57 protein-coding genes and 2 pseudogenes (1 of these 59 running past the window's edge) are annotated in these 53843 nt (G+C 71.0%); 31 read left to right on the plus strand and 28 right to left on the minus strand.

The genetic code is table 11. The features are described 5' to 3' along the window. Positions 1 to 75 precede the first annotated feature (75 nt). Positions 76 to 360: a DUF6332 family protein gene (locus tag ACFWXC_RS35850; RefSeq protein ID WP_384485361.1), complete on the plus strand. Its 285-nt coding sequence runs from the start codon at positions 76 to 78 to the stop codon at positions 358 to 360. Here the strand turns inward: ACFWXC_RS35850 and ACFWXC_RS35855 are convergent. Together ACFWXC_RS35855 and ACFWXC_RS35860 are read right to left on the minus strand one after the other, a co-directional pair. Continuing rightward, a complete protein-coding gene (locus ACFWXC_RS35855) occupies positions 321 to 986 on the minus strand; it encodes a response regulator (protein ID WP_384485363.1) in 666 nt (221 codons plus the stop codon). The genes ACFWXC_RS35850 and ACFWXC_RS35855 overlap by 40 nt on opposite strands. Next, on the minus strand, positions 983 to 2362 hold the full coding sequence (locus ACFWXC_RS35860; protein ID WP_384485365.1) for a sensor histidine kinase: 1380 nt from the start codon (positions 2360 to 2362) through the stop codon (positions 983 to 985). The genes ACFWXC_RS35855 and ACFWXC_RS35860 overlap by 4 nt, the downstream gene beginning before the upstream one ends. A 325-nt stretch (positions 2363 to 2687) precedes the next feature. On the opposite strand from ACFWXC_RS35860, the gene ACFWXC_RS35865 reads away from it, so the two are divergent. From ACFWXC_RS35865 to ACFWXC_RS35885, 5 genes and pseudogenes are all read left to right on the plus strand, one after another. Then, a complete protein-coding gene (locus ACFWXC_RS35865) occupies positions 2688 to 3719 on the plus strand; it encodes a hypothetical protein (RefSeq protein WP_384485367.1) in 1032 nt (343 codons plus the stop codon). Positions 3720 to 3955: 236 nt separating this feature from the next. Next, positions 3956 to 4111, plus strand: coding sequence for a hypothetical protein (locus ACFWXC_RS35870; protein ID WP_384485369.1), 156 nt, complete (start codon positions 3956 to 3958; stop codon positions 4109 to 4111). 84 nt (positions 4112 to 4195) lie between these two features. Then, a complete protein-coding gene (locus ACFWXC_RS35875; RefSeq protein ID WP_384485371.1) occupies positions 4196 to 4801 on the plus strand; it encodes an SDR family NAD(P)-dependent oxidoreductase in 606 nt (201 codons plus the stop codon). Positions 4802 to 4812: 11 nt separating this feature from the next. Beyond that, positions 4813 to 5016 carry a hypothetical protein gene (locus ACFWXC_RS35880; RefSeq protein ID WP_384485373.1) on the plus strand — a complete coding sequence of 68 codons (204 nt, stop codon included), beginning with the start codon at positions 4813 to 4815 and terminating at the stop codon, positions 5014 to 5016. A gap of 137 nt (positions 5017 to 5153) precedes the next feature. After that, positions 5154 to 5810, plus strand: a pseudogene (locus ACFWXC_RS35885) (transposase); the annotation flags it as partial. Between the two features lie 26 nt (positions 5811 to 5836). On the opposite strand, the gene ACFWXC_RS35890 reads toward ACFWXC_RS35885, so the two are convergent. Then, positions 5837 to 6859 (minus strand): GNAT family N-acetyltransferase, encoded by a 1023-nt coding sequence (locus ACFWXC_RS35890; protein WP_384485567.1) that lies wholly within the window; start codon positions 6857 to 6859, stop codon positions 5837 to 5839. A 161-nt stretch (positions 6860 to 7020) separates the two neighbouring features. Between ACFWXC_RS35890 and ACFWXC_RS35895 the strand changes: the two are divergent. The 4 genes and pseudogenes from ACFWXC_RS35895 to ACFWXC_RS35910 form a co-directional block, all read left to right on the plus strand. Further along, a pseudogene (locus ACFWXC_RS35895) lies at positions 7021 to 7600 on the plus strand (DDE-type integrase/transposase/recombinase); the annotation flags it as partial. A 37-nt stretch (positions 7601 to 7637) separates the two neighbouring features. Continuing rightward, a protein-coding gene (locus tag ACFWXC_RS35900) for an IS5 family transposase (protein WP_384485569.1) occupies positions 7638 to 8484 on the plus strand; the annotation gives its coding sequence in 2 pieces (ribosomal slippage) (positions 7638 to 8378 and positions 8380 to 8484; 846 coding nt in all). Between the two features lie 76 nt (positions 8485 to 8560). Then, positions 8561 to 9613 (plus strand): hypothetical protein, encoded by a 1053-nt coding sequence (locus ACFWXC_RS35905; protein ID WP_384485375.1) that lies wholly within the window; start codon positions 8561 to 8563, stop codon positions 9611 to 9613. Positions 9614 to 9741: 128 nt separating this feature from the next. Continuing rightward, a complete protein-coding gene (locus tag ACFWXC_RS35910; protein WP_384485377.1) occupies positions 9742 to 9876 on the plus strand; it encodes a hypothetical protein in 135 nt (44 codons plus the stop codon). A gap of 134 nt (positions 9877 to 10010) precedes the next feature. On the opposite strand, the gene ACFWXC_RS35915 is transcribed toward ACFWXC_RS35910, so the two are convergent. Further along, positions 10011 to 10661: a TetR/AcrR family transcriptional regulator gene (locus ACFWXC_RS35915; RefSeq protein ID WP_384485379.1), complete on the minus strand. Its 651-nt coding sequence runs from the start codon at positions 10659 to 10661 to the stop codon at positions 10011 to 10013. Positions 10662 to 10975: 314 nt separating this feature from the next. Here ACFWXC_RS35915 and ACFWXC_RS35920 point away from each other — a divergent pair, with 314 nt between their 5' ends. Continuing rightward, on the plus strand, positions 10976 to 12079 hold the full coding sequence (locus tag ACFWXC_RS35920) for a medium chain dehydrogenase/reductase family protein (RefSeq protein ID WP_384485571.1): 1104 nt from the start codon (positions 10976 to 10978) through the stop codon (positions 12077 to 12079). A 140-nt stretch (positions 12080 to 12219) separates the two neighbouring features. Here ACFWXC_RS35920 and ACFWXC_RS35925 read toward each other — a convergent pair whose 3' ends face one another. After that, a complete protein-coding gene (locus ACFWXC_RS35925; protein ID WP_384485381.1) occupies positions 12220 to 12918 on the minus strand; it encodes a TetR/AcrR family transcriptional regulator in 699 nt (232 codons plus the stop codon). A gap of 204 nt (positions 12919 to 13122) precedes the next feature. Here ACFWXC_RS35925 and ACFWXC_RS35930 point away from each other — a divergent pair, with 204 nt between their 5' ends. Next, on the plus strand, positions 13123 to 13572 hold the full coding sequence (locus ACFWXC_RS35930) for a nitroreductase family deazaflavin-dependent oxidoreductase (RefSeq protein ID WP_384485383.1): 450 nt from the start codon (positions 13123 to 13125) through the stop codon (positions 13570 to 13572). Here the strand turns inward: ACFWXC_RS35930 and ACFWXC_RS35935 are convergent. Continuing rightward, entirely contained in the window at positions 13562 to 14848 is a 1287-nt protein-coding gene (locus tag ACFWXC_RS35935; RefSeq protein WP_384485385.1) for a geranylgeranyl reductase family protein, read from the minus strand. The two genes, ACFWXC_RS35930 and ACFWXC_RS35935, sit on opposite strands and share 11 nt — an antisense overlap. A gap of 217 nt (positions 14849 to 15065) precedes the next feature. Between ACFWXC_RS35935 and ACFWXC_RS35940 the strand changes: the two genes are divergently transcribed. The 3 genes from ACFWXC_RS35940 to ACFWXC_RS35950 all read left to right on the plus strand — a co-directional run bounded on the left by ACFWXC_RS35940 (position 15066) and on the right by ACFWXC_RS35950 (position 18271). Further along, positions 15066 to 16421 (plus strand): dipeptidase, encoded by a 1356-nt coding sequence (locus ACFWXC_RS35940; RefSeq protein WP_384485387.1) that lies wholly within the window; start codon positions 15066 to 15068, stop codon positions 16419 to 16421. Positions 16422 to 16482: 61 nt separating this feature from the next. Then, complete coding sequence (locus ACFWXC_RS35945) at positions 16483 to 17205, plus strand: MBL fold metallo-hydrolase (protein WP_384485389.1); 723 nt, start codon at positions 16483 to 16485, stop codon at positions 17203 to 17205. A 10-nt stretch (positions 17206 to 17215) separates the two neighbouring features. Then, positions 17216 to 18271 (plus strand): protein kinase family protein, encoded by a 1056-nt coding sequence (locus ACFWXC_RS35950; protein WP_384485391.1) that lies wholly within the window; start codon positions 17216 to 17218, stop codon positions 18269 to 18271. On the opposite strand, the gene ACFWXC_RS35955 is transcribed toward ACFWXC_RS35950, so the two are convergent. From ACFWXC_RS35955 to ACFWXC_RS35985, 7 genes are all read right to left on the minus strand, one after another. Beyond that, positions 18244 to 19296: an ABC transporter ATP-binding protein gene (locus ACFWXC_RS35955; RefSeq protein ID WP_384485393.1), complete on the minus strand. Its 1053-nt coding sequence runs from the start codon at positions 19294 to 19296 to the stop codon at positions 18244 to 18246. The two genes, ACFWXC_RS35950 and ACFWXC_RS35955, sit on opposite strands and share 28 nt — an antisense overlap. Continuing rightward, positions 19293 to 20408 (minus strand): ABC transporter ATP-binding protein, encoded by a 1116-nt coding sequence (locus ACFWXC_RS35960; RefSeq protein WP_384485395.1) that lies wholly within the window; start codon positions 20406 to 20408, stop codon positions 19293 to 19295. The genes ACFWXC_RS35955 and ACFWXC_RS35960 overlap by 4 nt, the downstream gene beginning before the upstream one ends. A gap of 29 nt (positions 20409 to 20437) precedes the next feature. Next, positions 20438 to 21358 (minus strand): ABC transporter permease, encoded by a 921-nt coding sequence (locus tag ACFWXC_RS35965; RefSeq protein ID WP_384485397.1) that lies wholly within the window; start codon positions 21356 to 21358, stop codon positions 20438 to 20440. Further along, the gene (locus tag ACFWXC_RS35970) at positions 21351 to 22337 is read right to left on the minus strand and encodes an ABC transporter permease (RefSeq protein ID WP_384485399.1); all 987 of its coding nucleotides are present in this window, start codon (positions 22335 to 22337) and stop codon (positions 21351 to 21353) included. The genes ACFWXC_RS35965 and ACFWXC_RS35970 overlap by 8 nt, the downstream gene beginning before the upstream one ends. Before the next feature lie 73 nt (positions 22338 to 22410). Continuing rightward, positions 22411 to 24222 carry an ABC transporter family substrate-binding protein gene (locus ACFWXC_RS35975; protein ID WP_384485401.1) on the minus strand — a complete coding sequence of 604 codons (1812 nt, stop codon included), beginning with the start codon at positions 24220 to 24222 and terminating at the stop codon, positions 22411 to 22413. 257 nt (positions 24223 to 24479) lie between these two features. Next, entirely contained in the window at positions 24480 to 25520 is a 1041-nt protein-coding gene (locus ACFWXC_RS35980; RefSeq protein WP_384485403.1) for an NUDIX domain-containing protein, read from the minus strand. 146 nt (positions 25521 to 25666) lie between these two features. Further along, the gene (locus tag ACFWXC_RS35985) at positions 25667 to 25858 is read right to left on the minus strand and encodes a hypothetical protein (protein ID WP_384485405.1); all 192 of its coding nucleotides are present in this window, start codon (positions 25856 to 25858) and stop codon (positions 25667 to 25669) included. Between the two features lie 153 nt (positions 25859 to 26011). Here ACFWXC_RS35985 and ACFWXC_RS35990 point away from each other — a divergent pair, with 153 nt between their 5' ends. Then, entirely contained in the window at positions 26012 to 26365 is a 354-nt protein-coding gene (locus tag ACFWXC_RS35990) for a hypothetical protein (RefSeq protein ID WP_384485407.1), read from the plus strand. 284 nt (positions 26366 to 26649) lie between these two features. Further along, on the plus strand, positions 26650 to 28665 hold the full coding sequence (locus tag ACFWXC_RS35995; protein ID WP_384485409.1) for an NPCBM/NEW2 domain-containing protein: 2016 nt from the start codon (positions 26650 to 26652) through the stop codon (positions 28663 to 28665). Between the two features lie 105 nt (positions 28666 to 28770). On the opposite strand, the gene ACFWXC_RS36000 is transcribed toward ACFWXC_RS35995, so the two are convergent. Beyond that, complete coding sequence (locus ACFWXC_RS36000) at positions 28771 to 29727, minus strand: ROK family protein (RefSeq protein ID WP_384485411.1); 957 nt, start codon at positions 29725 to 29727, stop codon at positions 28771 to 28773. Between the two features lie 195 nt (positions 29728 to 29922). Between ACFWXC_RS36000 and ACFWXC_RS36005 the strand changes: the two genes are divergently transcribed. Beyond that, a complete protein-coding gene (locus ACFWXC_RS36005) occupies positions 29923 to 30999 on the plus strand; it encodes a LacI family DNA-binding transcriptional regulator (protein ID WP_384485413.1) in 1077 nt (358 codons plus the stop codon). Positions 31000 to 31006: 7 nt separating this feature from the next. After that, the gene (locus ACFWXC_RS36010; protein ID WP_384485415.1) at positions 31007 to 31798 is read left to right on the plus strand and encodes a hypothetical protein; all 792 of its coding nucleotides are present in this window, start codon (positions 31007 to 31009) and stop codon (positions 31796 to 31798) included. Positions 31799 to 31898: 100 nt separating this feature from the next. Here ACFWXC_RS36010 and ACFWXC_RS36015 read toward each other — a convergent pair whose 3' ends face one another. After that, positions 31899 to 33203 carry a DUF6986 family protein gene (locus ACFWXC_RS36015; RefSeq protein WP_384485417.1) on the minus strand — a complete coding sequence of 435 codons (1305 nt, stop codon included), beginning with the start codon at positions 33201 to 33203 and terminating at the stop codon, positions 31899 to 31901. A gap of 210 nt (positions 33204 to 33413) precedes the next feature. Here ACFWXC_RS36015 and ACFWXC_RS36020 point away from each other — a divergent pair, with 210 nt between their 5' ends. Continuing rightward, entirely contained in the window at positions 33414 to 34364 is a 951-nt protein-coding gene (locus tag ACFWXC_RS36020; protein ID WP_384485419.1) for an endonuclease/exonuclease/phosphatase family protein, read from the plus strand. A 59-nt stretch (positions 34365 to 34423) separates the two neighbouring features. Here the strand turns inward: ACFWXC_RS36020 and ACFWXC_RS36025 are convergent, their stop codons facing one another. The 4 genes from ACFWXC_RS36025 to ACFWXC_RS36040 all read right to left on the minus strand — a co-directional run bounded on the left by ACFWXC_RS36025 (position 34424) and on the right by ACFWXC_RS36040 (position 37577). After that, positions 34424 to 35386 (minus strand): electron transfer flavoprotein subunit alpha/FixB family protein, encoded by a 963-nt coding sequence (locus tag ACFWXC_RS36025; RefSeq protein WP_384485421.1) that lies wholly within the window; start codon positions 35384 to 35386, stop codon positions 34424 to 34426. Positions 35387 to 35438: 52 nt separating this feature from the next. Beyond that, a complete protein-coding gene (locus ACFWXC_RS36030) occupies positions 35439 to 36227 on the minus strand; it encodes an electron transfer flavoprotein subunit beta/FixA family protein (RefSeq protein WP_351712967.1) in 789 nt (262 codons plus the stop codon). Between the two features lie 218 nt (positions 36228 to 36445). Next, positions 36446 to 36955, minus strand: coding sequence for a flavin reductase family protein (locus ACFWXC_RS36035; protein ID WP_382545549.1), 510 nt, complete (start codon positions 36953 to 36955; stop codon positions 36446 to 36448). A 208-nt stretch (positions 36956 to 37163) separates the two neighbouring features. After that, on the minus strand, positions 37164 to 37577 hold the full coding sequence (locus tag ACFWXC_RS36040; RefSeq protein ID WP_384485424.1) for a TlpA family protein disulfide reductase: 414 nt from the start codon (positions 37575 to 37577) through the stop codon (positions 37164 to 37166). A gap of 106 nt (positions 37578 to 37683) precedes the next feature. Here ACFWXC_RS36040 and ACFWXC_RS36045 point away from each other — a divergent pair, with 106 nt between their 5' ends. Further along, positions 37684 to 38100, plus strand: coding sequence for a DUF4395 domain-containing protein (locus ACFWXC_RS36045; RefSeq protein ID WP_384485426.1), 417 nt, complete (start codon positions 37684 to 37686; stop codon positions 38098 to 38100). A gap of 187 nt (positions 38101 to 38287) precedes the next feature. After that, positions 38288 to 39016: a lysophospholipid acyltransferase family protein gene (locus tag ACFWXC_RS36050; RefSeq protein WP_384485428.1), complete on the plus strand. Its 729-nt coding sequence runs from the start codon at positions 38288 to 38290 to the stop codon at positions 39014 to 39016. Positions 39017 to 39019: 3 nt separating this feature from the next. Here ACFWXC_RS36050 and ACFWXC_RS36055 read toward each other — a convergent pair whose 3' ends face one another. From ACFWXC_RS36055 to ACFWXC_RS36075, 5 genes are all read right to left on the minus strand, one after another. Beyond that, positions 39020 to 39721 carry a B3/4 domain-containing protein gene (locus ACFWXC_RS36055; protein WP_384485430.1) on the minus strand — a complete coding sequence of 234 codons (702 nt, stop codon included), beginning with the start codon at positions 39719 to 39721 and terminating at the stop codon, positions 39020 to 39022. A 10-nt stretch (positions 39722 to 39731) separates the two neighbouring features. Next, on the minus strand, positions 39732 to 40325 hold the full coding sequence (locus ACFWXC_RS36060) for a transglutaminase family protein (RefSeq protein ID WP_384485432.1): 594 nt from the start codon (positions 40323 to 40325) through the stop codon (positions 39732 to 39734). Positions 40326 to 40411: 86 nt separating this feature from the next. Then, complete coding sequence (locus tag ACFWXC_RS36065) at positions 40412 to 41482, minus strand: threonine aldolase family protein (protein ID WP_384485434.1); 1071 nt, start codon at positions 41480 to 41482, stop codon at positions 40412 to 40414. Further along, complete coding sequence (locus ACFWXC_RS36070) at positions 41479 to 42228, minus strand: SDR family NAD(P)-dependent oxidoreductase (protein ID WP_384485436.1); 750 nt, start codon at positions 42226 to 42228, stop codon at positions 41479 to 41481. The genes ACFWXC_RS36065 and ACFWXC_RS36070 overlap by 4 nt, the downstream gene beginning before the upstream one ends. Before the next feature lie 38 nt (positions 42229 to 42266). Next, positions 42267 to 43664, minus strand: coding sequence for a DUF6421 family protein (locus ACFWXC_RS36075; protein ID WP_384485438.1), 1398 nt, complete (start codon positions 43662 to 43664; stop codon positions 42267 to 42269). A gap of 412 nt (positions 43665 to 44076) precedes the next feature. On the opposite strand from ACFWXC_RS36075, the gene ACFWXC_RS36080 reads away from it, so the two are divergent. Next, the gene (locus tag ACFWXC_RS36080) at positions 44077 to 44760 is read left to right on the plus strand and encodes a glycerophosphodiester phosphodiesterase family protein (protein WP_351712945.1); all 684 of its coding nucleotides are present in this window, start codon (positions 44077 to 44079) and stop codon (positions 44758 to 44760) included. A gap of 4 nt (positions 44761 to 44764) precedes the next feature. On the opposite strand, the gene ACFWXC_RS36085 is transcribed toward ACFWXC_RS36080, so the two are convergent. Then, positions 44765 to 45304 (minus strand): GNAT family N-acetyltransferase, encoded by a 540-nt coding sequence (locus ACFWXC_RS36085; RefSeq protein ID WP_384485441.1) that lies wholly within the window; start codon positions 45302 to 45304, stop codon positions 44765 to 44767. A 182-nt stretch (positions 45305 to 45486) separates the two neighbouring features. Between ACFWXC_RS36085 and ACFWXC_RS36090 the strand changes: the two genes are divergently transcribed. Next, positions 45487 to 45879 (plus strand): VOC family protein, encoded by a 393-nt coding sequence (locus tag ACFWXC_RS36090; RefSeq protein WP_384485443.1) that lies wholly within the window; start codon positions 45487 to 45489, stop codon positions 45877 to 45879. A gap of 129 nt (positions 45880 to 46008) precedes the next feature. Here the strand turns inward: ACFWXC_RS36090 and ACFWXC_RS36095 are convergent, their stop codons facing one another. Beyond that, on the minus strand, positions 46009 to 46569 hold the full coding sequence (locus ACFWXC_RS36095) for a MarR family winged helix-turn-helix transcriptional regulator (protein WP_384485445.1): 561 nt from the start codon (positions 46567 to 46569) through the stop codon (positions 46009 to 46011). Continuing rightward, positions 46566 to 48221: an FUSC family protein gene (locus ACFWXC_RS36100; protein ID WP_384485447.1), complete on the minus strand. Its 1656-nt coding sequence runs from the start codon at positions 48219 to 48221 to the stop codon at positions 46566 to 46568. Before ACFWXC_RS36100 ends, ACFWXC_RS36095 begins: the two co-directional genes overlap by 4 nt. Positions 48222 to 48420: 199 nt before the next feature. Here ACFWXC_RS36100 and ACFWXC_RS36105 point away from each other — a divergent pair, with 199 nt between their 5' ends. From ACFWXC_RS36105 to ACFWXC_RS36130, 6 genes are all read left to right on the plus strand, one after another. Continuing rightward, a complete protein-coding gene (locus tag ACFWXC_RS36105) occupies positions 48421 to 48966 on the plus strand; it encodes a DUF5134 domain-containing protein (RefSeq protein ID WP_384485449.1) in 546 nt (181 codons plus the stop codon). Positions 48967 to 49061: 95 nt separating this feature from the next. Further along, on the plus strand, positions 49062 to 49997 hold the full coding sequence (locus ACFWXC_RS36110) for a M56 family metallopeptidase (RefSeq protein WP_384485451.1): 936 nt from the start codon (positions 49062 to 49064) through the stop codon (positions 49995 to 49997). A 55-nt stretch (positions 49998 to 50052) separates the two neighbouring features. Next, a complete protein-coding gene (locus tag ACFWXC_RS36115) occupies positions 50053 to 50721 on the plus strand; it encodes a phosphatase PAP2 family protein (protein WP_384485453.1) in 669 nt (222 codons plus the stop codon). A 107-nt stretch (positions 50722 to 50828) separates the two neighbouring features. Then, entirely contained in the window at positions 50829 to 51170 is a 342-nt protein-coding gene (locus tag ACFWXC_RS36120) for a twin-arginine translocation signal domain-containing protein (protein WP_384485455.1), read from the plus strand. 52 nt (positions 51171 to 51222) lie between these two features. Beyond that, on the plus strand, positions 51223 to 51945 hold the full coding sequence (locus tag ACFWXC_RS36125; RefSeq protein WP_384485457.1) for an HAD family hydrolase: 723 nt from the start codon (positions 51223 to 51225) through the stop codon (positions 51943 to 51945). A gap of 137 nt (positions 51946 to 52082) precedes the next feature. Further along, positions 52083 to 52745, plus strand: a complete 663-nt coding sequence (locus tag ACFWXC_RS36130; protein WP_384485459.1) for a TetR/AcrR family transcriptional regulator — start codon at positions 52083 to 52085, stop codon at positions 52743 to 52745. Between the two features lie 9 nt (positions 52746 to 52754). Here the strand turns inward: ACFWXC_RS36130 and ACFWXC_RS36135 are convergent, their stop codons facing one another. After that, on the minus strand, positions 52755 to 53285 hold the full coding sequence (locus ACFWXC_RS36135) for a DUF6214 family protein (RefSeq protein WP_384485461.1): 531 nt from the start codon (positions 53283 to 53285) through the stop codon (positions 52755 to 52757). A gap of 185 nt (positions 53286 to 53470) precedes the next feature. Here ACFWXC_RS36135 and ACFWXC_RS36140 point away from each other — a divergent pair, with 185 nt between their 5' ends. Next, on the plus strand, positions 53471 to 53843 hold the beginning of the coding sequence (locus tag ACFWXC_RS36140) for an FAD-dependent oxidoreductase (RefSeq protein ID WP_384485463.1). The gene runs 974 nt beyond the window's last position; 373 of the gene's 1347 nt are visible here — the first part of the coding sequence; the start codon lies at positions 53471 to 53473; the stop codon falls past the right edge of the window.

Here is a 53843-nt window from a genome sequence, read left to right on the forward strand (position 1 = left end):
GGCGTCCCGGGTCCTCCGCGGGGCGGCGGCGTCTCGGTGGTCCCCCCGCCCCCCCACGGCTGTGACACTGCCGGAATGACGAGTCACGGGGGACGGCGCGGTCAGGCCGAGCGGGACGCGATCACCGTCGAGATCGGATACGCGCTGTGCAGCGCGGTGTTCGCGGCGGCGGTGGTCTTCGGAGCGGTGGCGGGACCGGCGCTGTTCTTCGATCTGCCCGGCCGTCTCGAACGGGCGCTGCCGCTGGTGGGTGTGGCGCTCGCCACCGTGGTGTTCCTCGCCCGGGTCGTCAGCGTGCTGGTCCGCTTCCAGCGGTCGTCTCAGCCCAGCCAGCCCGGCCGGACCAGCCCCGACTCATAGGCCAGGACGACCAGTTGGGCCCGGTCGCGGGCGCCCAGCTTCACCATCGTGCGGCTCACATGGGTCTTTGCGGTGAGGGGACTGACCACCAGGCGGCGGGCGATCTCCTCGTTGGACAGTCCGATGCCGACCAGGGCCATCACCTCCCTTTCCCGTTCCGTGAGCTGGGCGAGGGCGTCGGCGGCGGCAGGCTCCTTGGAACGGGCCGCGAACTCCGCGATCAGCCGCCGCGTCACACCCGGCGACAGCAGTGCGTCCCCGCCCACCACCGCCCGGACCGCGCGCACGAGTTCCTCCGGCTCGGTGTCCTTGACCAGAAACCCGGAGGCGCCGGAGCGGATCGCCTCGAAGACGTACTCGTCCAGTTCGAACGTCGTCAGCATCACCACCTTGACGTCCGTCAACTCCTTCTCCCCGGTGATACGGCGGGTCGCGGCCAGGCCGTCGAGATGCGGCATGCGGATGTCCATCAGGACGACGTCGGGGCGCAGTTCGCGCACCTTGCGCAGCGCCTCCTCGCCGTCAGCCGCCTCCCCGGCCACCTCGATGTCCGGCTGCGCGTCGAGCAGCGCCCGGAAACCGGCCCGCACCAGCGACTGGTCATCGGCGAGCAGTACCCGGATCATCGGTCCTCCCGGTCGGTCTTGGGCAGTACGGAGTCGGTCGCGGGCGGCACGACGTCCGTCGCGGGCGGCACGGCATCGGCCGGGGACGGCGCGACGCCGGTCGAGGACGGCACGGCATCGGTCGAGGACGGCACCGCATCTGCCGAAGGCAGCACGGCCTCGGTCAGAGGCAGCACGGCCAGCACCCGGAAGCCGCCGTCGGCGCGCGGTCCCGCCTCGATCGTGCCACCCAGCGCGGCCGCCCGTTCCCGCATCCCGGCCAGCCCGTTCCCGCTGCCTCCCGCGTCCGCGCCGGTCGCGGGACCGTCGTCATCGATCCGCAGCCGCAGCTCCCCGCCCCCGTGGTCGAGCCGTACGCGCGCGTGCCGTGAACCCGAGTGCCGTACGACATTGGTGAGCGCCTCCTGCACGATCCGGAAGGCGGCCAGGTCGGCGCCGGGCGGCAGCCGCGGCGGCTCTCCCTCCACGGCCACGGTGAGTCCGGCGCTCGCCGCCTGTTCGGCCAGTTCCGGCAGCCGCCCGAGGCCGGGTGCGGGCGCGCGCGGCGCGGCTCCCGGGGCGCGCAGGGTGTCGAGCACCTGACGGACCTCACCGAGCGCCTCCTTGCTGGCGGCCTTGATGGTGGTGAGCGCGGACCGGGCCTGCTCGGGGTCGGAGTCCAGCAGCGCGAGGCCCATGGCCGCCTGGACGTTGATGACCGAGATGCTGTGCGCCAGCACATCGTGCAGCTCACGGGCGATCCGCAGCCGTTCCGCGTCCGCCCGCCGCCGGGCCGCCTGGGCGCGGTCGGCCCGTTCCCGCGCCCACTGCTCGCGCCGCAGCCGGACCAGCTCGGCCACCGAGACGATGATCAGCACCCAGGTGGCGATGATCACCTCCTGGCCGGGATTCGCCCCCGTGCCACCCGGCGGCGGCAGCCAGCGGTAGAGCCAGAGCGAGATCAGCAGGTGGCCGCCCCACAGCATCCCGACGGCCGCCCAGGCGGCCCGGCGGCGCCCGGCGACCACAGCGCTGAAGCAGGCCACGGCGACGGCCGCGAAGACCGGCCCGTACGGGTATCCGGCCGCGAGGTAGATGAGGGCGAGCCCCGCCGTGCCGAACACGACGGGCACCGGGTGCCGGTGCCGCCACAGCAGCAGTGCGCAGGTGGCGAGGAGCAGCAGGCGGGCGTACACGTCGAGGGGTTCGCGGTGCGGCTGCTGGTGGGCGGCGAAGTTCGAGCCCACCAGCACGAGCGCGGTGAGCGGGACGGTGGTGCGCCACGGCAGCCGGCCGCGCGACGGCTTGTCCGCTCCGTCGTCGGCGTGCTGCCACCACGGGGGCCCGTAGCGCCACCAGTGCGCGGGGCCGCGCTCCCGTACCCGCTGCTCGTCCATGTCCGCCACGCTAGACGGCGTCGGCCCGCGCGAGCGTCAGCCCGGCGAGGTGATCACGCGTACTCCCCGGGAAGTAGGCCGCCGGGCGCGGTGCGACACGATGCGGTGCGGTGGGATGCGGTGCAGTGAGCGTCCGCCAACTTGAAGTCGCTGGTCAAAGGGCTGGTGTGCTGGTCTGTCGAGGTGCTCACGCTGGTCGTGGGCGGCAGTCCACGGAGAAGATCGTCTGGCGGGGCGGCCGGTTCGCTGGTCCCTGCTCGCTGCGGCCGGACGGCCTTCCACGATCCTGCGCGTGCTGGGATGTCAGGCGTCTAAGGTCGCGTCCATGACGAGGACCACGCCCTCGCGCCCTCTCGATGTCGAGGCGCTCTTCCCGGAACTGGCGGCCTTTCGGGGGACGACAACTCGGCTCCATCCGCGGCCGGGCAGACCAGACCATTCGGCCAGCTCCGTGGGCGGTCCTATGCTGTGGCCGGCGGACGAGCCGTGGCCGGTGTGCAGCGAGGCCCACGGCCGTGGGCGTGGTCGACGCCCGGCCGACATCCGCCGCTATCGGCAGGTTCTGGCTTCCGCGTGGGCCCGCGAACAGGCTCCCGGCCCGACGGACGAGGAACGGGAACTCCTGGGCGAGCTGCACCGAGAGCACCGGATCCCCGGGGCATCCGAGACCGACCCGTTGCCGATGATCGGCCTCACGCAGCTGTACCGGCGGGATGTGCCCGACCTGCCGGCCGGGCCGGGCGACTGCGACCTGCTTCAAGTGTTCTGGTGTCCCTTCAACGCGCACGGCCCGGGCCGGTACGACCTGGAGCTGCACCTGCGCTGGCGGCGGTCGTGGGAGGTCAGCGAGGTGCTGACCGCGCCGCCGCAGCCGCTGGTCGTCGGGTCCGACGGTTTCGTGCCCGAGCCCTGTGTGCTGCACCCGGAGCGGGTGGTCACCTACCCGTTTGCCGGCCTTCTGCCCGAGGAACTGTGCGCCCGGATCGATGCCTGGGAGGAAGCCCTTGAAGAGGAAGCCGAGGAGTCGGCGGACGAAAGCACGACAGAGCCGCTCGGCTACCAGTACGACCTGTCCATCCCGCCCGGCTGGCGTGTGGGCGGCTTCGCCTCCTGGCACGCGACAGACCCGTATCCCATGGACTGCCTGACCTGCACGACGCCGATGCACCTGCTGCTGACCATCGACAGCTCGGAATGGGACGGCGGCAGCGGCAGCTGGAAACCGGTGGAGGACCAGAACCGGCCCACTCACCGTTGCGCCACTCCCACGGAGGTCACTGTGGGCCGCTGGGGTGAACTCAACGTATTCGCCTGTCCCAACGAGCCCGAGCATCCGCACCGCTGGAGCATCCAGTAGCTTGTCGCGCCCCTGGGGAAGCGCAGCGCGCGCGTAACCGCGGTGTCCCCCAGCGGCCGTGGGAATTGTGTGACGAAGACCAAATTCCGTGCCAAGGACACCTGCTCGCTTGTCCACCAGTGCTGGCGCCGTGGCCCGCCGACTGGCCCGGCGCCACCTCGCCGGCCAACCAGGACTGACCTCGCGTACACCTCGCAGTCCTCGCCCGGCCGACCGGCCGGGACCACGCCACCCCCGTGGAGTTCTCGCATGCCGCCAGCGTGGCCATCAACCTCATGATCGCCGCTGAGGCACCCGAAGGCGTCCCCCGCCGCGCGCCCGACGAGATCGCCCTCGACTACTGGAACCTGCACGCCGGCCGTGACCAGGCCGAGCATTTCATCGGCGGCTGACCCCAGCACCCCGACCACGGGCACCTCACGGCCACGCTGTCGCCGCCACGGCGCCCGCCCTTTCCCGCTCTCCCCTGGAGCATCATGAAGACCATCCTCATCGCCGGCGGCAACAGCGGCATCGGCCTCCAGGCCGCCCGCGACCACCTCAGCCACGGCCACCGGCTCATCTTGCTGGGCCGTGACCCGCGCAAGGGCGAGGCCGCCCTCGCCTCCTTCGGCGCCGGCGCCGACCGGGCGTCCTTCGTCGCCGCCGACTTGTCCACCCACGACGGCGTCCGTGACGCCGCGAGCCGTGTCCTCGCCCAGCACGACCGCATGGACGCCCTCGTCCACACCACCGGCGTGTTCACCTTCGAGGAGAGCCGCACGGCCGACGGTCTCCACCCGTTCTTCGCGGTCAACTACCTCAGCCGCTACCACCTCACACAGCTTCTGCTGCCCGCCCTGCGCCAGGCCGAGCGGCCGGTCGTGCTCATGATGACGGCCGCGATCCCGCCGACCGACGAGATGGACTTCGCCCGGTTCCCCGAGTTCACTCCCTTCTCCCTCAGCCGTGACCGCAAGCCGATCCAGCTCGCCAACCACCACTACGCCGCCCACCTCACCCACGCTGAACCCGGCCTCACCGCCGGCGTCGTCAACGCGGGCTCCGCCAAGACCGACATCATGCGCATCGCCCCCTGGTAATGCGGGCCGCCATGACCGTCCTCGGACCGCTCGTCCTCGACTCCGTCGAGACCTCCGCGCGCAACGTCGTCGAAGCCGTCCGCCACGACGACTGGCACAGCACCCCTGTCTACTGGGGCAAGCCGGGCCGCTTCGATCAGCGCACCTCGATCGCCCTGGACGCCACGCCCACGCAGCACCTCATGAACGCCTCCCGCAAACTCACCGGCGCCTGACGCCGCGCCCTCAAGCCCGAACCCGCGCGCTCACGGTTCTCAACAGGCCGATCTGCGCGCGGGTTTTGCTGTTTCGCCGTTGGAATTCTCACGAGCCCGCGTGTCTTCCCACGCAGAACCGGAAAGCCTCATGCCTCAAGGAGTCGCCCGACCCCGAACGCGACGCCAAGCTCGACCGGATCGAGCAGGTGCTGGAACGCTTCCCGGACCGGACCTTTGCCTTCGACGAATTCGGGCCGCTCGGGATCCGGCCCACCGCCGGCTCCTGCTGGGCGAAGCAGGGCAAGCCCAACCGCCTGCCGGTCACCTACCACCGCACCCACGGCGTGACCTACTTCCGCGACTGCTACTCCGTCGGCGACGACCGTCTGTGGGGCGTCAACCGGCGCCGCAAGGGCACCGCCAACAGCCCTGCCGTGCTGAAGTCGATCCGCGCCGCCCGACCCGACGGCGCCCCGATCTACATCGTCATGGACAACCTCTCCGCACACACCGGCTCCGACATCCGCTGCTGGGTGAAGAAGCACAAGGCCGAACTCTGCTTCACCCCGACCTCCGCCTCCTGGGCCAACCCGATCGAGGCGCACTTCGGCCCGCTGCGACAGTTCACCCTCGCCAACTCCCACCACCCCAACCACACCCTCCAGACCAAGGCCCTGCACCGCTACCTCCGCTGGCGCAACACCCATGCCCGCCACCCCGACGTGCTCGCCGCCCAACGCCGCGAACGCGCCCGCATCCGCAGCGAGAAAGGCATCCGCTGGGGCGGACGTCCCTTTGCCGAAGCAGCCTGACCACACGGTTAGTCCTGCTCAGCGCATCAGAAGGGCAGGCCCCGCAGGTCCGCACCGATGGTTGGATGAGGCAGGCCGGCCAGATCGTAGACCATGGTGATCAGTGGCGAGATCCGCGCGCCGTCGGGCTGCTGGACGGTGACGGGCACCGAGAGCCGGCTCCATCCCAGCTGCGTGTAGAGCGGAACCAGGTCAGGACGGCAGAGCAGAATCATCGTCTCGGCCCCGGCCGCTCGTGCGTGTTCGACCGCCACGCTGATCACCGTCCGGGCGATGCCCCGGCCTCGATAAGCGGGGTGCACCAGCACACCACCCAAACCCGCGACACGGCGCGGCAATCCATCGAAGGCCATGTCCCGCAGCAGCCATCCCCCGGATGCCACCGGCCGGCCTTCGGAGACGGCGGTGAGGGTGTGCTGCTTGTCAGCCCACACCAGACCGAGCCCATTCGTCCCGAAGGGATCGGACAGGCCATCGCGGAGTGCAGCTCTGTCATCACAAGAACCGGAGCCCGGCGCATGGACCAGCTGGAGGTCCGTACCACCGTCGTCCACCACATGCTCCGCGGCGGCCATGGCAGCGGGGACAAACCGGTAGCGCAGACAATGCAGGCCACTGGACTGGACAGTCCCGTCCGCCTGCGCGCCCAGACGGCGCAGTACCGAGATCGAGGCCGTGTTGCCGGGCAGGACGAACGCGAAAACAACAGGGAGCGAGAGACGGCGAAATGCCAGGTCCAGGCACGCGCGGCCCGCCTCGCCGGCGATCCCACGCCCCTGCGCCCGTGGGTGCAGGGCGAAACCGAGGTCGACTCCGTGCCGGGCCCGATTACGCAGTCCCACCCGGCCGAGAAACGCCTGCGTTGCGGCATCCCTGACCGCGAAGTCACCGTAGCCGTGTCTGGTCCAGTGGACGACGTGGTCGTCGCACATGGCCTCGGCCGCGGATCGGCTGTCCGCCCGGCCAGTCGCCAGCCACCGCATGACACTGTCCTGACTGACCACAGCCGCAAAGAGATCGTCGCTGTCCTCACGGCGGATCGGCTCCATCACAAGCCTCTGGGTACGCAGAACGGGTCCACCTAACCGGGCCACTCAGCAACTCCTCTCGACCAAGGACCGAAGGAGCCTACCCGGCGACTCTTTGGAACGATCACCAGGCAGCCGGTGAAGCTTTCCAGTCACGGCACTAGCTGCTTGGGATCAATCCCGCTACCATGCAGCGCGTCCTCACGGGCTATCGGCCCGCCCGTCTCACCCACCTCGACCGCACGACGGGCCGCCCCATCGGACGCTACGAGCACCATGCCCCGGGCAAGTTGGTGCACGTCGACATCAAGAAGCTCGGAAACCTCCCCGACGGGGGTGGACACCAGGCCCTGGGCCGCCAGGCCGGCCGCAAGAACCGCGTTCGTGGCGACTACAGCTACCTCCACAACGCCGTTGACGACCACCCCAGGCTGACCTAGCAGCGAGATCCTGGCCGACGAGAGACAGCAGACCGCCGCCGCGTTCTGGATCCGGGCCCAGGATCACTTCACGCAGGCCGGGATCACCGTCCGCCGAGTCCTCACCGACAACGGCTCCTGCTGTCGCTCGCGCATCTGGCGCGAAACGCTGCTTGCCTCAGGAATCACTCACAAGCGCACCCGGCCCTGTCGCACCGAGCAGGAACGCCGCGACGCCTTCGGCATATGCCTACACCACTACAACCACCATCGCGGCCACACCGCGTTGAAGGGCCGGCCACCAGCCAGCCGCGTTCCCAACCTCACGGGGAGATACACCTAGGCAGTTTCGTTTGGATCAGTGGGAAGTTGATCTGGGCATGTCGTTGACTGACGCCCGGTGGGCTCGGATCGAGCCGTTACTTCCGGACCGGAAGCCGAGGAGGGGTGGCCGTTGGCGGGATCACCGTGAGGTGATCGACGCGATCGCCTTCAAGTTCCGGACGGGAACGCAGTGGGTCCATCTGCCGGAGAAGTACGGGAACTGGCGAGGCGTCTACAACCGACTGCGGATGTGGGCCGTCGATGGCACTTGGGAGCGGGTGTTCACGGCGCTGATGGCCCAGGCCGACGCCGACAAGGAGCTTGACTGGGTCGTCTCGGTGGACTCGACAATCGTGCGCGCTCATCAATACGCCGCCGGGGCCCGCAAAAAGGGGCCCCGGCGGCCGAGCCGCACGACCACGCCATCGGACGGACGCGCGGGGGGACTTACCACGAAGATCCATCTTGCTGCCGACGGCCGCTGTCGTCCCCTCTCGTTTGTCCTGACCGGCGGTCAAGCGGGCGACGCACCGACCTTCATGGACGTCATGGCCGGCCTCCGTGTACCGCGTCGCCGCGGACGGCCTCGAACCAGGCCTGACGTAGTCATGGCCGACAAGGCGTATTCCTCCCGCGCGATCCGCGACCACCTGAGCAAGCGCGGCATCCGCGCGGTGATCCCCGTGCCAGCAGATCAACGTGGCCATCGGCTGCGGAGAGGCAGCCGGGGCGGGAGACCGTCGGCGTTCGACCGCGAGACCTACAAACAGCGCAACACCGTCGAACGGTGCATCAACCCGCCTGAAGCAGTGGCGCGGCATCGCCACGCGCTACGAGAAGACCGCGACCATCTACCTGGCCGGACTCCACATCGCTGGCATCTTCCTCTGGTCCGCCTGCTGACATAGGGAAGCTGTGTGGTGTCAGCTGACGTGGATCGGTACGCCCATTGTCAGACGTTGCTGGCAGCATCCCTGCCATGAACGCCATCTTTACCACCCCACCGCGGCCGTTCGACATCACCGCGCTCTTCCCTCAACTGGCCCCGCTGGCACGCACGGCGACCCGGCTGCACCCGCGCCCCGGGTCCCCGACCGTGCACGACAGCTCCGTCGGCGGCCCGCTCCTCTGGCCAGCCGACGAGCCGTGGCCCCACTGCAAAGAGCCGCACGACAGTGAAGCGGCAGACGAGATGCACTCTGCGGACGAAATCCGGCTCCTGCGTCGCATCCGTGCAGCAGCGGCCGAGCGCCGGCTCCGCGACCCCCAGGCACCCGCGGTCACGCCCGAGGAACGGGAGATCGAGCAGCGGCTCCGCGGGGGCCACCCGTGGTTCGACGGCCCGATTCCCATGATTCCCGTGGCCCAGCTCTACACCCGCGACGTCCCTCTCCCGGTCAGCCCTCCCGGAGCCGACCTTCTCCAGGCCCTGTGGTGTCCCTCCGACCACTCGGAGTTTGCACACCCCCGAACCGCCCTCTTCTGGCGTTCCTCCGGCTCCGTCACCGACGTCCTCGATGCCCCGCCCGAGCCGCCCGTGATCCAGTTCGACTGGTACCTCCCGGAACCCTGCCTGCTCGCACCGGAACAGGTCACCGACTACCCCAGCCCCATGGAGCTGAGCAAGGAACTGCAACAGCAGCTGGGTGACGTGAACCGGTGGGAGACAGCCGGATTCGCATGGGACAGCACCGGCGCGCTGGACCCGCAGGAGTTCTACTTCCGCAACCTGTGCCACGCCCCCGGGTGGAAGACCGGCGGCTGGACCCGCTGGGGCCTCACCGACCCCATGCCCCGCCCTTGCCCCGAATGCGGCACCGAGACGACCCCGCTCCTCACCATCGCGTCCTCGGAATGGAACTCCGGCAGCAAGAGCTGGATGCCCGACGAGGAACGGACGAACCCGACTCCGCTCCTCATCGGCACCCCACCCTCGAACTTCACTCTCCTCGACATCGCCGGCGCCTACAGCCTGCAACTCCACGCCTGCCCAGCGTCCCCGGACCATCCGCACATCGAACTGGTCCAGTGAGCCCTCGCGGAAGTCCTCCGTGCCGACGTGTACGCCACAATCGGCACTGCGATCGACTCTTCAGTCAGCAGCCTTGGCCAACTACCAGGTGATCCAAACGACGAGCCCTAGCCGTCGGACGCGCACCGGTGGAACACGGCTTTGCCCACCTGCAGAACTGGCGGACCCTCACCAAGCGCCGCGCCGATCCCGCCCGCGCGACCCGCCTCCTACGCGCCCTGCTCGTCCTACTCGTCCTGACGAACCTCGAAGTCAACCGCTGACGGACGGTCTTCTCCGCAGACTGTCGGCCACAACCAGCCTGAGCACCCCGACAAGCCGGCACACCAGCTCTCTGACCAACGACTTCAAGTTGGCGGAGGCTCAGTGGGATCCGGTGCAGTGGGGTGCGGTGGGGTCAGCGGCCGGATGTCAGTTCCGCCACCTCGGCGTCGAACAGCCGCTCCGGGTCGAAGCCCATGCCCTCGAACTGCCCGGCCAGTTCGAGGGAGAGCACACCGTGCATCCGGGTCCAGAACGCCAGCGCCCGGCGCAGCACCCCCGGCGACGCGGGATGACCGTCGGCCCACTGGCGGTGCTGGGCGAGATGGGCGGTGAAGCCGGCGGAGGCGGGCGCCTCGGGCTCGGCCGCCGCGCAGACGTCGAGCAGCGCGGCCATGATCTCCCGGGCAATGGCGGTGATGTCGTCGGGCGCGTGGTACCCGGGCACCGGCGTGCCGTAGACGAGGAAGTACCGCTGAGGGTCGTCGAGCGCCCAGCGGCGCAGGGCACGCGCGAGGCCTTCGATGCCGGCCCGGGAGTCGGCAGCGGCCCGGAAGGTGTCGGCCAGGCTGCGGTAGGCGTCCCGGATCAGTTCGGTGATCAGCTCGTCCCGGCTGCCGAAGTAGCGGTACAGGGCGGGACCGCTCATGCCCAGTTCCTTGGCGATCGCGTTCAGGGACAGGCCCGTCGCGCCGGACTTGGCGATCTGCTCCCAGGCGCGCGCCTTGATGTCGGCCCGCACCTGGCTCCGGTACCGCTCTCGGGGGCTCACCGCATCTGCCGCCATGACCTGCACGCTCCTCTCACTGCTGACGTCCGAGTCTCCCGGCGCCCGGGCGCGCGGACGTTCCCGAGCGCTTCAGGCTTCCGGGCTTCCGAGCCGCTGACCTTGCCTCTGATCTTCAGGGTTGTTTCGACTGTTTCAACCTATCACTTTCAAGATGGGTTCTAACGGAAGTTAGCACCCCCCGATACGAGAGAGCTTGACACTGACGCGAGCACCAGTCATGTTAGTTATAGCTTCTAACGCAAGCGAGTACCTCTCTCGATTGCGACTGCGTCCACAGGGAGATCGTCATGGAGGTCGTCATGGAGGTCGTCATGGAAACCGCAGGAACCGCCGCGCCCAAGGGCACCGCAGCCGACACCCAGCTCGTCGAGATCGTCCTGCCGGGCATCACGGAGCCCGAAGGTCTGCAGATCCGGCGCGGCGAGATCCCGGTCCCGGGCGCCGGCCAGATCGTCGTCCGCATGGAGGCCACCGGCGTCTCCTTCGCGGAGCAGCAGATGCGTCGCGGCCGCTACTACGACCAGCCGCCGTTCCCCTTCGTCCCGGGTTACGACCTGGTCGGTACGGTACTCACGGCCGGCGAGGGGGTCACGCCCGGGCTCGTCGGCCGGCGGGTGGCGTCCCTGGTCAAGGTGGGCGGCTGGGCCAGTCACGTCGTGCTCGACGCGGCCGACGCCGTGGAGGTGCCGGCCGGTGTCGGCGCGGCGGAGGCCGAGACGCTGGTCGTCAACGGCATCACCGCCTGGCAGATGCTGCACCGCAAGGCCAGGGTGCGGCAGGGCGGGACGATCCTGGTGCACGGCGCCAACGGCGGGGTCGGCACGGTCCTCGTCCAGCTCGCGCGTGCGGCGGGCCTGCACGTCATCGGGACGGCCTCCGCCCGGCACCACGACGCGCTGCGGGCCCTGGGCGTCACCCCGGTCGAATACCGCACCGAGGACGTCCCGGCCCGGGTCCGCGAACTGGCCCCCGGCGGTGTCGACGCCGTCTTCGACCACCTCGGCGGCCGCAGCGTCATCGACTCCTGGCGGCTCCTCGCCCCGGGCGGCACCCTGGTCGCCTACGGCAGTGCCACCACCCGGGACGACTCGGGCTCCAAGCAGTTGCCCGTGCTCAAGATCCTCGGCCGGGTGTGGCTGTGGAACACGCTGCCCAACGGCCGGCACGCGTACTTCTTCAACGTCTGGGCGGGCCGCGCCCTCGGCAAGGACCGCTTCCGGGCCCGGCTGAGCGCCGACCTCACCCAAGTGTTCGAGTCCCTCCGGCGCGGCGAGGTCACCGCCCGCATCGCCGCCCGGCTGCCCCTCACCCAGGCCGCCGAGGCCTTGCGGCTCGCCGAGTCCGGGACGGTGGCCGGCAAGGTCGTACTCGTCCCGGAAGACGGCGCCGGCACGTCGGCCGCCCAGACACAGTGACAACCGTCGGCCCCCTGACAACCGTCGGCTCGGCGACGGCCGTCGGCGCAGCGACCGCCCTTCGTGAACGCCCGGTCGTCCGCGAAGTCGGGCTCAGGTCGAGGCAACGGCGCATCCGTCACGCCGCCCGGTGGAGCCCACTACGGGAAGACCAGGCCCACCCCGTGGGCGAGCTGGGCGGCCGCATGCCGGAAGAACCGGTCACGCTCCTCCACGACCCCCTTGAACTGGCCGAACAGTTCGAACCCGACCAGCCCGAACAACTGCGCCCACGCCGCGGCCATGGCGACGGCCACCTCCGGCGGGAGGCCCGGCATGAGCTCGTCGGCCATCCGGCGGGCCTCGGGCGCGAGGTCGGCCGGCACGGGGGTACGAGCCAGACCCCGCTGCTCGAACGCATCGAGCAGGATGCCGATCAGGACGAGGGCGACCCGGGCGGCCGGCTGGATGGTCGTGTCCGGGGCCGAGTAGCCGGGCACCGGCGAGCCGTAGATCAGCGCGTACTCGTGGGGGTGCGTCAGCGCCCAGCCGCGCACCGCCTCGCACACGGTGACCCAGCGCCGCGCCGGGACGGCACCGGCGGCAAGGGCAGTGGCGTGCGCGGCCTCGGCGGCCTCGCCGAGGGAGTCGTAGGCGTCGATGATCAGCGCGGTGAGCAGCTCGTCGCGGCTGGGGAAGTAGCGGTAGAGCGCCGAGGAGACCATGCCGAGTTCGCGTGCGACCGCCCGCAGCGACAGCTTGGCCGCGCCCTCGGCCGCGAGCTGTCTGCGTGCCTCGTCCTTGATGGCCGCGGTGACTTCCATCCTGGCTCGCGCGCGGGCGCCCTGTGCGGTGGTCATGGGAAGCAGTCTGCCATGCATGCAGAGCGGTGCGCACAGTTCGGAGCAGTGCACTCGAAATAGAGCACCGAACTCCTTTCGGTGCGCCGACCTCAAACAAGTGCGCCGCACAAAAAAGAGAGCACTGCTCTTGCTTTGGATCGCCGATCTCCCCCACACTGGAGTCAAGCGAGAGCACCGCTCTCCCAAACTGTGGGGGTCCCCGTGTCGACACACGTCCAGAAGCCCGGCTGGTTCACCGTCAACATCCTCAACCGGGCCGTGTCCTGGCTCACCGGACGCGGTATCAGCATCTGGGGCTCCCGCGTCCTCGCCGTCCGAGGACGCAAGAGCGGCGAGTGGCGCACCACCCCCGTGAACCTGCTGACGGTGGACGGTCAGCAGTACCTGCTCGCGCCGCGCGGTCACGTCCAGTGGACCCACAACATGCGCGCCGTCGGCGGCGGCGAACTGCGGCTCGGCAAGGACGTGGACGTCTTCACCGCCACCGAGGTCGCCGACGACGACAAGGTCGAACTGCTGCGGGCCTACCTGAAGCGCTGGAAGGCCGAGGTCGGCGTCTTCTTCGACGGGGTCGGCCCCGAATCGCCCGACGCCGACCTGCGCCGCATCGCCCCCGACCACCCGGTCTTCCGGATCGCCGTCACGAAGTGACCGAGTCCTCCGTGTCCGCCTCGTCCGCGCCGTCCGCGTCCGCCTCGGCGGCCTTCCCCGAGGCCGCCGGCTCCGGAGCCAGTGTGGTGAGGGCGCGCTGGGCGAGCGGGTGGGAGCGGACGAGTTCGCCGAGCGAGGTCCGGCCCTGGGTGATCTCCTTGAACGCGCGCCACGCGGGGCGAATGCCGGTCAGGGCCGCGTGGAACAGGCCGGGCCGGCGCTCGAACACCGCCAGCATCCGCTTGCCGACGCTCATCTCGACGCCGAGACCCGCCTTGACGGCGAAGGCGTAGTTCAGCGCCTGACGGCGGGTGTCCACGGCGTCGTGGGCCTCGGCGATCCGCACCGCCCACTCCCCCGCGAGCCGCCCCGAGCGCAGTGCGAAGGAGATGCCCTCGCGGGTCCACGGCTCAAGGAGGCCGGCCGCGTCCCCGCACACGAGCACCCGGCCCCGGGACAGCGGAGAGTCGTCGGCGCGGCAGCGGGTCAGGTGGCCGGAGGAGATGCTCGGCTCGAAGCCGGCGAGGCCGAGCCGGGCGATGAAGTCCTCCAAGTACCGCTTGGTGGCAGCGCCTTCGCCACGCGCCGAGATCACGCCGACGGTCAGGGTGTCGCCCTTGGGGAAGACCCAGCCGTAACTTCCCGGCATCGGACCCCAGTCGATGAGGACCCGTCCCTTCCAGTCCTCGGCGACCGTCTCCGGCACCGGGATCTCCGCCTCCAGGCCGAGGTCCACCTGGTCGACCTTCACGCCGACGTGGGCGCCTATCCGGCTGGCGCTGCCGTCGGCGCCGACCACCGCACGGGCCAGCAGGATCTCGCCGCCCTGGAGGACGACGGCGACCGTGCGCCGGTCCGGGACGGCCGAGCCGTGCTGTTCGACGCGCTGCACGGCGGCGCCCGTGCGCAGTTCGGCGCCCGCCTTCTGGGCGTGCTCGACCAGCTGCTGGTCGAACTCGGGCCGGTTGATCAGCCCGAACATCATCTGCTTGGAGCGGCGGGTGCGCGTGAACCGTCCGTTGTTGGAGAAGGTGACCGCGTGCACCCGGTCCTTGAGGGGCAGCTCGAAGCCGGGCGGTAGCGCGTCGCGCGAGGGTCCGATGATGCCGCCGCCGCAGGTCTTGTAGCGGGGCAGCTCGGCTTTCTCCAGCAACAGCACGCGACGTCCCGCGACCGCCGCCGCATAGGCCGCCGAGGCCCCCGCGGGTCCCGCGCCCACCACGACGACGTCCCACACCCGCTGCACGTCGTCCGCCGAAGAATTCTCACCGCTCACGATGGTCCGCTGCTCCGATCAAGCCGTAGAAGCCGTAAGTGCCGTATGCCCTGTCAAGCCGTAGGTGCCGTACCAACCCGTGGGTCGGGCCTTGTCCGTCCGTAGCCGGGCACCTACCACCTGTCTCCCCGCATCCTACGGCGGAGATCGCCGCAGGCCGCTGTGGGAGGATCGGTGTACTCACCAGTTCAACGTCGCACCCACGAGGAGCGTGCCCATGTCGCCCAATCCGGTCGCCGAGACCGTCGCCGCCCTGCTGCCCAGGGCGAGGGCGGAGCTCGCCGAGCTGGTGGCCTTCAAGTCGGTGGCGGACTTCGCCCAGTTCCCGCGGAGCGAGAGCGAGGGCGCCGCGAACTGGATCGCCGACGCGCTGCGTGCCGAGGACTTCGTGGACGTCGCCGTGCTGGACACCCCGGACGGCACGCAGTCGGTGTACGGCTATCTGCCTGGGCCGGAAGGCGCCAAAACGATCCTGCTGTACGCGCACTACGATGTGCAGCCGCCGCTGGACGAGGCTGCCTGGACCTCCCCGCCGTTCGAGCTGACCGAGCGGGACGGCCGCTGGTACGGGCGCGGTGCTGCCGACTGCAAGGGCGGCGTGATCATGCACCTGCTGGCGCTGCGTGCGCTGAAGGCGAACGGCGGCGTCCCGGTCAACGTCAAGGTGATCGCCGAGGGCTCGGAGGAGATGGGCACCGGCGGCCTGGAGCGGTACGCCGAGCAGCACCCCGGGCTGCTGGCGGCGGACACGATCGTCATCGGCGACGCGGGCAACTTCCGTGTCGGCCTGCCGACGGTGACCACGACCCTGCGCGGCATGACCATGCTCCGGGTCCATATCGACACGCTTCAGGGCAATCTGCACTCCGGGCAGTTCGGCGGTGCCGCACCGGACGCGCTGGCCGCGCTGATCCGGGTGCTGGACTCGCTGCGCGCCGAGGACGGTTCGACGACGGTCGACGGGCTCGAGCCGGAGTCGGACTGGGCAGGGCTGGAGTACGAGGAGGAGCAGTTCCGCAAGGACGCCAAGGTGCTGGACGGCGTCGGTCTGATCGGTGACGGCTCGGTCGCGGACCGCATCTGGGCGCGTCCGGCGGTCACGGTGCTCGGCATCGACTGCCCGCCCGTGGTCGGCGCCACCCCGTCGGTGCAGGCGAGCGCCCGTGCCCTGGTCAGCCTGCGGGTGCCGCCGGGCGTGGACGCGGCCGAGGCGGGCAAGCTGCTCCAGGCCCATCTGGAGACGCACACGCCGTGGGGTGCCCGGGTGCGGACGGAGACGGTCGGCCAGGGTCAGCCGTTCCGCACCGACACCACCAGCCCGGCGTACCAGGCGATGACCGACGCGATGGAGGTCGCCTACCCGGGCGAGACGATGCAGTACGCAGGCCAGGGCGGCTCCATCCCGCTGTGCAACACCTTGGCGAGCCTCTACCCGGACGCCGAGATCCTGCTGATCGGTCTGAGCGAGCCGGAGGCGCAGATCCACGCGGCCAACGAGAGCGTGTCTCCCGAGGAGCTGGAGCGCCTGTCGGTGGCCGAGGCGCTGTTCCTGCGGAACTACGCGGCGGGCTGAACCGCTCTGCCCACGGCAGAGGGCCCTCGTCCGCGGACGGAGGCCCTCCTACGGTCGTGACATGGACGTCATCGAACTGCTCCCCCGGCTGCACCTGCTGCGCTTCCCGGTCGGCCAGGCATACCTCTGGCACGACCCGGACGCCGGCGCCTCGACGCTGATCGACGCCGGCCCGCTCGGCTCGGGCCGGCCGGTCGCCGAGGCGCTCACCGCGCTGGGCCGGTCCCCTTCGTCGGTACGCCGGATCGTCCTCACCCATTTCCACGAGGATCACGTCGGCGGGGCGGCGGAGTTCGCCGCCCTGAGCGGAGCGGAAGTGCTGGCCCACCGCCTGGACGCACCGGTGATCCGGGGTGACGTCCCGGGCCCGCCGCCGGTGTTCGAGGAGTGGGAGCGGCCGATCCGGGCCGAGGTCGCGAAACTGCTGCCGGCCGGTGATCCGGTCAGCCCGGACGAGGTGACGGAGTTGTCCGACGGTGACGTCCTGGACTTCGGCGGCGGCGCCCGGGTCGTCCACGTGCCGGGTCACACCGACGGCAGCATCGCGCTCCATCTCCCTGCGCACGGGGTGCTGTTCACCGGGGATGCGGTGGCGGTGTCCCCGGTCACCGGTGCGGTGATCCTCGGGGTGTTCAATCTCGACCGCGCCCGGGCCGTCGCGTCCTTCGGGCGGCTGGCCGATCTGGATACGGAGGTGGCCTGTTTCGGCCATGGTGATCCGGTGACCGCGAAGGCGTCCCGGGTGCTGCGGCAATCCGCGGACACCTACGGGCCGCCGCACTGACCATGGGGACATGACCGACACCGCGCACCGTATCGCCGCCCACACCGACGTCGCGACCTCGCTGGCCCTGCTGAGCGATGTCGAGCTGACCGGGCTGGTCGCGGCGGGTGAGCCGCTCGGCACCGGGATCGGCGGCAGAGCGGTGCGGATCACGATGGACGGCAGGCCGGTGTTCGTGAAGCGGATCCCCCTGACCGACCGGGAGCGGGACCCGCGGCACGCCCGCTCCACCGCGAACGTCTTCGGCCTGCCGCCGTACTGCCACTACGGCATCGGCGCCATCGGCGGACCGGGGTTCGGCGCGTGGCGGGAGCTGGCCGCACACGTGGCTACGACGAACTGGGTGCTGGCGGGCCGGTTCCCCGGGTTCCCGCTGCTCCACCACGGGCGGGTGCTGCCCGAGACGCCCGCCCCGCTGCCCGTCGAACTCGCCGACGTCGAGAGGGCGGTGGCCTACTGGGGCGGCTCCGCGGGCGTACGTGACCGCATCGAGGGCCTGCGGGACGCCTCCGCGAGCCTGACCCTGTTCCTGGAGCACTTCCCGTACACCCTGCACGACTGGCTGGACGCCGAACTGCGCACGGACCGCGCGGACTCGGCGTGCAACTCCACTGCCAAGGGTCTGGAGGAGCTGACCGCCTTCCTCGCGAGCGGCCGGCTCCTCCACCTGGACGCGCACTTCCGCAACATCCTCACCGACGGCCGGCGGCTGTACCTCACCGACTTCGGGCTCTCGCTCAGCCCCCGCTTCCGACTGACCCCACAGGAGCAGGACTTCCTCGACCGGCATCGGCACTACGACCGCGCCTACACCACCTACTACCTGGTGATCTGGCTGGTCACCGCGCTGTACGGGTACCGAGGCGAGGAACGCGCGGAGTTCGTGCGCGCCTGCGCCGGCGGGCGGTGGCCCGAGGGCATCCCCCGGGCCGCCGCCGAACTGCTGGTCCGGCACGCTCCCGTCGCCGTGACCATGGAGGTCTTCTGCCGGCGGCTGGAGCGGGAGAGCCGGCTGACACCGTTTCCGTACGAGGACGGCTACAGCAGTTGCACGCTCTCCGCGTAGTGGCAGGCGACCGGGTTGCCGCCGCCCCGGTCGACCAGGTCCGGCACCTGTTCGACGCAGAGGGTGCGTTCGCTGTCGGTGAGCTCGTTCGCGAACTTGGGGCAGCGGGTGCGGAACCGGCAGCCGCTGGGCGGGCGTACCGGGCTGGGGACGTCGCCCTGGACGGTGATCCGTCTGCGGGCGCGTTCCTTGCGCGGGTCGGGCAGCGGGATCGCGGAGACAAGGGCCTGGGTGTAGGGGTGTGCGGGGCGGGCGAAGAGCTGCCGGGCGGGGGCGATCTCCACCAGGCGGCCCAGGTACATCACCGCGACCCGGCGGGCGACGTGGCGCATCACGGAGAGGTCGTGCGCCACGAAGAGGAAGGACAGGCCCAGTTCGTTCTGGAGGTCCATCAGCAGGTTGAGGACGCCGGCCTGGATGGACACGTCCAGTGCGGAGACGGGCTCGTCCAGGACGATCACCTTGGGGCGGAGTGCCAGCGCCCGTGCGATGCCGATGCGTTGACGCTGGCCGCCGGAGAACTCGTGGGCGAAGCGGTTGCCGTGCTCGGGGTTGAGGCCGACCAGGCGCAGCAGTTCACGCACCTCGCCCGCGGCGCCGGAGTCGTAGCGTCCGTGGATGCGCAGGGGTTCGGCGACGATCTCGTGGACGGAGATCCGGGGGTCCAGGGAGGCGTACGGGTCCTGGAAGACGATCTGCAACTCGCGCCGTACCGGCCGCATCTGACGTCTGCTCAGATCGGTCAGCAGGCGGCCTCGGTAGTGCACGGTGCCCGAGGTCGCGTTCTCCAGGTTGAGCAGGGTGCGGGAGATCGTCGTCTTGCCGGAGCCTGACTCGCCGACGAGACCGAGCGTCTCGTTCTCGTACAGGTCGAAGGAGACCCCGCAGACGGCGTGGACGTCGCCGACCCGGCGGCGGACGACGCCCCGGGACATCACCGGGAAGTGTTTGACGAGGTCGCGGACCTGGAGGACGGGTTCGCCCGAGCCGCCGTGGCCGGGCAGCGGGGGCAGGGGGCCGGTCATCGGGCATCGTCCTCCAGGTCCGCGAACCGGGCGAGGGCCTCGGTGTCGGCGCCGACGGCGTCGAAGACCTCGTCGGCCGCCGTGTCGACGAGTTCGCCGGCGAAGTGGCAGGCGCTGCGGTGGGCGTCGGATCCGACCGGGCGCAGGGCGGGTTCCGTGCTGTCGCAGGGCTCCCGGCGCATCGGGCAGCGCGGGGCGAAGGGGCAGCCCGGGGGCAGGTTGAGCAGTGAGGGCGGGGAGCCGGTGATGGGGGTCAGGCGGTCCTCCTCGCGGTCCAGGCGGGGCAGGGAGCCGAGCAGGCCGAGGGTGTAGGGCATGCGCGGGGTGTAGAAGATGTCCTCGACCGAGCCGGTCTCCACGATCCGCCCGGCATACATGACGGCGACCCGGTCGGTGTGGCCCGCGACCACCCCGAGGTCGTGGGTGATGAGGACGAGCGCGGCGCCGGTCTCGGCGCGGGCGGTCTCCAGGGCCTCCAGGATCTGGGCCTGGACGGTGACGTCGAGGGCGGTGGTGGGCTCGTCGGCGATGATCACGTCCGGGTCGTTGGCGATCGCGATGGCGATGACGACCCGCTGGCGCATGCCGCCGGAGAGTTCGTGCGGGTAGCTGTCGACGCGCCGTTCGGGGCTGGGGATACCGACCGTGCCGAGGAGTTCCACGGCGCGCTCGCGGGCCGGGCGTCTGCCGAGCCGGGGGTTGTGCCGGAGCAGGGTCTCGGCGATCTGGTAGCCGACCGTGTAGACGGGGTTGAGGGAGGTCATGGGGTCCTGGAAGACCATGGCGATGCCGCTGCCGCGTACGTCCGAGAGGCGGGCGTCGGACATCCCGAGCAGCTCCGTGCCCTCGAACCGCACCGAGCCACGTACCCGGGCCGAGCCGGGCAGCAGCCCCATCACGGCCAGCGCGGTGACGGACTTGCCGGAGCCGGACTCGCCGACGATACCGAGCGCCTCGCCCCGCTCCAGCCGGTAGCCGACGCCGCGTACCGCCCGTACGACACCGTCCTCGGTCGGGAACTCCACGCTCAGTTCCTCGACTTCGAGCACGGCCCCGTCCCCCTCCCCCTTGGCGACGACTCCGCCGACACCCCGGCCGAGCCCATCGCTCATGCCGCTGCCGTTTCCCTTGTCGGTGGCCGTCACTGTCGCACCCTTTGCTGCCGGGGATCGAAGGCGTCACGGAGGCCGTCGCCGATGAAGTTGATGGTGAGGGCGATGGCGATGATGAAGGCGCCGGGGATGTAGAAGAGCCAGGGCCGGGTGTCCACCGCCGTCTGCGCCTGGGCGACCAGCAACCCGAGGGAGGTGTCGGGCGGTTGGACGCCGAAGCCGAGGAAGGACAGGGCGGTCTCGGTGAGGATGCCGGTGGCGACCAGGATCGTGGCGTTGACGATGATCGGGCCGAGCGCGTTGGGCAGCAGATGCCGGAAGATGATCCGGGTGTCGGAGGCGCCGAGCGCCCGGGCGGCCTCCACGAACTCCTTCTCGCGCAGCGAGAGCACGGACGAACGCACCACGCGTGACACATACGCCCAGGTGAGTCCGGCGACGACCACGGCGATCCAGTACCAGGAGCCGCCGCTGCGGGAGGAGATGACCAGCGCGATCGCGAACAGCGGGAGCGTCAGCACCAGATCTGCGATGCGCATCATCAGCGCGTCGACGAACCCCCGGTAGAAGCCGGCCACGGCACCCCATACGGCACCGACGAGAGTGGAGCCCAGAGCGATCAGGATGGCGATCTTCAGCGAGGTCTGGGTGCCGCGCATCACCTGGGCGTAGGCGTCGTACCCGGAGGAGTCGGTGCCGAACGGGTGCTTCCAGGAGGGGGGCTGGGAGTTGTCGGGGGTGTACTTGGTGTACGAGTAGTGCCAGAGGTGCGGGCCGGCGAAGGCCCACAGCACGATCAGCACGAACACGACCAGGCTGATCATCGCGGCCCGGTGGCGCAGGAAGCGGCGCACCACCAGCCGGGTCTGGCTGCGCTGCACGACGGTGAACTCGTGGTCGGCGCCCGGTGCCTGTGTGCCGGTCGGCCCGAGTGCCCCGATGTCAGTCATAGCGGATCCTCGGGTCGAGTACGGCGTAGAGCAGGTCGGCGAAGAGGTTGAAGACGATGACGACGACGGCGGAGAGCAGCAGCCAGGCCATGGTCCGGTAGACGTCGAGGGTGGTGGCGGCCTGCACGAGCATCTCGCCCATGCCGTGCCACTGGAAGATCGTCTCCGTGATGACCGCGCCGCCGAAGATGATCGCGATGTCGAGGGCGGTGACGGTGGCGAGCGGGATCAGCGCGGTACGCAGGGCGTGCCGGGTGAGGACCTTGCCGCGGCGCAGCCCCTTGGCCCGGGCGAGGCGGACGTAGTCGCTGTCCAGGACCTCCAGCATGGAGGCGCGGGTGTAGCGGGTCCAGGAGGCGAAGGAGACCAGGGCCAGGGTGATGGTGGGCAGGACCAGGTGGCCGATGCGGTCGGTGAACTCGTTCCAGGTGGTGTCCACTTCGAGGTACGGCGACTTCTCGCCGATGGTGCCGAGGAACTGGCTGCCGGTCTCCTGGTTGAACCAGATGCCGGCCTGTTTGAGCAGCACCGCGAACCAGAACACGGGCATGGCGAGGAAGAGGAAGCCGAAGAAGGTGATGGTGTAGTCGGCGGCGCTGTACTGGCGGATCGCGCTGAACACGCCGAAGACGACGGACATCACCAGGGCGAGCAGCATGGCGGCGGCGACCAGGGTGACGGTGACCCGGAAGCGGGTGAACAGGTCGTGTCCGATGTCCAGGTTGGCCTGTACGGACGGGCCCCAGTCACCGTGCAGGACGCCGGTGATCCAGTTCCAGTACCGCTCCACGGCGGGCTGGTCGGCGTGGATGTGCCGGGCGAACGCGGTCACGGCGGCCTTGCTGGGCGGCGGTTGCCGGGAGGTGGCGAAGTTGGCCACCGGGTCGCCGGAGTTGACGACGACAAGGAAGACGATGAACGTCGAGACGATCAGGACGGGCACGGAGACGAGGATGCGGCGCACGGTGTAGGCGAGCATGCGGGTCTTCTCTCGCGGAGGCCCGGCCCCGGGGTCGCCGGGGCCGGGAATCGGATCCGACTGGTCGCCGGGGCTACTTCTTGAGGCCCCACTCGCCGACGTTGTACGGCGGTCCGACAATGGTGGAGTTGTTGCGCATGTTGACGAACCGGGTCTGCACCGCGAGGAAGGTCGGCTTCTGGTACAGCGGCAGCACGTAGGCGTCCTTCACCATGATCTGGTCGGCCTGGTTGAGCAGCGTCGTGGCCTTGGTCTGGTCCGTCTCGCCGATGGCCGTACTGATCAGGGAGTCGACCTTCTTGTTGCTGTAGCCGCCGTAGTTGCCGCCGCTTCCGGTCGTCCACAGCTGCTGGGATCCACTGATCGGGAACGGTGAGGTGACCCAGGCGAAGACGATGATGTCGTACTGGTGGCCGGCCAGGACCGTGCCGAGGTCGGCGGCGCCGATCGGCTTGATCGTGACCTTGATCCCGAGGCCGGCGAGGTCGCTCTGCAGGATCTGGCACTCGCTCTGCCGGATCTGGTTGCCCGTGGTGTAGCGGCAGTTGAAGGGTCCGACGGCCTTGCCGTCCGGGGTCTTCAGGGCGGTCCCGACTCCGGTGAACTTGGCGTCGGTGAGGTACTTCTTGGCCTTGGTGAGGTCACCCGAGCCCTGGCCGCTCGCGCTGACCACGTCCTGGTAGCCGGCCTCCCCCGGCACGAAGTTGTGGCTGTAGAGCTGCTTCACGCCGGGATCGAACTGGGCGACGGTCTTGGCCATGATGTCCTTGACGTTGACGGCCGTGAACATCGCCTGCCTCAGGGCGAGGTACTTGCCGATCACCGGGTTGTGCAGGTTGAGGTCGAAGTGCTCCCAGGTCAGCCCGTTGCCGATGGTGTAGGTGACGTCGGGGATGGCCTTCACCTGGTTGACGAGGTCGACCTCGGGCTGCGGGTAGATGCCCTGGACCTCGTTGTTGCGCAGCGCGATCGGCTCCTGCGTGGCGTCCGAGATCACCTTGTAGATCAGCCGTTGCAGGGTCGCCTTCCTGCCCCACCACTTCGGGTCGGGTTCATAGGTGGCGTGGTCGTTGTCGACCCACTCGGTCATCTTGTACGGGCCCGCCGTCGCGTACTTGCTGGGCGGGTTCTTCTGGAAGTACTGCCATCCCTGCGTCATCTGAGCGGCCGTCATATGTGCCGCGTCGCCCGCCTTGGCGCCGGAGAGCTTCTCGGCGACGTGCGCCGGATAGAGCGGATAGCCCGCGCCGAACAGGGACTTCCAGTCCGCGTACGGCTTGGACATCACCATGGTGACGGTCTTGCCGTTGTCGGAACCGGTGATCGACTTGACGCGGTCGTAGCCGGCGGTGCTCTCCGGCAGACAGCCCTTGGTCTGGGTGGAGTCGTCGGCGGGCGGCGGCGGACAGTCCTTGCCGTCGTTGGTGCGCCAGTAGTAGACGAAGTCGTCGGCGGTGATCGGGGTCCCGTCGTTCCACGACGCCTTGGGGTTGATCTTGTAAACGATCGTCTGCGGGCTGGTACCGGTCTGCGCGGCCGAGGTCACCAGGTCGGTGTTGAGCCTGACGCTGAAGTCCGGCTGCGGGACGAAGACGGAGGGCAGCACGACACCGACGGTCTCGCCGTTCTCGAAGGTGTTGCCGTTGGTGTCCAGCACGTTCCACTGCTGGATGTTCTTCTCGATGACATAGGTGAACGTGCCGCCGGCCTTGGTGGCACCGGAGTTGCAGGTGTCGGCCTTGCCCTGGGCGGAGCAGGAGGCGAGACCCGCCGAGGTGCCCTTGCCGCCGCTGCCACCACCGCCGCTGCTGCAGGCGGCGAGCGCCAGGATGAGCCCGGCGGCGAGTGCGAGTCCCCTTGTGGGGGCCGAAGAGTGCGCGCGCATGTCCCTCCTTCGACCGGTGGATGTCCGGCCTGTGCACGGCGGCCAGCGGCCGCGAGGAAGTTGAGCTGCGCACCGACGTTAGAACGCTTGTGTACCTCCTTCATGCTCCCGTTCATACCGGGACGGCCTCAATTCACCCTCCATTACCCCTCGGAACCTTCCGCCCCGGGCAAAGTCCCCTACACAAGCCCGGGAAATGCCAAAGTCACCGTCAACCTCACCAAGAATGCGGAGACTTGACAGGCAGTCAGAGACTGTCAACCGACCGGGACACCGGCCTCCAGATAGAGCGCGGCGCCGCGCTCGCGGGCCCGCAGCGCCCAGCGCAGCCGTTCGTAGCGCACCGGGGGCAGCATCTCGGCGGCCTCCTGTTCGGTGACGAAGCGCCAGCCGCGCAGCTCGGGTCCCGGCAGTACCAGCCGCCCGGCCTCGGCGGAGTCCAGCCGGCCGCCGTCGAAGAGCAGCCGCAGGCCGCCGTAGCGGGGCGGTACGGGCTGCTCCCAGTCGATGACCAGCAGCCTCGGCACCTTCTCCAGCCGGATCCCGGTCTCCTCCTCGACCTCACGCACGCCCGCCTGCGCGGGGGCCTCCCCGGGCTCGACGACCCCGCCGGGGAACTCCCAGCCGGCCTTGTAGGTGGGGTCGACCAGCAGGACGCGGTCCTCCTCGTCGAAGAGGAGCACCCCGGCCGCGAGGGTCTCGGCGGTGGGCTCCGGGGTCTGCACGATGGCGCAGACGGGCGCGGTACCGGTGCCGACGGCGTCGGCGATGTACACGGCCGTCTCGTACGGGGTGAGGGCGCTGGTGTCGACGAGATGGGCGTCGGCGCCGATCCAGGAGGCGAGGGCGGCGCGGTAGGGCTCGATCTGGTCGTACGACCACTGCCGGACGCGTATCTCGCCGTCGGGCAGGTCGGGCGGGATCTCACGCCCGGCTATTCGCTCGCGCAGGATCGTTTCGGCCGGGGTGAGGCACAGATGCCGGACGGCGATCCGGCGAGCGGCGAGGCCCCCGAAGATCTCGTCGCGGTACTCCTGGCGCAGCAACGTCATGGGAACCACCAGGGTCCCGCCCAGCTCGGCCAGCATCGCGGCCGCCGTGTCGATCACCAGTCGTCGCCAGATCGGCAGATCCTGGAAGTCGCCGGCCTCGGCGAGGTGCTTGGCCGGCAGCAGATGTGTCAGTGCCCCGCCGATGATCTCGGGGTCGAAGAGCGTGCTGTTCGGGATCAGTTCGATCAGTTCACGTGCGGTGGTGCTCTTGCCCGCACCGAACGCGCCGTTGACCCAGACGATCACGGACTTCCCCCTCTTCTGTTGGCCCCCTGAGGCTTGCCCGCTCCACACTGCCACGGAAACCAGTTCCCGTTGAGGGCGCGCAGAACGGAGTGCCGGTGCTCCCTCCGCGGAACACCGGCACCCTCGTTCCCTGCCGCCCCGCCGGGCTACTCCTGGCCCAGGAAATCCCGATCGGTCTGGAAGCTGTCCTCGCCCACGAGGTGACCGACATGCTCCAGGGTGTCCGAGATGTACAGTTCGTCGAGCGGGCCGTCGTCGGCGGCGTGCGACGGGGTGATGGCGGCCACGACGAATCCGGTGGCCAGGCTGGCGATGGCGAGCATGCTGCGCTTCTTCATGCCCGTCTCAACTGTGCGCGGGGCCCGGGGTCACGGGCGAACCCACGAGGGGAGCAACGCGGCACGTCGGCACGGAAACCGGGTGGCCCGGACGATCACGGTGCGGCTAGCGTCGGGAGCCCGAACCGCCGCCCGCACAGGAAGCCGTACGCCATGACAAGCCCACGCCCGACCACGACCCTCTGGCGGCCCACCGGCCCCGTGGAGCTCGATCTGGTCCGGGAGCTCGCGTGGCGCGCCTGGCCGCCCCGGCTGCCCGCGCAGCCGATCTTCTACCCGGTGCTCAACGAGGACTACGCGATCAGGATCGCCCGGGACTGGAACGTCCGGCACGACGGCGCCGGTTTCGTCACCCGCTTCGAGGTCGACACGGACTTCGTCCGCCGCTATCCCGTCCAGCAGGCGGGCGGCAGCACGATCCTGGAGCTGTGGGTGCCGGCCGAGGAGCTGGACGAGTTCAACGCGCACATCGTCGGCACGATCGACGTGGTGCACGAGTTCCGGTGAGGCCCCGCGCCATCGCCGCGACAGGACATCGGATGTCCGGGTCAGGTCGCCCCACAGGCCGGACCCAGACATCTCATAGTCTCTCTCGGCGTCACCAGTCAACACAACCCAACGGACAGGACAGCACTTCCGCCCCAACCAGCCCTGCAACCAGGCCAATAGGGAAGCTGGAGCAACCTTCACCGCTTCCCTTCCAACACAGCCCAACAGCTCCTACCATAAGCGCGCACCGATGACGCCCACCTGCCGTCATCCCACCTTTCGCGAGTCGGAGGAGCGTAACGATGCGTCACCCTCACACCCGCACAACCCGCCGAAGAGTGGTCGGAGCACTGACCGCGGCACTGCTGTGCACGGCGGGCCTTGCCGCACCCGCCGCCGCCGGCGGGGCATCCGGCTCGCCCGCCCCCGCCGACGGTCTCGCCCTCACCCCGCCGATGGGCTTCAACAACTGGAACTCCACGCACTGCGGCACGGACTTCGACGAGGCCATGGTCGAGGGCATCGCTGACCTCTTCGTGACGAAGGGCCTGAAGGACGCCGGCTACCGGTACGTCAACCTCGACGACTGCTGGGCCCTGCCGAACCGCGACGCGGACGGCAAGCTGGTCCCGGACCCGGCCCGGTTCCCGCACGGCATCAAGGCGGTCGCCGACTACGTGCACGCCAAGGGCCTCAAGCTCGGCATCTACACCAGCGCGGGCACCAAGACCTGCAACGACGCGGGCTTCCCGGGCGCCCTCGGCCACGAGTACAGCGACGCCCAGCAGTTCGCCGACTGGGGTGTCGACTATCTCAAGTACGACAACTGCAACAACCAGGGCGTGGACGCCAAGCAGCGCTACCTCACCATGCGGGACGCGCTGAAGGCGACCGGGCGGCCCATCGTCTACAGCATCTGCGAATGGGGCGAGAACAAGCCCTGGGAGTGGGCGTCGGACGTGGGCCAGCTGTGGCGCACCACCGGGGACATCAGTGACAGCTGGGGCTCGATGGTGTCGATCCTGAAGCAGAACCTGCCGCTCGCGCCCTACGCGGGCCCCGGGCACTGGAACGACCCGGACATGCTGGAGGTCGGCAACGGCGGCATGACCGACACCGAGTACCGCTCGCACTTCTCGATGTGGTCGATGATGGCCGCCCCGCTGCTCATCGGCACCGACCTGCGCAAGGCCTCCCCGGCGACCTTCGACATCCTGGACAACAAGGAGGTCATCGCCGTCGACCAGGACCCGCTCGGCAAGCAGGGCACGGTGGTCTCCTCGGCCGGCGGACGCTGGGTCGTCGCCAAGGAGATGAAGGACGGCAGCCGCGCGGTCGCCCTCTTCAACGAGTCCAACTCCCCCCAGCGCATCGCGACCACCGCACAGGCGGTCGGCCTCTCGAACGCGCCCGCCTACACCCTGCGCGACCTGTGGCAGCACCGGAGCTACAACACCGCGGGCACCCTCTCCGCGGTCGTCCCGGCGCACGGCACCGTCCTGGTCCGGGTCGCCGCCGACCGGCGCTGGGCGGCCAACCCGCCGGCCGTCGAACTCGGCCTGAACGGCAGCCGGTTCATCGAGCCGGGCAGCGCAGCCGCGCTCACCACGTCCGTCACCGACCTCGGCCGCACGACGGCCCGCAAGGTCTCCGTGTCGCTCACCGGCCCGCACGGCTGGACCGTCACCCCGACCTCGCCGACCAAGGCCGCGGCACTGCCGACGGGCCGTGCCCTGCGCACCGGCTGGAAGGTGACCGCTCCCGCGGGGACGCCGAAGGGGTCGTACGACCTCGGGCTCAGGGCGAGCTACCGGTCGCCGGCCGGCGTGCGCGCCGAGAGCACGATGACGGTCACGATGACCGTCGCGGACCCGCCGCCCGCCGGAAGCTCCTATCTCAGCGACCTTCTCTGGCTGTCGGCCGGCAACGGCTGGGGACCCGTGGAGCGCGACACCAGCAACGGGGAGACCGCCGCGGGCGACGGACATCCGATCACCGTCAACGGGGTGGTGTACGCCAAGGGGCTCGGCACCCATGCCGAGAGCCAGGTCGACTACTACACCGGGAAGGCGTGCGAGAAGGTCACCGCCGAGGTCGGCGTGGACGACGAGGAAGGCGCCGACGGAAGCGTCTCCTTCGAGGTCTGGGCGGACGGCACGAAGGTCGCCTCGACCGGCGTACTGACCACGGACATGGCGGCCCAGCCGCTCACCGCCGACGTCACCGGCGCCGAGGTGGTCAGCCTCGTCGTCACCGACGGCGGGAACGGCATCACCTCCGACCACGGCGACTGGGCGGACGCGCGGATCACCTGCTGACGTCCCGCGCCTCGCACCGCCCAGCCGTTCCCGACCGGCCCGGTCGGCCGGACCTGAACCCCGGCCGACCGGGCCTGAACGTTACTGCTCCGTCCCGCGGCTGCCTCAGACCCCCGCCGCCGTCGCGTCCGTGCCCATCTGTGCCAGTGCGGCCGCCGCTGCGCCCACCAGGCCCGCGTCGGTGCCCATCTGGGCCGGCACGACCGTCAGACGCTGCACGAAGGAGAGGGTCGCGTAGTCGGTGAGGGCCTTGCGCAGCGGCGTGAAGAGGATGTCCCCCGCCTTGCCCACCCCGCCGCCGATCACCGCGATGTCGATCTCGACCAGGGTCGCGGTGGCCGCGATCCCGGCCGCCAGCGCCTGCGCGGCCCGCTCGAAGGACGCCACCGCGACCGGGTCGCCGGTCCGGGCCGCGGCCGCGACCGCCGCCGCCGAGGTGTCGCCGTCGGGACCCGGCTGCCAGCCGCCCTCCAGCGCGCGCCGGGCGATGTTGGGCCCGCTCGCGATGCGTTCCACGCAGCCGCGCGATCCGCAGGGGCAAGGGTCCCCGTCGAGGTCGACGCTGATGTGCCCGATGTGGCCCGCGTTGCCGGTCGGTCCGGGGTGCAGCCTGCCGCCGAGCACCAGGCCGCCGCCGACCCCCGTCGACACCACCATGCACAGCGCGTTGTCGTGGCCGCGGGCCGCGCCCTGCCAGTGTTCGGCGGCCGTGATGGCGACGCCGTCGCCGATCAGCTCGACCGGCAGCCCGCCGGTGGCCGCGCGCACCCGCTCCACGAGCGGGAAGTCCCGCCAGCCCGGCACGTTGACCGGGCTCACGGTGCCGGCGGAGGCGTCCACCGGGCCCGCGCTGCCGATCCCGAGCGAGCCGGCCCTTCCCCACAGGGGTGAAGCGGCGAGTTCGCCGACCACCTCCTCGACGGCCCCCATGACCGTCTCGCCGTCCTGCTGGGCGGGCGTCGCGCGCTGGGCGCGTGCCTGGATCCGTCCGTGACCGTCCACCAGTGCGCCGGCGATCTTGGTGCCGCCGATGTCGAGGGCCGCCACGAGGTCGGTGTGCATCAGAGTCAGATCTCCCCGTCAACCATGAGTAAGCGAGTGAAAGCGCAGCCGTCCAGCGGTGGGGGCGCGGGCCGGAGATTGCGGTGGACAGTCTCCCTCGCATCTGACAACGTTGTCCAGGCTCTATGCTCGACGCCACATCCTCATACAAACCCATGGACCTGTGCATCCCCCGTGGACAACAGGAATCCCACCGTGGACGACAGGACAGGACGCCGCATCGTGCCCGAGACCTCCCGCCGCGCAGACCGTCTTCCCGGCTCCCGTTACGGGACCCGGCCGACGATGAAGGACGTGGCTGCGCGCGCCGGTGTCGGTCTCAAGACGGTGTCCCGGGTGGTCAACGGCGAGCCCGGGGTGACCCCGGACACCGAGCGCCGGGTCCAGGAGGCGATCGACGCGCTCGGCTTCCGCCGCAACGACAGCGCGCGGGTGCTGCGCAAGGGCCGTACCGCGAGCATCGGTCTCGTCCTGGAGGACCTCGCCGACCCGTTCTACGGCCCGCTCAGCCGCGCGGTCGAGGAGGTGGCCCGGGCCCATGGCGCGCTGCTGATCAACGGCTCCAGCGCCGAGGACCCGGACCGGGAGCAGGAGTTGGCGCTGGCGCTGTGCGCGCGGCGGGTGGACGGGCTGGTGGTGATCCCGGCCGGGGACGACCACCGCTACCTGGAGCCGGAGATCAGGGCGGGCGTGGCCACGGTGTTCGTGGACCGCCCGGCCGGGAGGATCGACGCCGACGTGGTGCTGTCCGACAACTACGGCGGGGCCCGCGACGGGGTCGCCCATCTGATCGCGCACGGCCACCACCGGATCGGCTTCATCGGTGACATGCCCGGCATCCACACGGCGGCCGAGCGGCTGCGCGGTTACCGGGCCGCGATGGAGGACGCCGGGATATCCGTCGAGCCGGCGTGGACCTCCCTCGGCATGACGGACCCGGAGCGGGTGCGCCGGGCCGCCGAGGAGATGCTGTCCGGGCCGGCTCCGGTCACCGCGATCTTCACGGGCAACAACCGGGTGACCGTGACCGTGATCCGGGTCCTCGCCGAACAGCCACGCCCGGTCGCGCTCGTCGGCTTCGACGACATCGAGCTGGCCGATCTGCTGCACCCCGGCCTCACGGTCGTCGCCCAGGACGCGGCCCTGCTCGGCCGTACGGCCGCCGAGCGGCTCTTCCGCCAGCTGGACGGCACCCCCATGGCACCGGAGCGGATCGAGCTGCCGACCCGGCTGGTCACCCGCGGCTCGGGCGAGCTGCCGCCCTCGGAGTGAGCCGCGCATGACCGGCCGTACGCTCAAGGAACTGGGCCTGGACCAGGCACCGCGCGACCATCCGCTGACCTACCCCGGGGTCTGGCCCGCCGGCTCCGGACTCCTCGACGGCGACCGGCTGGTGCCGCTGGACCGGCTGGTGCACGACGACGGCCGGGTACCGGTGCTCGCGGTCGGCTCCAACGCCTCTCCCGCCCAACTCCAGCACAAGATGGCCGAGTCCGGGGTGACCGGGCCGATCCCCATGGTGCGCACCCGGGTGACCGGGCTCGACGTGGGCGTCTCCGCGCACGTCAGCCGGCTCGGCTACGTCTCGGCGTCCCCGGTCCGATCCCCGGCGACGGTACGGGAGTTGTTCGTCGTCTGGCTGGACGGGCCCCAGCTGGAGGTGATCGACGCGAGCGAGGGCGTACCACTGCCGGGCGGCAACTTCGGCCGGGCCTGGCTGCCCGCCCCGGACGTACGCGTCGCCCTCGCGGACGGCACGACGCTGCCCGGCGTCCACGCCTACGTCAACCGGCACGGCGTCCTGCACGACGGTACCGGCACCCCCCGACGCCACCCCGGCGAGCGCGCCCTCCTCACCGGACTCCTCGCGGAATCAGGTGAGTTGAGGAAACTGTTCGGTGCCACACCCGAGGAGTTCTGTGCCCGTGCACGGGCCGACGCCGAGCTGTGCCGGCGGGGCACCCGGCTGTTCGCCGAGCGGAGGTGGGCGGTCGCGTCGGGCCTGGAGCGGTACCTGCGCGCCCGGCGGACGGGAAGTCCGGGGACCGGCTCGTCGTCGCCCTTGATGTAGACGTCGCCGACGTTGGTCCACCTGCCGCAGGACTCCCGGCGGCCCGGATTTCCCGAACCCGAGGACACCTCGCGCCGCCCGGGACGGCGTGGCAGGGCCGCTACTTGCCGGAGGCCGTCAGATCGCCGCGCCGGGGTGCCGCGAACCCTTCCAGATCGGCGCGGGTCAGCCCGGTCAGCCGGGCCACCTCGGCGATGTCGAGGGCGCCGCAGTCCAGTCCGCGCAGCAGATACCCGCTGAGGGCCTTGGCGGTGGCCGGCTCGTCCATGACATCACCGCCGGCCCGGTTGGCGTACCGGGCGAGCCGGGCGGCGGCCTGCTCGAAGCCCTCGCGGTAGAAGGCGAACACGGCCGCGTACCGGGTCGGGATGTGACCGGGGTGCATGTCCCAGCCCTGGTAGTAGGCGCGGGCCAGGGCGCGCCGGGTGAGTCCGTAGTGCAGCCGCCAGGCGTCGTGCACCTTCGCGGTGGGGCCGACCGGCAGCACGTTGGTGGAACCGTCCGACACGCGTACACCCGTGCCGGCGGCGGCGACCTGCATGACCGCCTTGGCGTGGTCGGCGGCCGGGTGGTCGCTGGCCTGGTAGGCGGCGGAGACGCCGAGGCAGGCGCTGTAGTCGAAGGTGCCGTAGTGCAGTCCGGTGGCGCGGCCCTCGGCGGCCTGGATCATGCGGGCGACGGTGGCGGTGCCGTCGGTGGCGAGGATGGACTGACTGGTCTCGATCTGGATCTCGAAGCCGATCCGGCCGGGCTCCAGGCCGTGCGTCTTCTCGAAGGCCTCCAGGAGCCGGACCATCGCGGTGACCTGCTCGGGGTAGGTCACCTTGGGCAGGGTCAGCACCAGGCCCTCGGGCAGCCCGCCGGCCGCCATCAGTCCGGTGAGGAAGATGTCGAGGGTGCGGATGCCCCGGTCGCGCACCGCGGCCTCCATGCACTTCATCCGGATGCCCATGTACGGGGCCGCCGTGTCGTCGGTGTACGCCTCGGCGATCAACCGCGCCGCGCGGGCCGCCGTCTCGTCCTCCTCGGCGTCGGGGCGGGGGCCGTAGCCGTCCTCGAAATCGACGCGCAGGTCTTCGATGGGCTCGCGCTCCAGCTTGGCGCGGACGCGGGAGTAGACGGGCTCGGCGAGTTCGTCGGCCAGGCCGAGGACGGCGGCGAAGGAGGCGGCGTCGGGGGCGTGTTCGTCGAGCGCGGCGAGGGCCCGGTCGCCCCAGGAGCGGACGGTGTCCGCGGCGAAGGCGTCACCGGGGACGTACACGGTGTGGACGGGCTGGCGGGTGCCGGGGTCGCCCGGGTAGCGGCGCTCCAGTTCTGCGTCGACCGGCGCGAGGGAGGCGCTGATCTCCTCGCTGACGGCGCCCGCGAGACTCGTCGCCACCTTCTGCTGCTGGCCCTGGCTCATCCCACACCCTCCTGTTTTCCACTGTACGGAATCAACAATCCGTTGAATGAAGCTATCCGGGTGCCTTCGGGATGGTCAACACCATGTCCACCGTGCGACACGCGCCCATCTGGGCATGTTCACACGCGACTCACACCTGGGTAGCACACTCTCTGCGCAGGACTCGCCTTACGCACGCCTCGTCCGGCCGTCGCCACCGAAGGAGCCCCCGTGCCGAACCAGCGCCGAGTCACCCGCCGCCTGGGCCTGAAGGCCTTGTTGGCCGCGGCGGTCACCGTGCCCCTCGCCAGTGCCGCGATCTCCGCCTCGTCCGCCTCCTCCACACCGTCCGCCACCCGGCGGGCCGGGCGGGCGGCCCCTTCGACTCCGCCGCGGCCCGCGCCCCGGCTCGACGTCATGACCTTCAACCTGCGGTACGCCAGCACCGCCGAACCCAACAGCTGGGCCGACCGCCGGCCCGTGATGCGCGAACTGCTGCACCGCGCGCACCCCCAGGTCATCGGCACCCAGGAAGGCCTCTACCAGCAGCTGCGCGACATCGACACCGACCTCGGACCGCACTACGACTGGATCGGCACCGGCCGCGAGGGCGGCAGCCGGGACGAGTCCACGGCGATCTACTACGACATCCGGCGGCTGGCCCCTCTGGAGCACTACACCTTCTGGCTCTCCGACACCCCGGAGGTCATCCGCTCCAACACCTGGAAGGCCGCCTTCCCCCGCATCGTCACCTGGGTCCGCTTCCGCGATCTCGCCGACGAGGGCCGGGAGTTCTACGTCGCCAACACCCACTTCGACCAGAAGAGCCAGTACGCCCGCGAGCGCAGTGCGACCCTGCTCACCCGGCGGATCGCGGAGTTCGACCCCGCGCTGCCGGTCGTGGTGACCGGCGACTTCAACGCCGCCGCGCACCAGAACCCGGCCTACGACACCCTGGTGGGTTCGGGGCTCGTGGACACCTGGGACGCGGCCGAGCGGCGCGGCACCCTGTACGGCACCTTCCACGGCTACCACCGGCTCAAGCAGGACGGCGACCGTATCGACTGGATCCTGACCTCGCCGGGCGTGACCACGCACCGGGCGACGATCGACACCTTCTCGATGCACGGCCAGTTCCCCAGCGACCACCTGCCCGTGCAGGCCTCGCTGAGCCTGCGCTGACGCCACGAGGCCCCCGTGACCGGTGTCGGTCACGGGGGCCTCGGACAGCCTGGCGGTGATCAGCCCTTGCGGGTGTTGATCTCCTCGGTCAGCTGGGGGACGACGTCGAAGAGGTCGCCGACCACGCCGAAGTCGACCAGTTCGAAGATCGGAGCCTCGGCGTCCTTGTTGACCGCGACGATCGTCTTCGAGGTCTGCATGCCCGCCCGGTGCTGGATGGCGCCGGAGATGCCGTTGGCGATGTACAGCTGCGGGGAGACGGACTTGCCGGTCTGGCCGACCTGGTTGGTGTGCGGGTACCAGCCGGCGTCGACGGCGGCACGCGAGGCGCCCACGGCCGCGCCGAGGGAGTCGGCGAGCGCCTCGATGATCGCGAAGTTCTCGGCGCCGTTGACGCCGCGGCCGCCGGAGACCACGATCGCGGCCTCGGTCAGCTCCGGACGCCCGGTCGACTCACGCGGGGTCCGGCCGGTCACCTTGGTGCCGGTGGCCTTGTCGGAGAAGGTCACCGCGAGGGCCTCGACCGCACCGGCGGCCGGGGCGGCCTCCACGGCGGCGCTGTTGGGCTTGACCGTGATGACCGGGGTGCCCTTGGAGACGCGGGACTTGGTGGTGAAGGACGCGGCGAACACCGACTGGGTGGCCACCGGGCCCTCGTCGCCGGCCTCCAGGTCGGTGGCGTCGGTGATGATGCCCGAGCCGATGCGCAGCGCGAGACGCGCGGCGATCTCCTTGCCCTCGGCGGAGGAGGGGACCAGGACGGCGGCCGGGGACACGGCGTCGTAGGCGGCCTGCAGCGCGTCCACCTTCGGCACGACAAGGTAGTCGGCGTACTCGGACGCGTCGTGGGTGAGGACCTTCACCGCGCCGTGCTCGGCGAGGGCGGCGGCGGTGTCGGCGGCGCCGTTGCCGAGGGCCACGGCGACGGGCTCGCCGATCCGGCGGGCCAGGGTCAGAAGCTCCAGGGTGGGCTTGCGGACGGCACCGTCCACGTGGTCGACGTAGACGAGGACTTCAGCCATGGGAATGCTCTCCTGCTTGGATCGGTTGAGGGGCGGTCGGCGACTGCGGGGCTCAGATGAACTTCTGGCCCGCGAGGAACTCGGCGAGCTGCTTGCCGCCCTCGCCCTCGTCCTTGACGATCGTGCCGGCCGTGCGGGCCGGACGCTCGGTGGCGGTCTCGACCGCGCTCCAGGCACCCTCCAGACCGACTTCCTCGGCCTCGATGTCCAGGTCGGACAGGTCCCAGGACTCCACCGGCTTCTTCTTCGCGGCCATGATGCCCTTGAAGGACGGGTAACGCGCCTCACCCGACTGGTCGGTGACGGACACGACCGCCGGCAGGGAGGCCTCCAGCTGCTCGCTGGCCGCGTCGCCGTCACGACGGCCCTTCACGACGCCGTCCTCGACGGAGACCTCGGAGAGCAGGGTGACCTGCGGGACACCCAGCCGCTCGGCCAGCAGGGCCGGGACCACACCGGCGGTGCCGTCGGTGGAGGCCATGCCGGAGACCACCAGGTCGAAGCCGGCCTTCTCGATCGCCTTGGCCAGCACCAGCGAGGTGCCGATCACGTCGCTGCCGTGCAGGTCGTCGTCCTCGACGTGGATCGCCTTGTCCGCACCCATCGACAGCGCCTTGCGCAGCGCGTCCTTGGCGTCCTCCGGGCCGACGGTCAGGACGGTGACCTCGACGTCGTCGTCGGAGTTCTCGGAGATCTGCAGCGCCTGTTCGACCGCGTACTCGTCCAGTTCGGAGAGCAGACCGTCCACGTCGTCACGGTCGACGGTCAGGTCATCGGCGAAGTGCCGGTCGCCAGTGGCGTCGGGCACGTACTTCACAGTGACAACGATCCTCAGGCTCACGCCGGCTCTCCTACTGCATCGTCTTTTCTGGGCTGCCTCTTGAAGGCAGCATAGGCGCCTCAAGCGGCTCATCCCGGTCGGGGCGGCCGCGCGCTCCGAACGGAATATTACTCGTCAGTACACCCAGTTCATGCCCGCTAAGCAAGCGCTTTGAACTGTGACCTTCGCAACGCAGCGTAACCGGAATTCGACGCCTTCGCAGAAGGAAGGGCGCGTGATCAATCGCGCAGTCCGCTGAAACCGCCCTGGTGGTAGAGGAGCGGCCGGCCGGCGCGGGAGGGGTCTCCGACGACCACCTCGGCCAGCACGATGCGGTGGTCGCCCGCCGGTACACGTGCGACGACCCGGCACACCAGCCAGACCAGCACGTCGTCGAGGACCGGAACCCCCGCATGGCCCTCGCGCCAACCGGTGGGCGCCCCGAACCGGTCGGCGCCGCTGCGCGCGAAGGTGGCCGCGAGCTCGGCCTGGTGCTCGCCGAGGATATGGACGCCGATGTGCTCGGCGGTGGATATCGCCGGCCAGCTGGAGGCGCCCGTGCCGACGCCGAAGGAGAGCATCGGCGGCTCGGCGGAGACGGAGGTGAGGGAGGTGGCGGTGAAGCCGACCGGGCCGCCGGCCCCGCGCGCGGTGATCACCGCGACTCCGGCGGCATGCCGCCGGAAAGCGGAGCGGAGCAGGTCGGGAGAGGCGAGCCGGGAGGTGCCGAGGTCGGGCGTGGCCGTCATGGAGTTTTCCTTCTGGGGGAGGCGGCGTTCGGGTCCGGGGGTGTTCAGCGACCCGGACAGCACGCGCTCGCGGTGCGGGCCAGGTCGACGTGGACCCGCCCGAAGAGAAGGAGTTCATGGGACATACGGTCAGGCTGACGATAGGTGGTACGCCCAGTCAAGTACGTTCCGCGATATGGAAGCTGCCTCACCGTCATCGGCACGTCCGTCAGACCGCCTCTCCCAGCGCGGCGATGACGTCCGCCTTCCGGGGCTGTCCGGTGGCCCGCCGCACCACCCGGCCGGCCGCGTCGAGCACCAGCACGGTGGGCGTCTTGAGGATCTCCAGTTCGCGCACCAGGTCCAGGTGGGCCTCGGCGTCGATCTCGACATGGGTGACCCCGGGGACCATCTCGGCGACCTCGCCGAGCACCCGGCGGGTGGCCCGGCAGGGGGCGCAGAAGGCGCTGGAGAACTGCACCAGCGTTGCGCGTCCGCCGAGTTCGGCACCGAGTTCGGCCGCCCCCAGCCGCTTGCCGTCGTCCCGCCCGCGCACTCGTACCCTCCCGCTCCGCCGCTTGTGCAGCACTCCGTAGACGCTCGCCGCCGCGAGCACCGCCACGCACACCATCAGTCCGGTCATCACGGGCTCCAGCTTTCACGACGCCGCTCGCCACTTCGACCAGCGTTCACGAGACTGCAAAGATTCCCGGGTCCCCTATCGGCCTTCGGGGCGGAATCCTTGGTTCATGGACATCGACGCACGTGGGCCGCGATTCGCGGCGGCCGTGACGACGGTCGTACTGGCCGCCGCGCTGATCACCCGGAGCCCCTGGATCCTCGCCTGGCAGACGCTGGCGTTCGCGCTCGGCGCGGCCGCGGGCGTGAGCCGTTCGCCGTACGGCTGGGCGTTCCGGACGGCAGTACGCCCCCGGCTCGCTCCCCCTACGGAGTTCGAACCACCGGAACCCCCGCGATTCGCACAGGCGGTGGGACTGGTGTTCGCGGGACTCGGTCTGGTCGGCTTCGCGCTGGGCCCCGGCTGGCTGGGACTCGCGGCGACCGGGATCGCGCTCGCCGCGGCCTTCCTGAACGCGGCGTTCGGATACTGCCTGGGGTGCGAGATGTTCCTTCTCATCCGCCGAGTGGCGGTACGCGCAGAGTAAAGGCAGGTTAAAAATCCGAGGTGGATCATAGGCCGACGTGACGAGGATCTCGCCACTCCGGGGCACCAGGGCTGGCTCCCCGTCCGTTCTTCGGGCACGATCTGCGAGACGCCGTAAACCTACGGCTCCGTAACTTTCCCGCCGGGAGACCCTTTCCCAGGCAGAGCAGAAAGGGTCCGCCCCGCCCATGGCCGAGCTGGTCTACCGTCCCGTCATCGGTTTCGCCAAGACGCTGTTCAAGGTCTGGGACCTCAAGATCGACTGCCAGGGCTGCGAGAACATCCCGCGCTCGGGCGGCGCCGTGCTGGTGAGCAATCACATCAGCTACCTGGACTTCGTCTTCGACGGACTGGCGGCCATCCCGCAGAAGCGCCTGGTGCGCTTCATGGCGAAGGAGTCGGTCTTCCGGCACCGGATCTCCGGTCCGCTGATGCGCGGGATGAAGCACATCCCGGTGGACCGCAAGCAGGGCGAGGCGGCGTACCAGCACGCACTGGACTCGCTCAAGTCCGGTGAGATCGTGGGGGTCTTCCCGGAGGCCACGATCTCCCAGTCGTTCACGCTGAAGAGCTTCAAGTCGGGCGCGGCGCGCCTGGCCCAGGAGGCCGGCGTCCCGCTGATCCCGATGGCGCTGTGGGGCACCCAGCGACTGTGGACCAAGGGCCAGCCGCGCAACTTCAAGCGCAACCACCTCCCCATCACCATCCGGGTGGGCGAGCCGGTCGAGGCCCCGCGCGACCAGTACGCGGGCGCCATCACCCGCCGCCTGCGCGGCCGAGTCCAGGACCTGCTGGACGCGGCCCAGCGCGCCTACCCGGCCCGCCCGAAGGACACGGCGGACACCTGGTGGCTTCCGACCCATCTGGGCGGTACGGCGCCCACGCAGGAGCAGTTGAAGGCGGCCGAGGCGGTCTGAGCCTCAGCCCGCCGACTCGGGCGCCCGCACCTCGACACGCGCCCCGGGACTGAACTTCTCCAGCAGCTCGGCGAGTTCGGCGCCCGCCGACTCGACCTCGGCCACCGGCATCGGGGCAAGGCTCTCCAGCAGGAAGACGGCCGAGGCCGTCCGCTCGGTCAGGCGGGTGCGGGGACCCTGACGCCAGTTCCAGCGGCGGCAGGTGACGCCCGCCGCGTCGCACCACACGACCTCGCCGGCGTCCGGGTGCTCGACGGCCTCCTCGCCGCCCGCGACCGTCACGAAGTCCTCCTCGCCCGTGGCACGCACGAGGCGCATCCCGCCCTGGATGAGGTCGAGGTCCTCGCCGCCGACGGGGATCAGGTGGGCGACACTGATGGCGTTGTAGAGGTCCACCAGCAGGTTGATGCGGGGCAGGCCGCCGTCCGCGAGGGCCCGCTTGGCCAGCGCCTCGGCGGAGTTCCGGGTACGGGACGGCTTGGAGCCGAACGCCGTGTAGACCGCGCGCCAGGCCGCCATGTGCGGATCCTCGTGCGGGGCGCGCCCGTCGAGGCGTACCGCGAGCCGTCGGGCCGCGTCGTCGAGGAGGGCCGAACTCGCCTCGGTGCTGGGCCCGTTGACCAGCCCGTGGGCCTCGATCGCGAGGTGCGTGAAGCCGGGCGCGAGGGCGCGCACCTCGTCGGACACGGTGAGCGTGAGAGTCATCTGCCTTGCCTCAGAGTGCGGTGGGGAGCGTCTTCCACAGGTACGCGCGGTCGGGCGCCGCTTTCAGCGCGCCGAGCACGGCCGGGTGAGGTTCAGCGTACAGGACCGGATAGTCCACCTCATTGGACTCCGGGTCGGGGGTCCAGGCCAGCCGCTCGCCGTCGAGGGAGAACCGGGCGTCGACGCCGGGTTTGTTGCCGCGCGGGTCCTGCCGGTGCCAGCCCCCGTTGAAACGGACGGCGACCAGCCCGTGCACGACATGACCGGTTCCGTCGTCGTCCGCCAGCCGCTGGTAGCACAGGGCGGTGGGGATGTCCTCGGCGCGCAGCAGGGCGGCGAGGGCGTGGACCTTGGCGTAGCAGATGCCCGTGCGCCGCTCCAGCACGTCCGAGGCCCGCCAGGTGACCCGGGGATCGCCGGCATCGGCGGAGTGCGGGATGGCGTCCCGCACGAATTCGTATGCGGCCCGCGCATAGGCATACGAGTCCTCGGCGCCCGCCGCCAGCCGGGCGGCCGTCTCCCGGACCACGGGATGGTGATGGTCGATGACCTCGTCAGCGGCCAAGTACGCGGACAGGTCGGCGGTGTTCTGGATCAGCTCCATGGGCGCAGAGCATAGAAATGCGATCACCCGAGCGTCAATGACTTTTCAGGTGATCGCATATCTATGCACGGAACCAACGATCCTGGCTAGCGCGCCATCTCCTCCTTGAGCGCCGCCACGAACGCGTCCACGTCCTCCTCGGTGGTGTCGAAGGCGCACATCCAGCGCACGTCCCCGGCGGCCTCGTCCCAGAAGTAGAACCGGAAGCGCTTCTGCAGTCGCAGGCTCACGTCGTGCGGGAGCCGCGCGAAGACCCCGTTGGCCTGCACCGGATGGAGGATCTCCACGCCGTGCACCGCTCGGACGCCCTCGGCGAGCCGCTGGGCCATCTCGTTGGCGTGCCGGGCGTTGCGCAGCCACAGGTCCTTGGCGAGCAGCGCCTCCAGCTGCACCGACACGAAGCGCATCTTCGAGGCGAGCTGCATGGACAGCTTGCGCAGGTGCTTCATGTGACTGACGGCGTCCTGGTTGATCACCACGACCGCCTCGCCGAACACGGCGCCGTTCTTGGTGCCGCCCAGGGAGAGGACGTCGACGCCGACGGCGTTGGTGAACGTGCGCATCGGGACGTTCAGGGAGGCCGCCGCGTTGGCTATCCGGGAGCCGTCCAGGTGCACCTTCATGCCGTGCCCGTGGGCGTGCTCGCAGATCGCGCGGATCTCGTCCGGCGTGTACAGGGTGCCCAGCTCGGTGCTCTGGGTGATGGACACCACCTGCGGCATCGCGCGGTGCTCGTCCTCCCAGCCGTACGCCTGCCGGTCGATGAGCTCCGGGGTGAGCTTGCCGTCGGGGGTGGGCACGGTGAGCAGCTTGAGGCCGCCCATGCGCTCGGGGGCGCCGCCCTCGTCGACGTTGATGTGCGCGCTCTCGGCGCAGATCACCGCGCCCCAGCGGTCGGTGACCGCCTGGAGCGCGACGACGTTGGCGCCGGTGCCGTTGAAGACCGGGAAGGCCTCCGCGGTCGCGCCGAAGTGGCCGCGGACGATCCGCTGGAGGTTCTCGGTGTACTCGTCCTCGCCGTACGCCACCTGGTGGCCGCCGTTGGCGAGGGCCAGGGCGGCCAGCACCTCGGGGTGGGCTCCGGCGTAGTTGTCACTGGCGAAACCGCGGACCTCCGGGTCGTGGTGGCGACGCGCGTCGGTCTTCGGAGGGTTCACGGCTGTTCGGTCAGCCACAGACGGTTTCCGTTCACTTCGGGTGCGGACTTGCTCCAGACGCCCTCGACGGCCTCGGCCAGGTCCTTGACGTCCGTGAAGCCCGCGAACTTCGCGTTGGGCCGCTCGGCGCGCATCGCGTCGTGCACCAACGCCTTCACCACCAGGATGGCAGCAGCGGAGGTCGGGCCCGCCTCGCCCCCGGCCTTGCGGAAACCGTCGGCCATGGCGAGCGTCCACGCCTCGGCGGCGGCCTTGGCGGCGGAGTACGCGGCGTTCCCCGCGGTGGGCTTCGCCGCGCCGGCGGCGCTGATCAGCACGTACCGCCCGCGGTCGCTGCGCTGCAGGCCGTCGTAGAAGGCCAGGGAGGTGTGCTGGACCGTACGGATCAGCAGCTTCTCCAGCAGGTCCCAGTCGGCCAGGTCGGTCTCGGTGAAGTTCGCGCTGCCGCGCCAGCCGCCGACCAGGTGGACGAGGCCGTCGATCCCGCCGTGGTCCTTCTCGATACGGTCGGCCCACGCCCGGGTCGAGTCCAGGTTGAGCAGGTCGACCGTCTCACCGGTGACCACGGCTCCGCCGCCCGCGTAGCGGGCCGCGTCCACGGCCTCCGCCAGGCGCTCGGGATTGTTGTCGGCGCCGACGACGGTCGCGCCCGCCGCGGCGAGTCGGACCAGGGTCGCGTGCCCGGCGGGTCCGCCCGCCCCGGCCACCGCGATCACCGCTCCACTGAGAGACCCGTTGCCCGCCATGTGCTTCCCCTCTTGAGCAGTGTTCCGGAGACGGCCGCTCACGCGGCGACCGGCTCGGCGCTGTCCGCCGTGATGCCCTTGGTCTCGGCGATCACGTTCTTCAGTTTCTTGGACAGTGCCTCGTAGAACATGCTCAGCGGAAACTCGTCCGGAAGCACGTCGTCCACGAGCTTGCGCGGCGGCAAGGTCAGGTCGAGGGCGTCCGGACCCTTGGCCCACTTCGAGCCGGGGTGCGGGGCGAGGTAGGTGGCGACCAGCTCGTAGCCGGCGAACCAGTGCACGAGCTTCGGACGGTCGATGCCGTCCTTGTACAGCTTCTCGATCTCGCCGCACAGCTGGTTGGTGACCTGCGGGGCGCGCTCCCAGTCGATGGAGAGCTTGTTGTCGGTCCAGCGGACCACGTCGTGCTTGTGCAGGTAGGCGAAGAGCAGCTGGCCGCCGAGCCCGTCGTAGTTGCGGACGCGGTCGCCGGTGACCGGGAAGCGGAACATGCGGTCGAAGAGCACCGCGTACTGCACGTCACGGGCCTGCGGGACGCCGTCGGCCGCCAGCTTCACGGCCTCCTTGAAGGCGGTGAGGTCACAGCGCAGCTCCTCCAGGCCGTACATCCAGAACGGCTGGCGCTGCTTGATCATGAACGGGTCGAACGGCAGGTCGCCGTGGCTGTGGGTGCGGTCGTGGACCATGTCCCACAGCACGAAGGCCTCCTCGCAGCGCTTCTGGTCGTGGACCATGGCGGCAACGTCCCCGGGGAGTTCCAGGCCGAGGAGGTCGACGGCCGCGTCGGTGACCCGGCGGAAGCGGGCGGCCTCGCGGTCGCAGAAGATACCACCCCAGGAGAATCGTTCCGGCGCCTGGCGCACGGCGATGGTCTCGGGGAAGAGGACGGCGGAGTTGGTGTCGTAGCCGGCCGTGAAGTCCTCGAACGTGATGCCGCAGAACAGCGGGTTGTCGTAGCGGGTGCGCTCCAGCTCGGCCAGCCAGTCGGGCCAGACCATGCGCAGCACGACCGCCTCCAGGTTGCGGTCCGGGTTGCCGTTCTGGGTGTACATCGGGAAGACGACCAGGTGCTGGAGGCCGTGGGCGCGGCTCGCGGCGGGCTGGAAGGCCAGCAGCGAGTCGAGGAAGTCGGGCACCTGGAAACCGCCGACCGCCCAGCGCCGCAGGTCGGTCACCAGGGCACGGTGATAGCCGGCGTCGTGCGGGAGCAGCGGGGACAGCTCCTCGACGGCCGCGATCACCTCATCGACGGCCCGCTCGGCGTCCGCACGGCCCGGGGCGTCCTCGGCGTCGAAGTCGATCGCCCCGTCCTTGGACTGCCATGGCCGGATCCGCTCCACGCCATCCTTGAGCACGGGCCACGCCGGGTGCTCGACCACCCTGGTCACGGGAGGAACCTGCTCCTCCGAACGCACCTGCACAAGAATTTCCGTCATTACCCATCCTCCACGGGAGAACCTCGCGTAAGGACACCGTATGCATACGGGCTTTCTCCCAGCAAGGGGGCCCTCAGGAAATTATCCTGCGACGCTGCATCTTCACCGCGCTTTTTCCTGTCCGAAACCGTGAAGGCGCTCACATTCACTGCGACTGGTGACGAGGAGTCAGCTCCGGGGCGACGTATGGATCCGGCCGGTCAATGCACGGCGGGACGCGCCCACCCCCGGGTGACCGCCGACAGGGGCACGAGCCATACACCGCGCGCCCTGCGCACCAATCCCCCGTGTACGTACGGGTCCATCGCGACGGGCGGCCATTAGGCTGCGCCCAGCCGCGTGGACAGCGACGTCCCGTCGTACGGTCCGCGCGCGTGCATCCCCGCCGCCGTCGACGGAAGCGAGTTGAATCTTGAACTTCCTTACCATCGGTCACCGCGGAGTCATGGGCGTCGAGCCCGAGAACACCCTCCGTTCCTTTGTCGCCGCCCAGCAGGCCGGCCTCGACCTGATCGAACTCGATCTGCACCTCAGCAAGGACGGCGCCCTGGTCGTCATGCACGACGCGGAGGTGGACCGCACGACCGACGGCACCGGCCCGATCGCCGAGAAGACCCTGGAGGAGCTGCGCACCCTGGACGCGGGCCGCGGTGAGCGGGTGCCGGTGTTCGAGGAAGTCCTGGACGCGGTACGGACGCCGTTGCAGGCCGAGATCAAGGATGTGGCGGCGGCCCGCGCACTGGCCGAGCTGATGCAGCGACGGGACCTGGTGTCCCGGGTGGAGGTGTCCTCGTTCCATGACGAGGCCGTCGCCGAGATCGCCCGGCTGGTGCCGGGCGTGCGCACCGCGCTGATCGCCAGCCGCTACGGCCCCGACGTGGTGGAGCGGGCCCGGGAAGCGGGGGCGGCGACCCTCTGCCTCAACATCCGGCGGCTGACCCTGGAGGTCGTCGAGCACGCCCGCAAGGCGGACCTCAGAGTGATCGGCTGGGTGGTGAACACCCAGGACGACCTGCGGCTGGTGCGCGCCCTCCAGCTGGACGGCGCGACGACCGACTACCCGGAGATCAAACGCACCGCCCGCTTCACCGCGTGAGCCGTCACACCAGGGGCTTGACCAGCAGTTCGAACTGCAGGTCGGCACGTTGCGGGATACCGAAGCGCTCGTCGCCGTACGGGAACGGCGTCATCTTCCCCGTACGGCGGTAGCCGCGCCGCTCGTACCAGGCGATCAGGTCGTCGCGCACGGAGATCACCGTCATGTGCATCTCCGTGACGTCCCAGTCCTGCCGGGCCCGGCGCTCCGCCTCGGCGATGACCACCTTGCCGAGGCCGGCGCCCTGGAGGTCGGGGCTGACCGCGAACATGCCGAAGTAGGCGTGGGTGCCCCGGTGTTCCAGCTGGCAGCAGGCGACGACCCGGTCGTCCCGCTCGACGACGAGCAGCTTGCCGTCCGGCGCCTTGATCACTTCGAGGACGCCGTCGGGGTCGGTGCGCTGCCCTTCCAGGATGTCCGCCTCGGTGGTCCAGCCGGCCCGGCTGGCGTCACCGCGGTACGCCGACTCGATGAGCGCGACCAGCGCGTCCACGTCGGCGTCGGTGGCGTCGCGGAAGGTCGGTCCGGCGGCGGCGTTCTCCATGGGCGGGTTCTCCGATCTCGGGCAGGCTGAACCGGGCACGAGCCTAACGCCGCCGGTCGGCCGCCGGTGGTCCCGGGTGCGGGGTGCCAGGTGGCCGACCGGGTGCGGGGTGCCGGGTGATCGGCCGGGTGCGGGGTGGGGATGCCGGGTGCCGACGGCGGGTGGCGCTACGCTCCGGTCGCATGGTGCACGTACTGAGCAGTCGTACCCTTCTCCACCCCACCGACCCCGAGCGCTCCCGCGCCTTCTACGGCGAGCAGCTCGGCCTCGCCGTCTACCGGGAGTTCGGCACCGGCCCCGAGCGCGGCACGGTGTTCTTCCTGGGCGGCGGTCTCCTGGAGGTCTCGGGGCGCGCGGACGCCCCCGCTTCCCCCGCCGTGCAGCTGTGGATGCAGGTCGCGGATGCCGGTGAAGCGCACGAGGAGCTGGCTGCGAAGGGTGTCGACATCGTGCGTCCGCCGGTGAAGGAGCCGTGGGGGCTGGTCGAGATGTGGATCGCGGACCCGGACGGCATCCGGATCGTGCTGGTGGAGGTCCCGGCCGACCACCCGATGCGGTACCGGCCGGGGATCTGAGGGCACGCCCGGGTCCGGTGGCCGCTGTCAGTGGCGGGGGCCGGCGTCCGGAGACGGATCCCCGGCAGGGGGCCGGCGGCTCACGGCCGGCGCTGCAGCCGTCGCCGTACCGTCCATGGCATCCCGCGGTCAGGCTCGCAACGCGCCCATCCTGCCTTCCAGGCGCCCCAGCAACTCGGCGAGCAGACCGGCCAGTTCGCCCTGTCCGTCGGGGGCCAGGACGGACAGTACGGCCCTCTCGTAGGCGAGTTGCTCGGGCAGGATGCCGTCGACCAGGTCACGGCCCGCGTCGGTGAGGCGGAGGTGGGCGACCCGCCGGTCCCGGGCGTCGCCGCGCCGCTCGACCAGGCCCCGCTCGGTGAGCTGCTTGAGGCGTTTGGTGACGGCGGCGCCGGAGGAGAAGGTCTCCTTGGCCAGCTCGCTCGGGGTCAGCTCGTGGCCGGTGCGGCGCAGCGCGCCGAGCAGGTCGAACTCGGGGCGGCTGAGGCCCGCCCGGCGCAGCGGGGCGTCCTCGGCCTGCTGGAGCAGGGCGGCGCAGCGGTTGATGCGGCCGATGACCTCCATGGGCCCGGTGTCCAGCTGGGGATGGACGGCCTGCCACTGCCGGACGACAGCGGCGACCGTGTCGTCTCTGCCCGTACCCCCGTCCGCGTCGCCGTCGGCCGCCGGTCGTCCGTTGGTCGCCGTCATGGCCGTACGTCCTCCGTAGTCCTCGTGCCGTCCCAGGAGTGCGGTCCCTGGCGTCGTACCGTCGCGGCGAGCGTACGGTGTCCGGACTGCTCGGCGAGCACGACCCGCTCCTGGGGGAGTGCGCGCTGCCACCACTCGCCGGACGCGGCGTCGGCCGTGGCGCGCAGGTCGGCGAGGGCAGCGGACAGGGTGCGGCGGGCGGTCTCCAGGGCGCGCGGGGCGGGGTGCGGGTCGGCGAGCAGCCGGGCGGCCTCCTCCCGGGCCCGCTCGACGGCGGTCAGGGCGTGTTCGATGCGGTCGCCGGCCCGGCGGTTGGTGACCACGGCGGCGGCGGCGAAGCCGACGAGTGCGCCGACCAGGGTGTCCAGGACCCGCTCGGTGATCAGCTGCCCGGAGTCCTGGGTGCGGGCGAACTCGGTGATGAGCAGCGCCATCGGGGTGACGCAGACGCTGCCGAGCCAGTAGTTGCGGCCGATCAGCGCCTCGGCACCGAAGTTGAAGACGAGGCAGCTCAGTACCAGGACCGCCGGGTGCAGATGGGCGAGGGGCACGACGGCGGCGAAGACCAGGACACCGAGGAGGTTGCCGACGACACGCTGGAGGCCCCGGCTCCAGGTGAGGGTGATGTTGGCCTGGTAGAGGGAGGCGGCGGTGACCAGCGCCCAGTAGGGGCGGCCGACGCCGAGGGCCAGGGACGCGTATCCGGCGAGGGCGCAGCCGAGCGCGGTGCGGGCGGCGAGCGGGGTGAGCGGGCCGAGCCGGTGCCACAGCGGGCGGTGCGGTACGGCGCGTTCGGCGTCGACGCCGAGGAGTGCGTCGTCGGCGCCGGCCACCCGCGGGACGCGTCCGGTGCCGCGCAGCCCGCGGGCCCAGCCGCGCAGCCGCTCGGGGTCGGCGTCGGCGGGGGCGGCGAGGGCGACCTCGGCGCGGACGACGAGGTGTTCGAGGGCGCGGCGGGTGCGGTCGGTGCGGGCGCCGGTGGCGAGCAGGGACTGCCAGGCGGCCTGCACGGCGGCGGCCGCGGCGGTGCGGGCGCGGGCGTGGCCCTCCCCGGCACCGCGGGTGTCGGCGTAGGCGGCGGTGGCGTTCAGGGCCTGGGCGGTGGCCCGGCGCTCCGGGCCGTACGGGCGCAGCAGCCCGGGTGCCATGCCGACGAGCCAGGCCCAGGCGCCCGCGAGCAGGGCCAGTCCGACATGGCCGGGTACCTGGCCGAGGGTCCCTGGGGCGAACAGGGAGGCGGAGCTGATGAAGGTGAGGACCACGTTCCCGGGCGGGCCGACCCGGGTGGCGTCGCACAGCACCTTCTGCACGGCGGCCATCAGGGCGCCGACGGTGACCAGGGCGATCGCGTTCGTGGTGAGCGAGGCGGCGAGCAGGGCGACGGCGAGACCGCCGGTCATGCCGAGGACGACCCGGGCCAGGGTGCGGGCGCGGGCGGGGTAGGGGCGGTTGTGGCCGTAGAGGGCGCACAGCGATCCGGCCATCGTGTACATCGCCAGGTCGAGTCGGCCGAGGGCCAGCAGGGTCAGGTTGGGCGGGGCGACCGCGGCGACCACGCTGAGAGCGGGCTTGAACCAGATGTCGGAGGGCCGGCCGAGGCGCAGCGCACCGGCGAGGGGCAGACGGCGGATGGTCGGGGTCGCAGTGCTCATACCCATCAATTTAGCATGTGTTTTACTCGTAAATCAATTCGGACGTGCCGCACGGCCGGTCGTCGGCTACCTTTCGAACAGGCCACCCTCACCTGCTGTGCTCCGCCGAGTGCTCCCCGTGTACACCCTTGCGCTCGCGTGCGCGCCGTGCGGGCGGGGCATCGCATCCATCGATGCGACGTCGAGCGGGGAGGTGCGCGTGCACGGACCGGCTTCGCCCGGCTGGCTGCTCGTCGCGCTGTGCGCGGCGACCGGGACCTACTGTCTGCTGCGGATGCGCAGCAGCGTCGAGGAACAGCGGCGCGCCGCGGGCGGCGAGGCGCTGATGGGGTTCGGCATGGCCGCGATGGCCGTGCCCGCGACCGTCTTCACCCCACCGGTCTGGACATGGCCGCTGTACGTGACGGTGTTCGGCGCGGCCGCGCTGCACGCCCTGTGGAGCACCCGCGGCAGCATGCACCATCTGCACCATCTGGTGGGGGCCACGGCGATGGTCTACATGGCGGTGGCGATGGCGGCCTCCCCCGGCGGCCACCACCACGGCGGCGCCGGAGTGCCGGCGGTGACGGGGCTGCTGCTCCTCTACTTCACCGGCTATGTCCTGCTGTCCGGGGCACGGCTGGTGCCGGTCGCGGTGGCGGCGGCCGGGACCGGGACGGCCAGATGGGGCGACCGGCCCGAACTGGCACGGGCGTGCCGGCTGTCGATGGGAATCGGGATGGTGGCCATGCTCTTGGCGCTGTGAACGGCTGACAGCACGCGCGGCGCACACGTTGCCTGCGTCACTTTGGCGCAACGGGCTGTACCGCTGGGCGGTCCGCCGCTCATAGGGTGCTGGCCATGATGGTCCCCGTGGCACTGCTGCTGCTCGGCATCCTGACGGCCGTGGCCGGTCCCCGGCTGCTCGCCCGGGCCGACTGGACGGACCGGGAGCCGGTGGTCGCCCTGTGGGCGTGGCAGTGCGTGGTGGCGGCCGTGCTGCTGTGCTGTGCGCTGTCGATGACACTGAGCGCGGCGGCGGCCTGGCAGGCGGCGCGGGGGCAGCTGTTCGCGTCCGCCCCGAGCGCGGTCGCGGACGCCTATCCGCTCGCCGCGACCGGCCCCTGGGCGGCGACGACCGCGGTGACGCTCGCCTGCGCCGGGCTGTGGAGCGGGGCGATGCTGGTGCGCGAGATCACCGGGGCGAGGGCTCGGCGCCGACAGCGGCGGGCCGAACTCCTGCTCCGCGCGCCGCTGTTGCCCGGTGAGGAGGGGTCCGCCGACCGGCTCGTGGTACTTGAGGGCGAGCGCCCGGACGCCTGGTGGCTGCCCGGCGCGGCACCCCAACTCGTCGTGACCACGGCCGCGTTGCGACGGCTGAAAGGGCGTCAGCTGGACGCGGTCCTCGCCCATGAGCGGGGGCACGCCCAGGCCCGGCACGACTGGCTGCTGCACTGTTCGGCGGCGCTGGCGGGAGGGTTTCCGCAGATCCCGGTGTTCGCCGCGTTCCGCGACGAGATGCACCGGCTGGTCGAACTGGCCGCCGACGACATGGCGTCCCGGCGCCACGGCCGTCTCACCACCGCGCTCGCCCTGGTCGAACTCAACGAGGACCGGGGCGTGTTCGGCCCCGGCCCCACCCCGCACGCCCATGTCCCGCAGCGTGTCAACCGGTTGCTCACCGCCCCGGACCGGCTCCCCGCCCGGCACCGGCTGCGGCTGACCGCGACCGCCGCCCTGGTCCCGGTGATCCCGGTGCTGGTGGCGCTCGTGCCGGGACTGCGCGCGCTCGGGTAAAGCCGTACCCATCAGGGAATTGCCCTTCGGGCAATGATTCGGCAAAGATCACGTCATGCGCCCCCCGCCCAGCGACCGTCCTGCTCCGCTTCTCGCGACCGCCGTCCTCGCCCTCTCCTCGGCGCTGCTGCTCGCCCTCGTCGCCGGCGAGTGGCCTCCCCTGGTCGCGCTGGACGAGGACATCGCCGACGCCACCCATCGCTGGGCCCTCGCCGACCACGGCACCACCCATGTGCTGCGCATCCTGACGGACTGGGTCTGGGACCCGGTGACCATGCGTCTGCTGTGCGCGGGGGTCGCGGTGTGGCTGGTGTGGCGGCACTCGGCATGGTGGACCGCCCTCTGGCTGGCCCTGACCTGCGCGCTCGGCACGGTCGCCCAGCAGTCCCTGAAGGTCGCCGTCGGCCGCCCGCGCCCGCAGTGGCCCGACCCGGTCGAGTCCGCCCCCTACGCCGCCTTCCCCTCCGGGCACACCATGACGGCCACCGTGGTCTGCGGCCTGCTGCTGTGGCTGCTGCACCGCTGCGGCACCGGCCGCGCGCTGTGGCGGACGGCCCTGATCGCGGCGGGGATCTCGGTCGTCGGCGTCGGCCTGACCCGGGTGTGGCTGGGCGTGCACTGGCCCTCGGACGTACTGGGCGGCTGGCTGCTCGGGGCCCTGGTGGTGGCGCTCGCGGTGGTGGCGTACGAGTGGGAGCGCGACGACCGGGGACACCCTCACTAGCGGACGATCTCGTTCAGGGCCCGACTACCGGCCCCGCTGCCTACGATCGCCGGGCGGCCTCGGGAGACTCCCGCTCGGCCGCTGAAGGAGGGGGTACTTTGTCCAGCATGTCCAGACGGTCCCTGCTCGGCTACTCGGGGACGGCCGCGGCGGGCGCGGTGGTCGGCACCACGGCATCCGCGCAGCAGGCACAGGCAGCGGAGTCGGCGACGGAGACCGCGTCGGCGGAGTTTCCGGAAGGGACGCTCTTCAGCGGCGGCAGCACCATGGGCGGCGACGCCGATCTGTATCTCACGGTCAGGTTCAGCGTCGACACGAACGCCGCGGACGCCTCGGGCAACCGCATCGATCCCGTGGAACTCGCCGGTCTGCTCAGCGACTTCGCCGTCAGCCGCGGCTGGCCGGCCCTCACGTTCTACGGCACCCCGAAACCCGCCAAGCTGAACTGAGCACCCCCGGCGGCAGCCCGCGCCGGACAACGGCCCGGGTAAAGTCCGGCGCATGGCTGCCGTGCTCTTCGACTTCTCCGGGACCCTTTTCCGCATCGAGTCCACCGAATCCTGGCTGCGGGCTTCGCTCACCGAGTCCGAAGCGGGGCTCGCCGAGGCGGAGCTGGCCGCCACCGCGCGGGCGCTGGAGGTGGCCGGGGCACAGCCCGGCGGGGCGAACCCGGTGGAACTGCCCGAGGAACTGGCCGGGGTGTGGGCGGTACGCGACGAGAGCGCGGAGCAGCACCGGGCCGCCTACACCGGCCTGTCCCGCCGGGTGCCGCTGCCGGACCCGGCGCTGCACGACGCGCTGTACGAGCGGCACATGGCCCCGGACGCCTGGACGCCGTACCCGGACGCCGCCGAGGTGCTGCGGTCGCTGCGCGCGCAGGGGATCGGGGTCGGCGTGGTCAGCAACATCGGCTGGGACCTGCGCCCGGTTTTCCGCGCCCATGGGCTCGACGCGTATGTGGACGCGTACGTCCTGTCGTACGAACACGGTGTCCAGAAGCCGGACCCTCGGCTCTTCACGGTCGCCCTGGATGCGCTCGGGGCCGCGCCCGCCGAGACGCTGATGGTCGGGGACAGCCGGCCCGCCGACGGCGGGGCGGCGGCGCTGGGCTGCCGGGTGCACTTCGTGGACCATCTGCCGGTGACCGAACGGCCGGACGCGCTGCTGCCGGTGCTCGGCCTGGTGGGCGTGGCCCGCCGACCGGTCACGCCCACGCAGGCCTGACCTGTTTGCGCCGTCCGCCCGAGACGCTCCCCCGTGTCGCCCCGGACGGACGGCAGCCCTGAACAGGCCCCGCGCAGGGCGGTGCCCACTGCGTCGATTATAGTTGGCTGGCAGCCAGTCAACGCAGGAGTTCCAGCATGTCCCCTCGTAGCGCCTCGGTCAATGAAGAGTTGCGGAGGCGTTCCCGGGAGCGGCTGCTGCAGGCCGCGGTCGAGCTGGTCGACGAGCACGGTTTCGAGGCCACCACCCTGGGTGCCATCGCCGATCGGGCCGGGTCCGCGCGCGGACTGGTGTCGTACTACTTCCCCGGCAAGCGGCAGCTGGTCCAGTCCGCCGTGCACCGGCTGATGCACCGCACGCTGGAGGAGGGGCTGGAGCGCGAGCCCCGCACGGACGACGGCCGGGAGCGGCTGGCCCGCGCCATCGACGCCATCCTGGGTCTCACGCGCGACCGGCCGGTGCTGATGCGCCAGCACATGGCCGGCCTGCTCCAGGCGGAGGGCTTCGTGCAGTGCCCGGAGCAGCGCCGGCTGTCGGAGCTGCTGGGCGACACCGTCGCCCGCTACGGCTCGCAGGACGTCACGGCCGACTACCCGATGCTGCGCGCCCTGCTGATGGGGGCGGTGTACGCGGCGCTGGTGCCGGGGGTGCCGATGCCGATCCCGGTGCTGCGGGCGGAGCTGTTCGAGCGCTACGGGCTCGACTGGGAGCTGGGCGTGCCCCCGGAGTCCGCGCCCGCGACGCAGCCGCAGGACCTGTCCCGGTTCTTCGCCACGGAGGACCGGACCGGGTCCGAGTGACCGGCCTGGTCAGCGGCGCGCGTGCCGCGGCGTCAGAAAGCCCGCGTCGCGTGCCTGCGCGATGAGGCGGAGCGACCGCCGGCGGCCGTGCCCGGTCGCCCACATCACGGCGAGGACGGGGTCGACGCCCTTGTCCTGCGCGACCCGGTACTCCTGGGCGACCAGCCACCGCCCCTCGATGCCCCGCGGCCAGGCGGGCCGGGCGCGCCGCGGACCGACGGCGCCCGCCGCACCGTCCGCGCCTACGGCACCTTCCGCCCCTTGCGCACCGTCTTCGAGATCCTCCCCGCCGGGCTCCTCGTCCGCGTAGGACTCCATCCCGCACGCCCTGAACAGGGGTTCCTCGATCCAGTCGGCGAGCACCGTCAGATCGGCCAGCGACAGCGCGGGCCGCGCCTTGACGTCCTCGATCGACACCCGCCCGCCGGCCACCACGGCGAGCGCGTCGACCTGGGCGCCGTCCCCGAAGGCCAGCCTGACCTGGAACCACGACGTGGCCCCCGTGTGCTCCTGCACCTCCCAGGCGGGCGACACGGACACCGCGCCGTCCTCCGTACGCCGATCAGACAGATTGAGAAAGGATGCTTCTGGCACACACGAAAAGTAACCGCATGATCACACTCCATACGAGCGGACACGCGTCCGCTTCACCCCAGCGGCCCCTGTCGAGGCGGCCACGCCGGTGGGATGCTGGAGCCACCAGCCCCTCGGGCAAGGAGTCCCCCGTGTTGCGTGTCGCCGTCATCGGCTCCGGGCCGAGCGGGTGCTACACCGCCCAGAACCTCGTCCAGCTCCACCCCACGGTGGTCGTGGACGTCCTGGACCGGCTGCCGTGCCCGTACGGACTGGTGCGGTACGGAGTCGCCCCGGACCACGAGAAGATCAAGTCGCTGCAGGGCAACCTGCGCACGGTCCTCGAACACGAGCGGGTGCGGTTCCTCGGCGGGGTCCGGATCGGCGACGGTCCCGGCGAACTCCCGGTGGAGCGGCTGCGCGAGCTGTACCACGCGGTGGTGTACTGCGTGGGCGCCGCCGGCGACCGGCGGCTCGGCATCCCGGGCGAGGAGCTGCCGGGCAGCTGGTCGGCGACCGAGTTCG

The organism is Streptomyces sp. NPDC058683, from assembly GCF_042716195.1.
Taxonomy (GTDB): Bacteria; Actinomycetota; Actinomycetes; order Streptomycetales; family Streptomycetaceae; genus Streptomyces.

What these genes read in the sequence shown, in the direction of transcription:
- ACFWXC_RS35850 (WP_384485361.1), top strand. Translation starts at nt 76, where the DNA reads ATGACGAGTCACGGGGGACGGCGCGGTCAGGCCGAGCGGGACGCGATC.
- ACFWXC_RS35855 (WP_384485363.1), bottom strand. Translation starts at nt 986, where the DNA reads ATGATCCGGGTACTGCTCGCCGATGACCAGTCGCTGGTGCGGGCCGGT.
- ACFWXC_RS35860 (WP_384485365.1), bottom strand. Translation starts at nt 2,362, where the DNA reads ATGGACGAGCAGCGGGTACGGGAGCGCGGCCCCGCGCACTGGTGGCGC.
- ACFWXC_RS35865 (WP_384485367.1), top strand. Translation starts at nt 2,688, where the DNA reads ATGACGAGGACCACGCCCTCGCGCCCTCTCGATGTCGAGGCGCTCTTC.
- ACFWXC_RS35875 (WP_384485371.1), top strand. Translation starts at nt 4,196, where the DNA reads ATGAAGACCATCCTCATCGCCGGCGGCAACAGCGGCATCGGCCTCCAG.
- ACFWXC_RS35880 (WP_384485373.1), top strand. Translation starts at nt 4,813, where the DNA reads ATGACCGTCCTCGGACCGCTCGTCCTCGACTCCGTCGAGACCTCCGCG.
- ACFWXC_RS35890 (WP_384485567.1), bottom strand. Translation starts at nt 6,859, where the DNA reads ATGGAGCCGATCCGCCGTGAGGACAGCGACGATCTCTTTGCGGCTGTG.
- ACFWXC_RS35905 (WP_384485375.1), top strand. Translation starts at nt 8,561, where the DNA reads ATGAACGCCATCTTTACCACCCCACCGCGGCCGTTCGACATCACCGCG.
- ACFWXC_RS35915 (WP_384485379.1), bottom strand. Translation starts at nt 10,661, where the DNA reads ATGGCGGCAGATGCGGTGAGCCCCCGAGAGCGGTACCGGAGCCAGGTG.
- ACFWXC_RS35920 (WP_384485571.1), top strand. Translation starts at nt 10,976, where the DNA reads ATGGAAACCGCAGGAACCGCCGCGCCCAAGGGCACCGCAGCCGACACC.
- ACFWXC_RS35925 (WP_384485381.1), bottom strand. Translation starts at nt 12,918, where the DNA reads ATGACCACCGCACAGGGCGCCCGCGCGCGAGCCAGGATGGAAGTCACC.
- ACFWXC_RS35940 (WP_384485387.1), top strand. Translation starts at nt 15,066, where the DNA reads ATGTCGCCCAATCCGGTCGCCGAGACCGTCGCCGCCCTGCTGCCCAGG.
- ACFWXC_RS35945 (WP_384485389.1), top strand. Translation starts at nt 16,483, where the DNA reads ATGGACGTCATCGAACTGCTCCCCCGGCTGCACCTGCTGCGCTTCCCG.
- ACFWXC_RS35950 (WP_384485391.1), top strand. Translation starts at nt 17,216, where the DNA reads ATGACCGACACCGCGCACCGTATCGCCGCCCACACCGACGTCGCGACC.
- ACFWXC_RS35955 (WP_384485393.1), bottom strand. Translation starts at nt 19,296, where the DNA reads ATGACCGGCCCCCTGCCCCCGCTGCCCGGCCACGGCGGCTCGGGCGAA.
- ACFWXC_RS35960 (WP_384485395.1), bottom strand. Translation starts at nt 20,408, where the DNA reads ATGAGCGATGGGCTCGGCCGGGGTGTCGGCGGAGTCGTCGCCAAGGGG.
- ACFWXC_RS35965 (WP_384485397.1), bottom strand. Translation starts at nt 21,358, where the DNA reads ATGACTGACATCGGGGCACTCGGGCCGACCGGCACACAGGCACCGGGC.
- ACFWXC_RS35970 (WP_384485399.1), bottom strand. Translation starts at nt 22,337, where the DNA reads ATGCTCGCCTACACCGTGCGCCGCATCCTCGTCTCCGTGCCCGTCCTG.
- ACFWXC_RS35975 (WP_384485401.1), bottom strand. Translation starts at nt 24,222, where the DNA reads ATGCGCGCGCACTCTTCGGCCCCCACAAGGGGACTCGCACTCGCCGCC.
- ACFWXC_RS35985 (WP_384485405.1), bottom strand. Translation starts at nt 25,858, where the DNA reads ATGAAGAAGCGCAGCATGCTCGCCATCGCCAGCCTGGCCACCGGATTC.
- ACFWXC_RS35990 (WP_384485407.1), top strand. Translation starts at nt 26,012, where the DNA reads ATGACAAGCCCACGCCCGACCACGACCCTCTGGCGGCCCACCGGCCCC.
- ACFWXC_RS35995 (WP_384485409.1), top strand. Translation starts at nt 26,650, where the DNA reads ATGCGTCACCCTCACACCCGCACAACCCGCCGAAGAGTGGTCGGAGCA.
- ACFWXC_RS36000 (WP_384485411.1), bottom strand. Translation starts at nt 29,727, where the DNA reads ATGCACACCGACCTCGTGGCGGCCCTCGACATCGGCGGCACCAAGATC.
- ACFWXC_RS36010 (WP_384485415.1), top strand. Translation starts at nt 31,007, where the DNA reads ATGACCGGCCGTACGCTCAAGGAACTGGGCCTGGACCAGGCACCGCGC.
- ACFWXC_RS36015 (WP_384485417.1), bottom strand. Translation starts at nt 33,203, where the DNA reads ATGAGCCAGGGCCAGCAGCAGAAGGTGGCGACGAGTCTCGCGGGCGCC.
- ACFWXC_RS36025 (WP_384485421.1), bottom strand. Translation starts at nt 35,386, where the DNA reads ATGGCTGAAGTCCTCGTCTACGTCGACCACGTGGACGGTGCCGTCCGC.
- ACFWXC_RS36035 (WP_382545549.1), bottom strand. Translation starts at nt 36,955, where the DNA reads ATGACGGCCACGCCCGACCTCGGCACCTCCCGGCTCGCCTCTCCCGAC.
- ACFWXC_RS36040 (WP_384485424.1), bottom strand. Translation starts at nt 37,577, where the DNA reads ATGACCGGACTGATGGTGTGCGTGGCGGTGCTCGCGGCGGCGAGCGTC.
- ACFWXC_RS36045 (WP_384485426.1), top strand. Translation starts at nt 37,684, where the DNA reads ATGGACATCGACGCACGTGGGCCGCGATTCGCGGCGGCCGTGACGACG.
- ACFWXC_RS36050 (WP_384485428.1), top strand. Translation starts at nt 38,288, where the DNA reads ATGGCCGAGCTGGTCTACCGTCCCGTCATCGGTTTCGCCAAGACGCTG.
- ACFWXC_RS36055 (WP_384485430.1), bottom strand. Translation starts at nt 39,721, where the DNA reads ATGACTCTCACGCTCACCGTGTCCGACGAGGTGCGCGCCCTCGCGCCC.
- ACFWXC_RS36060 (WP_384485432.1), bottom strand. Translation starts at nt 40,325, where the DNA reads ATGGAGCTGATCCAGAACACCGCCGACCTGTCCGCGTACTTGGCCGCT.
- ACFWXC_RS36070 (WP_384485436.1), bottom strand. Translation starts at nt 42,228, where the DNA reads ATGGCGGGCAACGGGTCTCTCAGTGGAGCGGTGATCGCGGTGGCCGGG.
- ACFWXC_RS36075 (WP_384485438.1), bottom strand. Translation starts at nt 43,664, where the DNA reads ATGACGGAAATTCTTGTGCAGGTGCGTTCGGAGGAGCAGGTTCCTCCC.
- ACFWXC_RS36085 (WP_384485441.1), bottom strand. Translation starts at nt 45,304, where the DNA reads ATGGAGAACGCCGCCGCCGGACCGACCTTCCGCGACGCCACCGACGCC.
- ACFWXC_RS36090 (WP_384485443.1), top strand. Translation starts at nt 45,487, where the DNA reads ATGGTGCACGTACTGAGCAGTCGTACCCTTCTCCACCCCACCGACCCC.
- ACFWXC_RS36095 (WP_384485445.1), bottom strand. Translation starts at nt 46,569, where the DNA reads ATGACGGCGACCAACGGACGACCGGCGGCCGACGGCGACGCGGACGGG.
- ACFWXC_RS36100 (WP_384485447.1), bottom strand. Translation starts at nt 48,221, where the DNA reads ATGAGCACTGCGACCCCGACCATCCGCCGTCTGCCCCTCGCCGGTGCG.
- ACFWXC_RS36110 (WP_384485451.1), top strand. Translation starts at nt 49,062, where the DNA reads ATGATGGTCCCCGTGGCACTGCTGCTGCTCGGCATCCTGACGGCCGTG.
- ACFWXC_RS36115 (WP_384485453.1), top strand. Translation starts at nt 50,053, where the DNA reads ATGCGCCCCCCGCCCAGCGACCGTCCTGCTCCGCTTCTCGCGACCGCC.
- ACFWXC_RS36120 (WP_384485455.1), top strand. Translation starts at nt 50,829, where the DNA reads ATGTCCAGACGGTCCCTGCTCGGCTACTCGGGGACGGCCGCGGCGGGC.
- ACFWXC_RS36125 (WP_384485457.1), top strand. Translation starts at nt 51,223, where the DNA reads ATGGCTGCCGTGCTCTTCGACTTCTCCGGGACCCTTTTCCGCATCGAG.
- ACFWXC_RS36130 (WP_384485459.1), top strand. Translation starts at nt 52,083, where the DNA reads ATGTCCCCTCGTAGCGCCTCGGTCAATGAAGAGTTGCGGAGGCGTTCC.